We start from the raw sequence: 57,061 nt of genomic DNA, 5'->3' as shown, positions 1-57,061 counted from the left end.
GGCAGCGGTGGTCAAAGCGTTGGCCTGGTCATGTACCTGTTGCCACTGGCCTCGGCGTTGGGGCTGACGCTGGCGACCTTGTATGAGCGCCGCACCGTACAACGCCAGGGCGCAGGCTTGGTGTTGCCACTGTTCATCCAGTCGCTGCTGACCCTGGTCGGCTTTACCGCTGCGGTGCTCTACACCGACACGCTGAGTATTCCCCGTGACCCTGACGTGTTGATCTCGATTGTCTGGCTGACGCTGTTCTCCACATTCGTCGCCTACTTGAGCTTGTGGATGTTGTTGCGGGTCATGACGGCGACCCATGTTGCGGCGCTGGTCTATCTGGAGCCGCCAGTGACTTTGGTGTGGGCGGCGCTGATGTTTGGCGATGTGATCGCCGGGTCGACCTACGCCGGCATGGCTGTGGTGGTTGCTGGGTTGCTATTGGTGCGCTTGAAACGACCGGCCGTCGCGTGTGCCTCGTGAGGCCTGCGGGTTCAGCAAGCTGACAGACACCACCTGTTACAAAGAACCCAGGCCTAAGCAGGAGCGCGGCTGAAACAAGGGGGCATTTTTTATCGGTGCAGGTGTTGGGCGTTAACGCCCGAGGATTTTTGTATGTTGCTACGTTATGCGGCATTGGCGGCGTTTGTCGTCGCGGCGTCCGGGTGTGTACAAGAGCGCGTGGTGCATGAGCGCGGGCCGGTGCAACGTGAGTATGTCGAGGTGGTGGCGCCACAGCCGCCGCCGGTGCAGGTGATCGAAGTCGAGCCGCCGGCACGCTATGGCTATGTGTGGTCACGCGGTTACTGGCGCTGGGAAGGCGGGCGCTATGTAGCGGTGCACGGCCATTGGGAGCAGGTACGCGAAGGTTATCGTTACGTGCATCCGCACTGGGTGCAGCGCAATGACGGTTACCACTGGCAGGGCGGTGGCTGGGTGCGCTGAACCTGGCACCTGACAAAACGGCTAGCTCGGCTTTTGGGTGCCTAATAGCTTGACCTCACGCAGCAACGCGGCACCGAGTTGATCGCTGCCCAGTTCCTGATAGCCGACTATCTGGGTCGCGCCTTGTTCTTCGGCCTGGATGATGATCACCGGTGTTTCCTTGCCGGTGGCTTCATCCACATGCAGGGCGTACTGCGGCACATCCACGTTGATCGGTGAACCCGCCGGCTGGCCTTGCACATTCAGCGTAAACGCCGCGCAGCCGCTGTCGATGTCCACGCTGGTCGCGGAGCGGCCGCTGACGAAGCAGGTTGTCGGCAGGTCGGGCCAGGTGATGGTGTCGGCCAAAGCGAGGGTGGGCGCCATGGCCATGGCAACAAGCAGCAACGTGCGCACGTGGTGAGTACTCTTGATCAAGGGCAGTGGCGTTTTTTACCAAAGCCCGGCATTCGTCGCAATGCTGCGGTTCAAGCCAAGCGCTTCATTCCCGTGGCTTTTGCCGCATCAAGGTCAAAGGTGGCGGTGTATTCACAGCCGGCTGCATGGGCGCAGCGTTCGATCAGGTAGTCGGCGAAATCGGCTTTGCCGGCCGTGAACCGGCGCAGTGCCTGCCAGATAATCTCGGCGTGCTCGACGGTCAGTTCACGGGTGCGCAGCAGCGTTTCCAGCACGGTCACCACGTCGCTTTTGGCCGATTGATAGCAGCTTTGCAGCACCCAGACCAATTCCACCACCGACACCAGGCTGACAAAGCCCGGCGACACGCTGGTGAGCGACTCGATCAGCGCCGAGGCCTTGGGGGATTGCACGGGGTCATCCTGGGTGACGTAGCGCACCAGCACATTGGTATCGAGCCCGATCATCCGGCGTTTGCTCCTTGCGCGGCGATGGCGCGGTTCATGTCTTCGATCGATACGGCCTGTGCGGGCTTGCGGATCAGCCCCTTGAGGTCGTGCACGGTTTTGCTCGCGGCGATAATGGAAAACTTGCCGTCTTCCGTTTCGACAAATTCAACCCGGTCGCCTGTTTCCAGGCCAAGCGCGGTGCGCACTTGCACGGGGATAGTGATTTGCCCTTTTGAGGTGAGTGTGGCGGTGGCCATAGCGAAGATCTCCATCGTGATATTCCTTACACTAAGGTAAGGATTGATGAAGGACAAGATCCGTTGGTCCATAGGGGGCTCGACTGGTGTGAGTGAGTGGGAACAGGTAAAACCCTAGCTCGAACGTTGCGCGCTCACACGCCCGCCTGCGACCCAAAGAGATACAAGCTATGACCGAACGTCAGCTCATTATTCCCGCCGCCATGCAACCCATTGTCGAACGTGCCGGCTACGTGCCGGCGGTAAAAGTTGGCAACACTCTTTACTGCGCAGGCCAGGTCGGTCGCACGCCGCAATTGGCTGTGATCGAAGATCCCGAGGCGCAATTCATCGCGGCCTGGGGAAACCTGCGGCACGTCTTGGAGGAGGGCGGTTGCAGCTTCGATGACGTGGTGGACATGACCACCTATCACGTAAACATGAGCCAGCACATGGCGGTTTTCCGTGAGGTGAAAAACCGCCTGTTCCCACGCGGGCATTGCGCCTGGACCACGATCGGGGTGTCCGAACTGGCACACCCCGGCCTATTGGTGGAAATCAAATGTGTGGCGGTGCAGCGCTAGTTACTGCACCACGCGATAGCACGGCACATAGGCGGCGCCGCCCGGCAACTTCATGCGGTGCTGGGCGACAAACGCCTGCAACAGCTCGTCCAACGGCTTCATGATCGCCGGGTCGCCGTGGATCTCATACGGGCCGTGCTGCTCGATCAGGCGAATGCCCTTGTCCTTGACGTTACCGGCCACGATCCCCGAGAACGCACGGCGCAGGTTGGCCGCCAGTTCATGGGGCGGCAGCGCGTGGCTCAGTTGCAGGCTGGCCATGTTTTCGTGGGTGGGGTCGAACGGGCGCTGGAAGCCTTCGTCGATCTTCAGCAGCCAGTTGAAGTGGAACGCGTCGTTGCGCTCACGACGGAACTGCTTCACGGCCTTGAGCCCGGCGGTCATCTGGCGCGCCACTTCGGCCGGGTCGTCGATGATGATCTGGTAGTGCGCCTGGGCCGCTTCGCCAAGGGTGGCGCCCACAAACGCGTGCAGCTGTTGCAGGTACGGCGCGGCCTGTTTCGGCCCGGTGAGGATGACCGGGAACGGCACGTCGCGGTTGTCCGGATGCATCAGGATGCCCAGCAGGTACAGGAACTCTTCGGCCGTGCCGGCGCCGCCCGGGAAGATGATGATGCCGTGGCCCACGCGCACAAAGGCTTCCAGGCGTTTTTCGATGTCCGGCAGAATCACCAGCTCGTTAACGATAGGGTTTGGCGCTTCGGCGGCGATGATGCCCGGCTCGGTCAGGCCCAGGTAACGGCCGTTGGTAATGCGTTGCTTGGCGTGGGAAATGGTTGCGCCTTTCATCGGGCCTTTCATCACGCCGGGGCCGCAGCCGGTGCACACGTCGAGGCTGCGCAGGCCCAGTTCGTGGCCGACCTTCTTGGTGTATTTGTATTCTTCGGTATTGATCGAGTGCCCGCCCCAGCACACTACGATTTTCGGCTCGACACCTGGGCGCAAGGTACGGGCGTTGCGCAGCAGGTGGAACACGTAGTCGGTGATGCCCTGGGAGTTGCTCAGGTCGATGCGCTGGCTGTCCAGCTCGTTCTCGGTGTAGACGATATCGCGCAGGGCGCTGAAGAGCATTTCGCGGGTGCTGGCGATCATTTCGCCATCGACGAAGGCATCGGCCGGCGCATTCAACAGTTCCAGGCGCACGCCACGGTCTTGCTGGTGGATACGCACTTCAAAGTCTTTGTAGGCGTCGAGGATGGTCTTGGCGTTGTCGATATGCGCGCCGGTGTTGAGGATGGCCAGGGCGCACTGGCGGAACAACGTGTAGATGCTGCCGGTACCGGCTTCACTCAGTTGCTGGACTTCACGTTGGGACAGGGTTTCGAGGCTACCCTTGGGGCTGACGGAGGCATTGATGACTTGACGTTGGGGCATTCTGATTCCTTGAAAGCACAGCCATCGCAGCCGCCAGGGGCGGCGATGGCTGGAGAATGGTGAGCGCCGAACTCGGTCGCACTAGACAGTTAGTTTGGCCGCCACAAGGGCAGGGCGCAAACACCGTCAACACCATCATGCCGCAGAACTTACTGAATCAGCTTCCAGTTTTTGTAGAAAACCCGACGCAGGGTAAACACCAGCCCGGCAAAACCCGAAATCACGGCATTCAGCACCGAGGGCAGCAAGGTCGGCCGCACGATGTCAATGAACAGGCAGTAACGCTTTGCGTCGTTTTTGTTGAAGGAGGCATGCATCAGCGTGTCATCGAAGATGAACAGCGGGTCATCGTGCCAGTAGTGCTTGTGCTTGCCGACCTGGATGTAGACACCGTCGTGATGCGGCGCCGGCGCCATGTTGTAGAGCACGCGGAACATCATGCGCAGCGGGCCGAAGTGGAAGGACGTGGAGCGGTTTTCGTTGAACACCGACACGCCGATGGTCTTCACAAACGGCAGTTTCTTGCGCAGTTGCGGGATGTCCAGGGTGGTTTCGATCGGGCGGCCGTACCATTGGAAGAACAACATGCCGCGCTTTTTCTCGGCCATGCGCTCGTCCAGGTAGCTGATGATTTCGTCCTTGTTGGCCATGGCGTCGTCGATGACTTGTTGCAGGTCTTCGCGCCAGGCCGGCGGCAGGTCACGCATGGTGTAGACGTGGCGGTTGCGCAGGCTCAACAGGTCGAACAGGGTATTGAACGGCGCCAATATCCAGGTGTTGCGGCCGTTGCCGACGAAGTATTTCTTGATGGTGTCGCGGTCGTACAGGCCGTTGCGCAGGAAGTCATAAATGCCGCAGAACAGCACCAGCAGCAGAAACACCAGGCTGGTACGTGGGAAGCAATAGATGAACAGCAGTACGCCGAGCACCCAGGCGACTGAGACCAATTTTTTTTGCACAGCACTTTTACTCATGAAGCGAGGCTCCGGACCTGAAACAAAGCGAAACAATCCCGCCATGATAGTGGGTTATCAAGGTGCCGGGCGTTTTAAATATTGCGAATTTGTGAAAGCAGGACACAGTTTTTAACCAGGCGGTGCGGTGCGCCCACGGTTTTGCCGATTGGATTTTGTAAACAGAAGATTTACGTCTATCGTGACGCTTCGGTTTTTCGCGCGTCATAGACCGGTACGATTGAAGTTGAATGGCCACCACTGGCCGTCGACCCCTTGGAAGAGGCAGAAATTTTATGATCATCAAACCGCGGGTTCGTGGCTTTATCTGTGTGACCGCTCACCCTGTTGGCTGTGAAGCGAACGTCCGAGAGCAGATCGACTACGTAACCAGCAGCGTATCCAAAAGCGGCGCCATCAAAGGCGGCCCAAAGAAGGTGCTGGTCCTCGGCGCTTCCACCGGTTATGGCCTGGCCGCGCGCATCAGTGCTGCGTTTGGCTGCGGCGCCGACACCCTGGGCGTGTTTTTTGAGAAAGAAGGCGAAGAAGGCAAGCTGAGCTCCGCCGGCTGGTACAACAGCGCGGCGTTCGAGAAGTTTGCCGTGGAAAAAGGCCTGTATGCCAAGAGCATCAACGGCGACGCGTTCTCTGACGAGATCAAGCGCCTGACCATCGAAACCATCAAGAAAGACCTGGGCAAGATCGACCTGGTGGTTTACAGCCTGGCCGCGCCGCGCCGTACCGACCCGCAAGGCGTGGTGCACACCTCCACCCTCAAGCCGATCGGCAAGGCCGTGACCCTGCGCGGTATCAACACCGACAAAGGCGTGGTAGTCGACACCACCCTTGAGCCTGCAACCCAGGAAGAAATCGACGGCACCGTGAAAGTCATGGGCGGCGAAGACTGGCAGCTGTGGATCGACGCCCTGCGTGACGCCGATGTGTTGGCCGAAGGCGCCAAAACCACCGCGTTCACCTACCTCGGCGAGAAGCTGACCCAGGACATCTACTGGAACGGCTCCATCGGCGAAGCCAAGAAAGACCTCGACAAAAAAGTCCTGACCTTGCGCGACAACCTCGCTGCGCTGAAGGGCGACGCCCGTGTGTCGGTGCTCAAGGCCGTGGTTACCCAGGCAAGCTCGGCCATCCCGATCATGCCGCTGTACCTGTCGCTGCTGTTTAAAGTGATGAAAGAGCAGGGCACCCACGAAGGTTGCATCGAGCAGGTTTACGGCCTGTTCAAAGACAGCCTGTACGGCAGCGAGCCGAAGCTGGACGCCGACGGCCGCCTGCGCGCCGACCTGGCTGAGCTGGAGCCGAAGGTTCAGGACGCCGTGGCTGCATTGTGGAACCAGGTGACCGACGACAACGTCAACGAGATCAGCGATTTCGCCGGCTACAAGGCGGAATTCCTGCGCTTGTTCGGGTTTGAAATCGATGGCGTGGACTATGAAGCGGATGTGAACCCGACTGTGAAGATCAAGGGCCTGATCCACGCCTAAACACGGTCAAAAAAATGTGGGAGCCTGGCTTGTGTGGGAGCTGGCTTGCCTGCGATACAGTCAGCTCGGTATATCAGTTACACCGAGGCGATGCTATCGCAGGCAAGCCAGCTCCCACATTTGCCTTGGGTTAATTCAGAACCCTCCTACATTCCCTCGCGCTCCCACCCGCCTTCACAATCTGCCAGACTCCCTCGGCTATCAAGCCACGCTAACGGAGGATCTGATGACGATTCGTGCAGTAGTTTTTGATTTTGGCGGTGTCCTCTTCGATTGGAACCCGCAGCACCTTTACCGCCAGCTGATTGCCGACGACGCCGAGCGGCAACACTTTCTCGACACCATCTGCACCCAAGCCTGGAACACCGAACAGGACGCCGGCCGCAGCCTCGCCGAAGGCACCCGCCACCTTATCGAGCAACACCCGCAGCACGAACCCTTGATCCAGGCCTATTACGACCGCTGGCACGAAATGCTGCGTGGCACGCTGCCTGAAGGCGTGGCGATTCTTGAGGCGCTGCACAAGGCCGATATGCCGCTGTTCGGGCTCACCAACTGGTCGGCGGAAACCTTCCCTTACGCACGGGCAAACTATCCGTTCCTGCAGCACTTGCGCGATATCGTCGTGTCCGGCGAGGTGAAGTTGATCAAGCCCGATCCCGCGATTTATCACGCGAGCCTTGCCCAGGTGCGCGCTCACTTACCGGATATCCAGGCCAGTGAAGTGGTGTTTATCGACGACGTTGCCGGCAATATCGAGGCCGCTGAAGCCCTCGGCTGGCAGGGCATTCACCATGTGTCGGCCGAACGCACTGCGGCGCGTTTGCGCGAGTTGGGCGTGAGCTTTTAGCGCGCCCACTTTTCCATGGCGAAATCCACAAAGGCGCGCAGTTTGGGCAGGCGGTAGCGGTCCTGTCGGTAGAGCAAGTGCATGGGGCGGCTGGGCAGTTGATAGGTGGTCAGCAACGCCACCAGCTTGCCGCTCTCCAGGTCCGGTTGCACCAGGGCATCGGCCAGCATGATGATGCCCATGCCGTTCACGGCCGCCTGGCGCAAGCCTTGGGAGCTGTTGATGGTCAATGCTCCGTCCACCGGCACCTCCACTTCGCCTGCATCGCCGGTCATGCGCCACAGTTTGCTGGTGTCGCGCCAGTTGTCGTTCGCCGGGTAGGCAAACGCCAGGCAGTCGTGCTGGCGCAAGTCGTCGGGCGTTTGTGGAATGCCACGTCGCGCCAGGTACGCCGGTGACGCGCAGAGTGTCAGGGTGTAGGCCTGCATGGGCCGGGCGATCAGGCTTGAGGTTTCCAGTTCGCCCAGGCGGATCGCAACGTCGAAGCCGCTGTCGACCAGGTCCATGCGCTCATTGCTGAGTTCGACATACAGATTGATTTGCGGGTAGCGCTGGGCAAATTCGCTCAAGGCCGGTGTGAGGCGTTCGGTGCCGAACACCGGTGGCGCGGTGATGCGCAGGCTGCCTTTGGGCGTTTCGCTGTGGATTTGCTCCGCCAATAGTTCAGAGTCGGCCACCAGCCCCAGCACCTCCAGGCATCGCTGGTAATACTGCCCGCCAAATTCGGTGAGGCTCTGTTTGCGCGTGGTGCGCTTCAGCAAGCTGACCCCCAGCCGTTGCTCCAGCGCGCGCAAGTGGTTACCGACCATGGTGGTCGACAGCCCGCATTCCTGCGCGGCGGCGGTCATGCTGCCGGCTTCGACCACTTTCACGTACACCGACATCGACTGGAACAGATCCATTATCAAGCCCTGGTTTAAAGTCATTGCAGGAAAGCGCAGTTTATCCAGCTCAGGTGGCTAACGATACTGGCAGCATCACAACGATGCACTGGAGCCTGCCACCATGAACGCCGCCTGCCTGATGACCACCTATCAACCCATGGCCCTGAGCTTTACCCGTGGCCTGGGCACGCGCCTGTGGGACCAGCAGGGCCGTGAATACCTCGACGCCGTGGCCGGCGTGGCGGTAACCAATGTCGGGCACTCCCACCCCAAATTGGTGACGGCGATCAGCGAGCAGGCGGGCCTGTTGCTGCACACGTCGAACCTCTACAGCATCGACTGGCAGCGGCGCCTGGCCGAGCGGTTGGCGCAGTTATCCGGCCTGGACCGTGCGTTTTTCAATAACTCCGGCGCTGAAGCCAACGAGACCGCGCTGAAACTGGCGCGGCTGCATGGTTGGAAAAAAGGCATCGAAGCGCCGCTGGTGGTGGTGATGGAAAACGCATTTCACGGGCGCACCCTCGGCACCATGGCCGCCAGTGACGGGCCGTCGGTGCGCCTGGGTTTCCAGCGCCTGCCGGGGGATTTTCTCAAGGTGCGCTTTGGCGACTTGGCCGCATTGGCGGCCATTACCGAACAATTCGGCACGCGCATCGCGGCGGTCTTGCTCGAGCCGATCCAGGGTGAAAGCGGCGTGCTGCCCGCGCCGCCCGGTTACCTCAAGGCGCTGCGCGACCACTGCACGCGCCACGGCTGGTTGATGATGCTCGATGAAATTCAGACCGGTATCGGCCGCACCGGCGCCTGGTTTGCGTTCCAGCATGAAGGCATCGTGCCCGACGTGATAACCCTGGCCAAAGGCCTCGGCAACGGCGTGCCCATCGGTGCGTGCCTGGCCCGGGACGCCGTGGCCCAGTTGTTCACGCCAGGCAGCCATGGCAGCACGTTCGGCGGTAACCCGCTGGCTTGTCGCGTGGGTTGCACGGTGTTGGACATCATTGAAGAACAAGGCTTGCTGCACAACGCCGCGCTGCAGGGCGAGCGCCTGCTGGCGCGGTTGCGGGTGGAGTTGAGCGAGCACCCGCAGGTGCTGGCGATTCGCGGGCAAGGCTTGATGGTCGGCATCGAGCTGGCCAGGCCTTACCGTGACCTGGCCCAGCGTGCCGCCCAGGAGCAGGGGCTGCTGATCAATGTGACGCGGGGCAAGATCATCCGCCTGTTGCCGCCGCTGACGCTGGATGGCAAAGAGGTTGAGATGATCGTGCGGGCGATCACCCGTCTTCTGGACTGAAACCGGATCAAACTGTGGGAGCTGGCTTGCCTGCGATAGCGGTGTGTCAGCCACTGTAGTTGGTACAGACAGTCCGCTATCGCAGGCAAGCCAGCTCCCACATTGGATCGGCGTGATATTCAGAGATCCGGGCCATTCAGCCATTCCTGGTTCAGGGTCTCGGTATCGCCCAGGTACTCCAACAACCAACTCATCGCCGGCGACAATTTATCCTGCGCCCACGCCACACACGACGGGCTGGCTGGAAACGGTCGGCTCAGTTGCAGCGCCACCAGCTCGCCACGCTCGACCCACGGCAATACCTGATGAGCCGGCGCCATGCCCACGCACAGCCCATCACGCAGGCAATCGAGTGCCGAGGCCCAGTTGGGCACGACCAAACGGCGCTGGTTATCCAGGGTCCAGGTGTCACGCTTGGGCAGGTTGCGCGAGGTGTCGGTCATGCACAAGGAGGCGAACGGGCGCAGTTGGTCGTCACTGAGCAAGCCGCTGACACTCGCCAGCGGGTGCTGGGCGCTGACCACACACAGCCAGTTGAGCAGGCCCATGTCCCGAAACGTGAAGCGGCTGGCCACTGGCACCGCGCTGGTGGCGCCGATCACAATGTCGGTGCGCTCATCGGCCAGGGCGTCCCACACGCCGTTGTACACCTCGTACTCAAGCAGCAATTCCACCTCGGGGAACTGCCGATAAAAATCCAGTACCAGTTGCCGGCAGCGCTGGGGTTTGACGATGGAGTCCACCGCGACCTTCAACTGGCCACTCCAGCCATTCGCCACCTGCTGGCACAAACGCCGGGTGCCAAGCATTTTTTTCATCACCCCGCGCGCTTCGTCTATAAACAGACGGCCGGCAGGGGTCAGCTCCACATCGCGGTGGCGGCGCACAAACAGCGGCACCGCCAGCCATTCCTCCAGCTGGCGCACCGTATAGCTGATGGCTGACGGCACGCGGTGCAATTCCTGGGCGGCGGCGCTGAAGCTGCCATGGCGTGCCACGGCATCGACCACATCCAGTGAGTATTCGGACCACATAGCGGCCGCCTTCAAAATATTTGATTCAAGTGTCCAATTATTATCGCTTCACACACAGCCTGTCAGCTTCATAATGGGCGTCAGTCAGCAAATAGTTTGATGGCAGCACTTACAAGGCTTCAATGAAAAATTCTTTTGGTTTCACCTGGTATCTGGCGGGGCTGAGCATGCTCGGTTATCTGGCCATGGACATGTACTTGCCGGCGTTTGGCGCCATGGGCGAGCAGTTGCAGATCAGTGCGGGCGCAGTCGGCGCCAGTTTGAGTATTTTCCTCGCGGGCTTTGCGCTCGGGCAGTTGCTGTGGGGGCCGTTGTCCGATCGCCTGGGGCGCAAGCCGGTGCTGCTCGCCGGCCTGAGCCTGTTTGTGCTCGGCTGCGCCGGGATGTTTTGGGTCGAGACGGCGCCGCAGTTGTTGGCGTTGCGCTTTATCCAGGCGATTGGCGTGTGTTCCGCCGCCGTGAGTTGGCAGGCGCTGGTGATTGACCGTTACCCGGCCGACAAGGCCCACCGCGTGTTCGCCAGCATCATGCCGCTGATGTCGCTGTCACCGGCGTTGGCGCCGCTGTTGGGCGCGATGGTGCTGAACCACTTTGGCTGGCAGGCGATTTTCGCGGTGTTGCTGGTTGTGTCAGTGCTGTTGCTGTTGCCGACGTTGTTCCTGCGCAAAATGCCGAAACGTCTGGCCGAGAAGGGCGAACCTTCGCGCCTTGGCTATGGGCAGTTGCTGACCTCCCGCGTGTTTACCGGCAATGTGATGATCTTCGCCGCCTGTTCGGCCAGCTTCTTCGCCTGGCTCACCGCGTCGCCGTTCATCCTTGGCGACATGGGTTACAGCCCGAATGACATCGGCTTGAGTTACGTGTTGCCGACCTTGTCCTTTCTGGTCGGCGGTTACAGCTGTCGCAGCGCCTTGCAGCATTACCAGGGCAAAACCCTGCTGCCGTGGTTGCTGGTGGCTTATTGCGTCAGCATGGTCGCGTTGTACCTGGTTGCGACCTTGACGGTGCCGACCCTGACCACCTTGTTGATTCCGTTCTGCCTGATGGCGTTGGTCAACGGCGCGAGTTACCCGATCGTGGTGGCGAATGCGCTGATGCCCTTTGCGGAAAATTCCGGCAAGGCGGCGGCGCTGCAGAACACCCTGCAATTGGGTCTTTGTTTTCTGAGCAGCCTGCTGGTGTCGTCGATGATCGACCAGCCGCTGTTGATCACCGTGATCGTGATGCTGGCGACTGCGCCGCTGGCAGTGCTGGGTTACTGGCTGGCGCGGCCGAAAGCCGAAAAGTCGGAACTCGCAAACGCTTAAAGCTGAAATACGATAAAAAATGTGGGAGCGGGCTTGTGTGGGAGCTGGCTTGCCTGCGATGGCATCAACTGGGTACACCTGATGTACCGAGTTGTCTGCATCGCAGGCAAGCCAGCTCCCACACATGCCCGCTCCCACAGTTGATTGGGTTTCTTCAGTTAGAACGTCACTTCCATATTCAGCGTAGGCGTGGAGGTCCGGGTGCCCATGCCTCCATCCACCCCGAACTTGTTATGCCAGTACTCGTAACCCACCCCCAGATACAGGTTCGGCTTCACGCTTTTTCCCGGCCGCACCGCCACCATCAGCGCCGTGCGCATCAGGGTTTCCGGCGCGGTGTCGCGGCCGTGATAATCCTTGCCCTTTTCCCCGACGTAATTGATAAACCCCTGAAACTTCGCCGCGTGGTTGGCGATGTCGAACGGGCGCATCCAGGTCAGGTTGAGCATGTAGGTGTCGTCGAAAGTGTGGTTCGACTCTTTCGCGCCGGGGATGCCGGTGTGGTTCTTTTCCTTGTAGTACATCAAGCTCAAATCCAGCACGCCGACGGTGTTGAACTTCAACGTCGGGCCGATCACCAGCGCGCGCTTTTTGGCTGAGGCGAAGTTGTTGTTGCGGTTGGCGTCGAAGCCCAGGGTCAAGGCGTAATCCTTGATCAGCCCAGTACCCAACGGCACATCCAGTACCCGTGAGGCGTACAGCTGGTGCCGGTACACGGCGTAGACCTCACTGCCGCCATGGTCGGTGCCCTTGCGTGGGTCGCTGCTGTCGGACAAAAACACATCAAGGTTCAGATAGTTGCTGCCGTACTGGTAGCCGCTGGCGTGGGTGAAGCTGTAGATGCGTTTGCTGAAGTCGTCGGGGTTATTGGGGTTGGTGAAGTGCTGACCGTAGCGAAACCCTGCGCTGTTGTTCATCCATTCCAGCGCGACGGCCTCCCCACCGCCGAGAAGGGTCAATGCAACGGTGGCGCCCTGTAATGCCTTTTTCATTGTTCTAGGTCCTTTGGCGTTCTGGCTCATGACGGCCGGATTGTTTTTGTAACGCCGATGGAGGGTATCTTGTTCGATTGATTGTATACAACTCTATGGACATCCAGTCCAAATATTGCATACAGTGATCGCACAACAAAAACAGAGAACCCCTCACCATGACTATCCCGAAGGCGTCACCGCAGCGGCCAGAAGATGAGAATCTTGGCGTCGCGGCCAACATGGCTTACGGCCTGCAGCATGTGCTCACCATGTATGGCGGCATCGTTTCCGTACCGTTGATCGTCGGCCAGGCGGCCGGGTTGTCGCCGGCGGATATCGGCCTGCTGATCGCCGCTTCGCTGTTTGCCGGTGGCCTGGCCACGCTGCTGCAAACCCTCGGTCTGCCGTTTTTTGGCTGCCAGTTGCCGCTGGTGCAGGGCGTGTCGTTTGCCGGTGTGGCAACCATGGTGGCGATTGTCGGCAGTGATGGTGCGGGCGGGGTGCCGGCGATTCTCGGGGCGGTGATGGCCGCGTCGTTTATCGGCTTATTGATCACGCCGGTGTTCTCACGGATCACCCAGTTTTTCCCGCCGCTGGTCACCGGCATCGTGATCACCACCATCGGCCTGACGCTGATGCCGGTGGCGGCGCGCTGGGCCATGGGCGGCAATAGCCGTGCGGCGGATTTTGGCAGCATGGCGAACATCGGCCTGGCGGCACTGACCCTGGTGCTGGTGTTGCTACTGAGCAAGATCGGCAGCGCAACCATCTCGCGCCTGTCGATTCTGCTGGCCATGGTGATTGGCACCGTGATCGCGGTGTTCCTCGGCATGGCGGATTTCTCCGGCGTCGCCCAGGGGCCGATGTTCGGCTTTCCCACACCTTTCCATTTCGGCATGCCGACCTTCCATGTGGCGGCGATTATTTCCATGTGCATCGTGGTGATGGTGACGTTGGTGGAAACCTCGGCGGACATCCTCGCGGTCGGTGAGATCATCGACACCAAAGTCGACTCCAAGCGCCTGGGTAATGGCCTGCGTGCCGACATGCTGTCGAGCATGTTTGCGCCGATCTTCGGTTCCTTCACCCAAAGCGCCTTTGCCCAGAACGTTGGCCTGGTGGCGGTCACTGGCGTGAAAAGCCGGTTTGTGGTGGCCACCGGCGGCGTGTTCCTGGTGGTGTTGGGCTTGTTGCCGTTTATGGGGCGGGTGATTGCGGCCGTGCCGACTTCGGTGCTGGGCGGCGCCGGTATCGTGTTATTCGGCACCGTGGCGGCCAGTGGGATTCGCACGCTCTCCAAGGTGGATTACCGCAACAACATGAACCTGATTATCGTGGCAACGAGCATCGGTTTCGGCATGATCCCGATTGCCGCGCCTAACTTCTACGATCACTTCCCCACCTGGTTCGCGACCATTTTCCATTCGGGCATCAGCTCGTCGGCAATCATGGCGATTTTGCTCAACCTGGCGTTCAACCACTTCACCGCCGGTAACTCGGACCAGCAGTCGGTGTTTGTGGCCGGGACCGAGCGCAGTTTGTGCTTCCACGATGTGGCGGCGTTGCGCGATGGGGATTACTTCAGTGGCGGTAAGTTGTTTGATGCTGAAGGGAAGGAGATTCCGGTGGTGGCTGAGGTGCCGAGGAAGGCCGCAAAGCCTGAGACCACCGAAGTCTAAAACTGTGGGAGCTGGCTTGCCTGCGATGGCGGCGAGCCAGTCACTGCACCTGTAACTGATGTACCGCTATCGCAGGCAAGCCAGCTCCCACAGTTGAACTCAGCCAGCCTTGAGTGCTTGGTGCGGCAGCGAACACGCCTCGTCCAGAAACTTCACCACCGTGCCCATGCATGCCTGGCGTTCTTCCACGTGGGGCATGTGGCTGGAGTCTTCAAACAGCGCCCAGCGCACGTCGGTGATTTCATCCAGGAACGGCTTGACCACCAAGGGCGTGGCCTCGTCGTGGCGCCCGGATATCACCAGCGTCGGCACATTGATCGCCGACAGGCGCCCCATCACGCTCCAGTCCTTCAAGCTGCCGATGATGTGAAATTCGGTCGGGCCGCTCATGGCGTGGTACACCGTCGGGTCGGCGTCCACCGCTGCAAAGGTGCGGGCCACTTCTTCCGGCCACGGGTTCACTCGGCACACGTGCTGGTCATAAAACATCCGCGCCGCCGCCAGGTATTCCGGGTCTTGGTAAGTGCCGGCCTGTTCGTGTTTGAGCAGGGTTTGGTGCACGCCTTCGGGCAACAGTTGGCGCAGGCGGTTGGCTTCGCTGACCCAGGTGCGCATGCAGGTGGGCGAGTTGGCCGGGATAAACGCACGCAGGCCCTTGGGTTGCAAAATCGCGTGTTCGCTGCCGAGCATGCCGCCCCAGGATTGACCGAGGATCGCGTAGTTGTCACTGATTTGCAGGTGGTCCAGCAGGTTGTTCAGTTCGTCAAGGAACAGGCCGATGGTCCAGAAAGACGGGTCTTTGTCCGGCAAGTGCGTGGAGCGGCCATTGCCGATCTGGTCGTAGTGAATCACCGCATGGCCGCTGGCGGCGACGTCCTTGAACGCGTCTACATAGTCATGGGTGCAACCGGGGCCGCCATGGAGGATCACCAAGGGCGTGCGGCCGGTGCCCAGGTCGCCGGTGACGCGGTACCAGGTCTGGTAGGCGCCGAAGGCCGCGTAGCCTTCGCGGACTTTTTCGATGAATTCCATTTCGTACCCTGCTCTGAAAAAAAGGATCAGGGCTACGATAGTCGGCACGCGGCGTTTAAGTAACTAGCAAAACAGCTAGGTTTTACCGACGGATCAATCTTCCAACAGGCGGTAATGGGTCGCGCGCACCACCGCCTGTACGCGGTTCTTGGCGCCCAGTTTATGCATCGCCGAGGCCAGGTGCAGGGTGACCACCGCCAGTGAGCGGCTCAATTGCGTGGCGATCTCGGCGGCGGTCAGGCCCTCGGCGGCCCATTTCAGGCACTCGCGCTCGCGCTTGGTCAGATGGATATGCGGGTAGGTGCGTAGCTCTTTGCTGAGCAACGGGTAGGCCGCTTCCTGCAACGCGTGGGTGATCAAGCTGAAGTCCGACAAGGTCTGCTGGGCATCTTCCAGCACCGTGCCGGCCTTGCCGGTGCGCAGGCCGGTCAGCGACGCGAAGCCGCCACGCGGCAGGTGGATCGGCACGGTGACGCCGCAGGTCAGTTGGCGCTCATGCAGGTAAGAGGACACGGGCGCATGGCACGGGTCGATGATCTTTTGCAGCGCGGTGTCGGCTTTGGCCTCATAGGACCACACAAACGGCGACACCGTGCTCAAGGCCAGATGCTGCACCGGGTCGATCTGGTAAAACCCTTCGCTGCACCACAACGCGTGCCAGTCCGACGGGGTGTTGCGCGACTCCAGCACCGAAGGCGTGATCAGCGAACCGTCCTGGTCGATGGGCACCGGCGTGTAGTCATACACCAACGCGTCAAAGCCCAACTGCTGGGCGAGGATAAACGTGTTGTCGATCTGTTCATCCAGGCTCCTGCCGGGCATGAGGCGGTTGTTGAAGGCGGTAAGTTTGGACAGCATCCGTTCTGCTCCCGAATTCATTTGAATCTCGACTTGCTGCAAGTAGAATGCCACGCCCCGGCGAAGGACTGCCAGGCCAAACCTATAAGAACTACTAGGTTATGGACACGCGGCATCCTCGGTAGTGTTGGCCAGATAAACGGCCGCTACCTGCCAGGCCGATACAACACAAGGAATGTATGCATGTGGCGTGAAATTGCCCCCGACCAGCAGTACAACGTGCAAGTCGATGGCCATAACCTCGTGGCCTACAGCTTTGGCGACGGCGATGAGGTGCTTTTGTGTCTCAACGGCGGTCCGGGCCTGCCGTGTGACTACTTGCGCGACGCCCATGGCTGGCTCAAAGACCATAACCTGCGAGTGGTTGCATTCGATCAGCTTGGCACCGGCGCATCAGCCAGACCATCAGATGTTTCCCTGTGGGAAATTGGCCGTTATGTCGAAGAAGTCGAAACCGTGCGCCAGGCCCTGGGCCTGGGCCGCGTGCATCTGCTTGGGCATTCGTGGGGCGGCTGGTTGGGCATCGAGTACGCCATTCACTATCCCGACGCCCTGAAAAGCCTGATCCTGGAAAACACCGTCGGCGATATTCCGCACCTCTCCCAGGAGCTTGAACGCCTGCGCGGCGCCCTCGGCAGTGAAACCGTGGCCATGATGCAGCGCCATGAGGCCATGGGCACCCTCGATCATCCGCAGTACCAGGCCGCCATTACCTTGCTCAACTACCGCCACGTCTGCCGCCTGGATGAATGGCCGGAGCCGGTCAAGCGCTCATTGGGCGACTGGAACATGGGCCCTTACGAAACCATGCAAGGCCCCAACGAGTTCCTCTATATCGGCAACCTCAAGGACTGGAACCGCATCCCGGAGATGGCCGAGTTCAAGATGCCGATCCTGATCACCACCGGCCAGCACGATGAACTCACTCCCGCCTGTGCTCACCGCATGAAACTTGCGGCCACACACGCCGAACTGCATGTATTTCCCAACAGCAGCCATATGCCGTTTTATGAAGAGCCCCAGGCGTACTTTCCGGTGCTGTTGGACTTTCTCGCTCGCCACCGAGGCTGACGGATGAACCTTGCGCGTTACCGCTTCGTGCTGTCCCGGCCGCTGCAATTGCTGCCGGTGTTGTTTGGCATCAGCCTGATCACCTTTGTGCTGGTGCGCTCGATCCCCGGCGACCCGGCGCGCGCCTTGCTGGGTTCGCGCAGCACGCCGGACGCGCTGCTGAAAATCCGCGCCCAATACGGCCTGGACCAGCCCTTGTGGCTGCAATATTTCTACTTCCTCAAGAACCTGCTCAAGGGCGATCTGGGCCAGTCGCTGCTCTATAAGGTCGACGCGTTGAAACTGATCGTCACCCGTATCGAGCCGACGCTGGTGCTGGTGCTCGGCAGTGTGCTGCTGGCGCTGTTGATCGCGGTGCCGCTGGCCACCGTGGCGGCGCGCAACAAAGGCGGCTGGGCGGATAACCTGATTCGCGTGTTCACCACGGTCGGCCTGGGCATGCCGGCCTTCTGGCTGGGCTTGATGTTGATTCTGTTGCTGAGTGTGAAGTGGGGCTTGTTCCCGGTATCGGGCTACGGTCGCACGTTTACGGATAAAGCCCACCACATGGTCCTGCCGTGTTTGACCATTGCGCTGGCGCTGGCGGCGGTGCTGGTGCGCAACCTGCGGGCGAGCATGCTGATGGAGTTGCAGGCCGACCATATCACCGCTGCCCGCGCCCGTGGGTTATCGGAGGCGGCGGTGTTTCGTCGGCATGTATTACCCAATTCCCTGGTGCCGGCGGTCAACCTGCTGGCGGTGAATATCGGCTGGCTGATCAGCGGCACGGTGGTGATCGAAAGCCTGTTCGCGATTCCCGGCATCGGCCAATTATTGGTGCGCGGTATTTTTACCCGTGACTACATGGTGGTGCAGGGTGTGGCCATGGTGTTGGCGTGTGCGACGGTGGTGGTCAACTTCGTCGCGGACGTGGCGACCGTGGCCCTCGACCCACGGGTGAAGATGCAATGAGCAGCCGCCCACTGATTGCGCCGTGGCGTTTGCGCCTGCGGTTTGGTTTTCGCAACGGCCGGCTGACCGCCGCATGGGGCTTGCTGATCCTGTTTATGTGGTTGGCCCTGGCGTTGTTCGCGCCGTGGATCGCGCCGTATGACCCGATTGCGCAGAACACCGATCTGAGTTTGCTGGCGCCCAGCCTTGCCCATCCATTTGGCACGGATAACTACGGTAGAGACATCTTTTCGAGGGTAATTTGGGGCGCGCGAATTGACCTGCAACTGGCCGTCATCGGCGTGATCTTCCCGTTCCTGATCGGCACTTTTATCGGCGCCGTTTCCGGCTATATCGGCGGGCGTTTCGACAGCCTGTGCATGCGCGTGATCGACGTGGTGCTGGCGTTCCCGTTCCTGGTGCTGATGCTGGCGATCATGGCCATTCTCGGACCGGGCTTGCAGAGCTTTTATATCGCCATGGCGCTGGTGGGCTGGGTGTCGTATGCGCGGCTGATCCGCTCGCAGATCCTGGTGCTCAAGGAAAGTGACTTCGCCCTGGCCGCCAAGAGCCTGGGCTTTGGTCATGGGCGCATTCTGTTTCGGCATTTGCTGCCCAATGCGATGTTTGGCTCGATTGTGTTTTCCATGTCCGACGCCGTGCTGGTGCTGCTCAACGGCGCTGCCGTGAGCTACCTGGGCCTGGGCGTGCAACCGCCGACGGCGGAGTGGGGCACGATGGTCGCCGAAGGGCAGGCGTTTATCACCACCGCCTGGTGGCTTTGCACGTTCCCGGGCCTGGCCATTGTGACCCTGGCCATGGGTTTCAGCCTGCTCGCCGATGGTGTGGCGCAAGTGTTGGGGGATCGTTCATGAGCCTGCTTCAGGTGCAGGACCTCAGCGTGATCGCCAACAATGGCGGGCGTGAGGTCACGCTGGTTGATCGTGTGTCCTTTGATTTGGCCGAAGGTGAAATCCTCGGCCTGGTGGGTGAAAGCGGTTCGGGCAAGACCCTGGCCTGTCGCGGCCTGATGCGCCTGTTGCCGTCGCCCAACCTGCGGGTGCAAGGCGGCGCTGTGCGCCTGGCCGGTCGCGACCTGTTGCAACTCGATGAGGCTGGCATGCGCGCCGTACGCGGTGGGCAACTGGGCATGATTTTCCAGAACCCCAGCAGTCACCTGGACCCGTTGATGCGTATCGGCGAGCAGATCGCCGAAGGTATCCGTTTGCATCAGGGCGCGTCGAAAAAAGACGCGCGCCTGCAAGCCATCGAGGTGTTGCGCCAGGTCGGTATTCCCGACCCCAAGGCGCGGGTCGACAACTACCCCCATGAGTTCTCCGGCGGCATGCGCCAGCGCGCGATGATCGCCGTGGCCCTGGGCTGCAATCCGCAAGTGCTGATTGCCGACGAGCCGACCACGGCGCTGGATGTGACGGTGCAGGCGCAGATCCTGCGCCTGTTGCTGGAGCTGCGTGACCAGCGTGGCCTGGCGATCATCATGATCACCCATGACCTCGGCGTGGTGGCACAGACCTGTGATTCCATCGCCGTGATGTACGCCGGGCGCCTGTGCGAACACGCGAGCAAATATGACGTGCTGGCCCATCCGCAGCACCCGTACACCGCCGGCCTTATCGATTGCCAACCCGCCCACAGCAGCGGCCACGCCTTGCTGCGCACCCTCCCCGGGCAGCCGCCGTTACTGGATGCCTTGCCCAACGGTTGCCGCTTCAACCCGCGCTGCCCGCAAGTGGCGGCGTTGTGCACTGAGGTGCTGCCTGAAGGTGCGCGCGTGGCCTGCCACTATCCGCTCGGAGAGCGCCCATGAGCCTGTTGCAGATCAAGGACCTGGAGGTGCGGTTTGCCGCGTCCGGCACGGGAATGTTGGGCCTAAATAAACAGTGGGTGAGGGCGGTCAATGGTGTGTCGCTGAACCTGGCCGCAGGCGAAACCCTGGGGTTGGTGGGCGAGTCCGGCAGTGGCAAAAGCACGCTGGGGCGAGCCATTTTGCACCTCAACCCGATCAGCGCCGGGCAGGTGTTATTTGACGGCGTCGACATGGCCCGAGGCAGCGCGATCGACATCGCCCGCCTGCGGCATGAAACCGCGATGATTTTCCAGGACCCTTACGCCGCCTTGAACCCGCGCCACAGCATTGGCGAAGCCCTCGCCGAAGTGCTGCGGGTGCAGCGCAAGGTCGCCCCGGAGCAGATACCGGCTCGCGTGGTCGAGCTGCTTGAGCTGGTGGGCCTGCGCCCTGAACTCGCCAGCCGCAAACCTGGCTCCCTCAGTGGTGGCCAGTGCCAGCGCGTCGGCATCGCCCGCGCCCTGGCGGTGGAGCCGCGCCTGATCATTGCCGATGAGTGCGTGGCGGCCCTGGATGTGTCGATCCAGGGCCAGATCATCAACCTGTTGCTGGAACTGCAACGGCGCATGAACCTGGCGATTCTGTTTATCGCCCATGACCTGGCCATTGTGCGGCGCCTGTGCGACCGCGTGGCGGTGATGTACCTGGGCAAGATCGTCGAAGAAGGGCCGGTGGAGGCGGTGTTTACTGCGCCACGCCATCCGTATACGGCGGCGTTGATCGAGGCGATTCCCGAGATCGATCCGCACCGGCCGTTGCCGGCAGAGCCGTTGCCCGGTGAGCCGCCAAGCCCGCTGAAGTTGCCCACCGGCTGCGCCTTTCACCCGCGCTGCCGGCACGCCCGGCCGATGTGTTCCGTGGTGTTGCCGCCGACCCATTACCTGCACGAGCATCGGTACAGTTGCGTGCTTGAAGAACCGCTGAGCCTTTCCTGCCATTCATAGACAAGGAGTTATGACATGCAAACCCGTCACTTGAAGTTGCTCGCCGCCGCGACATTGACCGCCTGGTCCCTCACCGCCGGGCTGGCTCATGCCGCCGGTGTGCTGACCATCGGCTGCCGTGAAGACAGCACCACGTTCGACCCGATCAAAAGCGCACAGAACCGCGATACGTGGGTGTTCGCCAACGTCTACGACACTCTGGTGCGCGTGGATAACCTGGGCACCAAGATGGAGCCGGGCCTGGCCGAAAGCTGGGAGATTTCCAAGGACGGCCTGACCTACACCTTCAAGCTGCGTGACGCCAAGTTCTCCGATGGCTCGGCGATCACCGCCGCTGACGCCGCGTTCAGCCTGTTGCGCATCCGCGACAACAAGGCGTCGCTGTGGGCAGATCCGTTCAACCTGATCAACACGGCCAAGGCCAGTGACCCGCAGACCCTGGTGGTCACCCTGAAAACCCCGGCCGTGGCCTTCCTCTCGCAACTGGCCTCGCCGACGGTGTCGATCCTGTCGGAAAAAGCCATGACCACCATGGGCGAAGACGCCTACTCGGAAAACCCGGTGACCTCCGGCGCGTTTACCGTGGAGGAATGGCGCAAGGGCGACCGCGTGATCCTCAAGAAGAACCCGAACTTCTGGCAGGCCAACAACGTGAGCCTGGATGGCGTGGAGTGGGTCTCGGTGACCGACGACAACACGCGCATGCGCATGGTGCAGAACAACGAGCTGGACACGGCGATCTTCGTACCGTTCTCCCGCGTGGAAGAGCTGAAGAAAGACAAAAACGTGGTGATCCACGCCGACCCGTCGACCCGCGAAGATCACCTGCTGATCAACCACGCCCACGGCCTGCTGGCCAAGCCGCAGGTGCGCGAGGCGCTGGACATGGCCATCGACAAACAATCGCTGGTCAAGACCGCCACATACGGCCAGGGCACCGTGGCCTATTCCTACATCCCCAAAGGCTCGCTGTATCACTACGCCAACAACCTGCAACGCCCGTATGACCCGACTGCCGCCAAGAAACTGCTGGAGGAAGCCGGCGCCAAGGACTTGAAACTCAACTACGTGGTCAACGCCGGCAACGAAGCCGACGAGCAGATTGCGGTGATCATCAAGGACCAGTTGGCCAAGGTCGGCGTGACCGCCAACCTGCAAAAGGTCGACCCGACCCAAAGCTGGCAGATGCTGGTGGACGGTGAGTACGATATTTCGGTGATGTACTGGACCAACGACATCCTCGACCCGGACCAGAAGACCACCTTCGTGCTCGGCCACGACACCAACCAGAACTACATGACCCGTTACAAGAACGACAAGGTCAAGGAACTGGTGGCGCAGGCACGAATCGAGGCCGACCCGGTCAAGCGTGAGCAGATGTACGTGGAATTGCAGAAACTGGCCAAGCAGGATGTGAACTGGATTGACCTGTACTACAGCCCGTACATCAACATCTCACGCAAGAACGTGAGCAACTTCCTGCAAAACCCGCTGGGGCGTTTTACCCTTGAGGAAGTGGTGAAGAACTAACGGGCACCGCTAAAAAGTGGGAGTGGACTTGTGTGGGAGCTGGCTTGCCTGCGATGGTATCAACTCGGTTTAACAGATAGACCGAGTTGCCCGCATCGCAGGCAAGCCAGCTCCCACACAAGCCAGCTCCCACATGAACCCGATTCCACATTGGGTTCTCGGTTATTTCAGGTGAACGGTGTCAGGGCTTACTGCGCATCAAAAGCCTGCCCATTGATCCCCGCACTGTCCGGCCCCATCAGGTACAGGTACACCGGCATGATTTCTTCCGGTGCAGGCCTTTCCATTGGGTTTTCCCCCGGGTACGCCTGGGCGCGCATGCTGGTGCGTGTACCGCCCGGGTTGATGCTGTTGGCGCGTACCGATGCCACGTCTTCCAGCTCATCGGCCAGGGTTTGCATCAAACCTTCGGTGGCAAACTTCGACACGCCATAAGCGCCCCAATACGCCCGACCCTTGCGCCCGACGCTGCTGGAGGTGAACACCACCGACGCATCCTGGGACAGCTTGAGCAGTGGCAAGAGTGTGCTGGTCAGCATGAACGTCGCGTTGACGTTCACGTGCATCACGCGCATGAAGTTCTCACCGGACAGCTGCTCGATCGGCGTGCGCGGGCCGATGATCGAGGCGTTGTGCAGCAGGCCGTCGAGACGACCGAATTCTTTTTCGATCATGGCTGCCAGCTCATCGTATTGATGGGGCAGGGCGGTTTCCAGGTTGAACGGAATCACCACCGGCTGCGGCTGGCCGGCCGCTTCGATCTCGTCATACACCTGAGCCAGGTTGGCTTCGGTCTTGCCCAGCAACAGCACGGTGGCGCCATGGGCGGCATAGGTTTTTGCCGCTGCCGCGCCAATCCCGCGACCGGCACCGGTCACCAGGATCACCCGGTCTTTGAGCAGTTCTGGACGTGCGGAGTAATCAAACATAAAAAACCTCGACAGAATTCAAGCTGATACAGGCCTTGAAGTGGAATCCATTTCAGGTGGGAGCTGGCTTGCCTGCGATGGCGGAGTATCAGTCACCGCAAGTGCTGGCTGGCAGGCCGCTATCGCAGGCAAGCCAGCTCCCACAGTGATCTCAGTGCTCGAACAATCAGCAACTGCACAGTGCGTTATCGAGCACCTTGCGCAGTTCCAGCGGGTGGTCCACCACCACGTCGGCGCCCCAGTTGCGTGGGTTGTCGTCCGGGTGGATGTAGCCGAAGGTGACCGCTGCGGTGCGGGTGCCGGCGTCGCGGCCAGACTCGATATCGCGCAGGTCATCGCCCACGAACAGCACGCTGGCCGGGTCCAGGTCGAGCATCTTGCACGCCAGGATCAGCGGCTCGGGGTCGGGCTTGCTGTTCTTCACGTGGTCCGGGCAGATCAGCAGCGCCGAACGCTCGGCCAGGCCCAGTTGCTGCATGATCGGCTCGGCAAAACGCAGCGGCTTATTGGTGACCACGCCCCACACCAGGTGGGACTTCTCGATGTCCTGCAGCAGTTCTTCCATGCCGTCGAACAGCTTGCTGTGGATTCGCGCAGCCTTTGAGGTAACGCTCCAGAAATTCCAGGCGCAGCGCTTCAAAGCCAGGCGATTCCGGGTCCATTGAGAAGGTCACGGCGACCATCGCCCGCGCACCGCCGGAAATTTCATCGCGGATATGCTGTGGGTTGATCGGCTCCAGGCCGCGGTCGGCGCGCATGGCCTGGCAGATCGCGATAAAGTCCGGCGCGGTGTCCAGCAAGGTGCCGTCCATGTCGAAGAGAACTGCTCGCAACTTCACAGGCTTACTCCTCGCGCAGGGTCTGGATCATGTAGTTGACGTCAACGTCGCTCGCCAGCTTGTAGTGCTTGGTCAGCGGGTTGTAGGTCAGGCCGATGATGTCCTTGACGGTCAGCCCGGCCTGACGGCTCCAGGCGCCCAGCTCGCTTGGGCGGATGAATTTCTTGAAGTCGTGGGTGCCGCGCGGTAGCAACTTCATGATGTATTCGGCGCCGATGATCGCGAACAGATAAGCCTTGGGGTTGCGGTTGATGGTGGAGAAGAACACCTGGCCGCCGGGCTTGACCATACGAAAGCACGCGCGAATCACCGAAGACGGGTCTGGCACGTGCTCGAGCATCTCAAGGCAAGTGACCACGTCGAACTGCTCGGGCATCTCTTCGGCCAGGGCTTCGGCGGTGATCTGGCGGTATTCGACGCTCACGCCGGATTCCAGCTGGTGCAGTTGGGCCACGGCCAGCGGCGCTTCGCCCATGTCGATGCCCATCACGGTAGCGCCGCGCTGGGCCATGGCTTCGCTGAGGATGCCGCCGCCGCAACCGACGTCCAGCACCTTCTTGCCTGCCAGGCTGACGCGCTCGTCAATCCAGTTGACGCGCAACGGGTTGATGTCGTGCAGCGGTTTGAACTCGCTTTCGCGGTCCCACCAGCGGTGGGCCAGGGCTTCAAACTTGGCGATTTCGGCGTGGTCGACGTTGCTCATGGTGAATCCTCTAAATCTGATAAATCGGTTATTCAGTCCTGAACGGCGGGGTTCAAGACCTTCGTTATTCGCTGTGCCCGCTGATCCGTTGGCCCCAGGCGATGGCCGTGGCGGTCAACTGTTGTTCATCCATGCGGGTCAATCGCCGGTCGTCGAGCAACTGCTTGCCGGCGACCCAAAGGTGTTTCACACACTCGCGCCCGGTGGCATATATAAGCGTTGAGACCGGGTCGTAGATCGGTTGTTGCGCCAGCCCCGAAAGATCAAAGGCGACGATATCCGCCGCCTTGCCGACTTCCAGCGAGCCCATCTCGCTGTCCAGGCCCATGGCACGTGCCCCGTTGAGCGTAGCCATGCGCAGGGCGCGATGGGCGTCCAGGGCGGTGGCCGAGCCGGCGACGGCCTTGGCCAGCATCGCCGCCGTGCGGGTTTCGCCCAGCAGGTCGAGGTCATTGTTGCTGGCCGCGCCGTCGGTGCCGATGGCCACGTTCACGCCAGCCTGCCACAGACGCTCCACCGGGCAAAAGCCGCTGGCCAGTTTCAGGTTCGATTCCGGGCAATGGATGACGCTGGTGTTGCTTTCTACCAGCAAAGCCAGGTCGTCCTCGCTGATTTGGGTCATATGAACGGCCTGGAAGCGTGGGCCGAGCAGCCCCAGGCGGCCCAGGCGCGCCAACGGGCGTTCGCCGGTCTTGTCCACGGCTTGTTGCACTTCGAAGGCGGTTTCGTGCACATGCATATGGATGGCGGCGTCCAGCTCTTCGGCGATCACCCGGATCTTTTCCAGGTTGGCGTCGCTCACGGTGTAGGGCGCGTGGGGGCCGAAGGTGATCTTGATGCGCGGGTGGTGCTTGAGGTCGCCGAACAGCTCCACGCCCTGACGGATCGCCTCATCGGCGCTGCTGGCGCCGGGAATCGGGAAGTCGAGGATCGGCAGCGCGATCTGCGCGCGCATGCCGCTGTTGTGTACGCAGTCGCTGGCGACCTTGGGGTAGAAGTACATGTCCGAGAAGCAGGTGATGCCGCCCTTGAGCTGCTCGGCGATGGCCAGGTCGGTGCCGTCGCGCACGAAGGCTTCATCGACCCATTTGGCTTCGGCGGGCCAGATGTGTTTTTCCAGCCAGGTCATCAGCGGCAGATCGTCGGCCAGGCCGCGAAACAGGCTCATCGCCGCGTGGCCGTGGGCGTTTATCAAGCCGGGGCTGAGCAGCATGCCCGGCAGCTCGCGAACCTCGCTGGCCGCAAGCTTCAAGGCCGCCGCCCGTGGCCCGATAAACGCAATGCGCCCGTCACGGATGCCCAGGCCGTGCTCCTTGAGCACCACGCCAGCGGGTTCGACAGGTACCAGCCAGGTTGGCAGCAGCAATAAGTCGAGCGGGGCGGCAGTGGAGGTCATCGCAGGCTTCTTCCCAGGCAGCTATAAAATAAGGGCGAAGTATACCCGAGCGTCTTGGCTGGCGGATCGCTATAATCGGCGGCTTTTGTTCATGAGTGCGGGGTAAGGGATGCGCGACCGACTGTTAGCTGCAGAGAAAGTGAAGGCCATCGATTGGCGTGATGGCGCACTGCACCTGCTCGATCAGCGTGCCTTGCCCTCGCTGGAAACCTGGGTTGCCTGCACTTCGGTGGCTGAAGTCGCCCAGGCCATTCGCAACATGACTGTACGCGGCGCGCCGGCCATCGGCATCAGTGCCGCCTACGGCCTGGTGCTGGCCGCCCGTGAGCGGATCGCCGAGGGCGGTGACTGGCAGGCAGCGTGGGAAGAAGACTACGCCTTGCTGGCCGATAGCCGTCCGACCGCCGCGAACCTGTTCTGGGCCTTGAAGCGCATGCGCGACCGCCTCGATCGGGTCAAAAAGCACGCAGACCCCTTGGCGGTGCTCGAAGCCGAAGCCATTGCGATCCACGAAAGCGACCGCGAAGCCAACCTGGTCATGGCCCAATTGGGCCTGGAGCGCATTCGCAAGCACCAGGGCAACGCCCAGGCGATCCTTACCCATGGCAATGCGGGCGCCCTCGCCACCGGCGGTGTGGGCACCGCCCTTGGGGTGATCCGCGCCGCATTCCTGGAGGGTTTGGTCGAGCATGTCTACGTCAATGAAACCCGCCCGTGGCTGCAAGGTTCGCGGCTGACGGCCTGGGAGTTGGCGGGCGAGGGTATCCCGGCCACGGTGAATGCCGACTCGGCCGGCGCGCATATCCTCAAGACCAAAGGCGTGACCTGGGTGGTGGTCGGCGCCGACTGCATTGCGGCCAATGGTGATGTGATCGGCCCGATCGGCACTTATCAATTGGCGGTGTGTGCCATGCATCACGGCGTGCGTTTTATGGTGGTGGCGCCCAGTTCGACCCTCGATTTGATGATGGCCACCGGTGATGATGTCAGCCTGGAAGAGCGTGATGCGGCGGAGTTGCTGGCGGTGGGCGGGCAGCGGTTGGAGGTTGCGGCGTTTAACCCGGTCTTCGATGTGACGCCGGCTGACCTGATTGATGTGATCGTGACTGAAAAGGGCATTGTTGAACGTCCCGACACCGCCAAGCTGGCCAAGTTGATGTGCCGCAAGCGCCTGCATTGAGGGCTTTGGTGGCTGTTGGATCGCTATCGCAGGCAAGCCAGCTCCCACCTTTGTTTTGTGAATACAGTCAACATGTGGGAGCGGGCTTGCCCGCGATTGGCCCTGTAAGTCAATAAAACCCTTGGATCCAGCCTCAAAAAACATCACCCACCCCGCTCTGAGCCTCTCTCGTCCCCCTCAAGCCTGTCATCCGTCAAATTACTAGCCTCCATGCGCATCAGGGGGATAGGTGCGTGGCGGCGATTGTGATAACATCCGGCGGTTTCCAGGGCCGCCCCGAGGGGTTGCCCATAACGTGCAGATCCGTGTCATAACTCGTTGATTTGTCGTAAGTCGTTGTCAGGCACTCTGCCAGCAACGGCGAGCTTCGTTCGTCCCATATGGATGTGACGAGGTTTCACCCGAAAAAGGAATCAGGCTTCTCATGGGCGAACTGGCCAAAGAAATCCTCCCGGTCAATATCGAAGACGAGCTGAAACAGTCCTACCTCGACTACGCGATGAGCGTAATTGTCGGGCGGGCACTGCCTGATGCGCGCGATGGCTTGAAGCCCGTGCACCGGCGTGTGCTGTTCGCGATGAGCGAGCTGGGTAACGACTGGAACAAGCCGTACAAGAAATCTGCCCGTGTTGTCGGTGACGTGATCGGTAAGTATCACCCTCACGGCGACACTGCGGTGTACGACACCATCGTTCGGATGGCCCAGCCGTTTTCCCTGCGCTACCTGCTGGTAGACGGCCAGGGCAACTTCGGTTCGGTCGACGGCGACAACGCTGCGGCCATGCGATACACCGAAGTGCGCATGACCAAGCTGGCGCACGAGCTGCTGGCCGACCTGCACAAAGAAACCGTGGACTGGGTGCCGAACTACGACGGCACCGAAATGATCCCGGCCGTCATGCCGACCCGTATTCCCAACCTGCTGGTCAACGGCTCCAGCGGTATCGCCGTGGGCATGGCCACCAACATCCCGCCGCACAACCTCGGTGAAGTCATCGACGGTTGCCTGGCCCTCATCGACAACCCTGAGCTGACCGTCGATGAGCTGATGCAATACATCCCCGGTCCGGACTTCCCGACCGCCGCGATCATCAACGGTCGTGCCGGCATCATCGAAGCCTACCGCACCGGCCGTGGCCGCATTTATATGCGTGCCCGCTCGATGATCGAAGACATCGACAAGGTCGGTGGCCGCCAGCAGATCGTTATCACCGAACTGCCTTACCAGTTGAACAAGGCGCGTCTGATCGAGAAGATCGCCGAGCTGGTTAAAGAGAAGAAGCTGGAAGGCATCACCGAACTGCGCGACGAGTCCGACAAAGACGGTATGCGCGTGGTGATCGAGCTGCGTCGTGGCGAAGTGCCTGAGGTGATCCTCAACAACCTCTACGCCCAGACCCAGCTGCAAAGCGTGTTTGGTATCAACGTGGTGGCCCTGATCGACGGCCGCCCGCGCATCCTGAACCTCAAGGACCTGCTCGAAGCCTTCGTGCGTCACCGCCGCGAAGTGGTCACCCGCCGCACCGTGTTCGAACTGCGCAAAGCCCGCGAGCGCGGCCACATCCTGGAAGGCCAGGCGGTAGCGCTGTCGAACATCGACCCGGTGATCGCGCTGATCAAGGCTTCGCCGACGCCGTCGGAAGCCAAGGAAGCGCTGATCAAGATGCCGTGGGAATCCAGCGCCGTCGTGGCGATGGTTGAACGTGCCGGTGCCGATTCGTGCCGTCCGGAAACCCTGGACCCGCAATACGGCCTGCGCGACGGCAAGTATTTCCTGTCGCCGGAACAGGCACAGGCCATTCTGGAGCTGCGTTTGCACCGCCTGACCGGCCTGGAGCACGAGAAACTTTTGGCCGAGTACCAGGAGATTCTCAACCAGATCGGCGAGCTGATCCGCATCCTCAACAGCGCCGTGCGCCTGATGGAAGTGATCCGCGAAGAGCTGGAAGTGATCCGCGCCGAATACGGCGACGTGCGCCGCACCGAAATCCTCGATGCGCGCCTCGACCTGACCCTGGGTGACATGATCCCGGAAGAAGAGCGTGTGGTGACCATCTCCCACGGTGGCTACGCCAAGACCCAGCCGTTGGCTGCGTACCAGGCTCAGCGTCGTGGCGGTAAAGGTAAATCGGCTACCGGCGTGAAGGATGAGGACTACATCGCTCACCTGCTGGTTGCCAACAGCCACACCACGCTGCTGCTGTTCTCCAGCAAAGGCAAGGTGTACTGGCTCAAAACCTACGAAATCCCGGAAGCGTCCCGCGCTGCCCGTGGTCGTCCGTTGGTCAACCTGCTGCCGCTGGACAGTGATGAATACATCACCACCATGTTGCCGGTCGAGGAATACACCGAAGGTCACTTCATCTTCATGGCCACCGCCAAAGGCACCGTGAAGAAGACCCCGCTGGAATCCTTCAGCCGCCAGCGCAGTGTGGGCCTGATCGCCCTGGAGCTGGACGAAGGCGACGTACTGATCTCTGCGGCCATCACCGACGGCGAGCGTGAAGTCATGCTGTTCTCCGACGGCGGCAAAGTGACACGCTTCAAGGAATCCGACGTTCGCGCCATGGGCCGTACCGCCCGCGGTGTGCGCGGCATGCGTCTGCCGGAAGGGCAGAAGCTGATTTCGATGCTGATCCCGGAAGAAGGCAGCCAGATCCTCACCGCTTCGGCGCGTGGTTACGGCAAGCGCACCGCCATCAGCGAGTTCCCGGAGTACAAGCGTGGCGGCCAGGGCGTGATCGCCATGGTCAGCAACGACCGCAACGGCCGTCTGGTCGGCGCGGTGCAGGTGCTTGATGGTGAGGAGATCATGCTGATTTCCGACCAGGGCACCCTGGTGCGTACCCGTGTGGCCGAAGTCTCGAGCCTGGGCCGTAACACCCAGGGCGTGACGCTGATCAAGCTGGCCAGCGACGAAACGCTGGTAGGCCTGGAGCGCGTCCAGGAACCATCGGAAGTCGAAGGCGAAGAGCTGGAAGGCGAAGACGGTGCGGTATTCGATGGCGAGGTGATCGCAACCGGCGATGACAACGTCGACGAGCCAACCCTCGATGCTGCCGCAGACGAAGAAGAACCGCAGGAATAAGCGGACACACAGGGGGCGGATGAAGATTCGCCCCCTTGTTGTTTGTGTCCCCTTTGAAATACAGGTCCTTGGTCTGGCTTCGATCCCTGTGGGAGCTGGCTTGCCTGCGATAGCATCACCGCGGTATCACTGCAACTACCGCGGTGCCTGTATCGCAGGCAAGCCAGCTCCCACAAGGGCTCGCTCCAGCGCAAGGCCGTTGCCGAACATGATTGCAGCCCCAACCAGATCAGAGTGAGATTGGATGTGAGCAAGAGAGCCTATAACTTCTGTGCCGGTCCCGCGGCGCTTCCTGAAGCAGTCCTGCAGCGTGCGCAGGGTGAACTCCTCGACTGGCATGGAAAAGGCCTCTCCGTGATGGAAATGAGCCATCGCAGCGATGAGTTCGTGTCCATCGCCACCAAGGCCGAGCAGGATCTGCGCGACTTGCTGGGCATCCCATCCAACTACAAAGTGCTGTTCCTGCAAGGTGGCGCGAGCCAGCAATTTGCGCAGATTCCGCTGAACTTGTTGCCCGAAGACGGCACTGCCGACTATATCGACACCGGTATCTGGGGCCAGAAGGCGATTGAAGAAGCGTCGCGCTACGGTCACGTCAACGTGGCAGGCACCGCCAAGCCTTACGACTACTTCGCCATTCCCGGTCAGAACGAGTGGAAGCTGTCCAAAGACGCGGCCTACGTGCACTACGTTGCCAACGAAACCATCGGCGGCCTGGAGTTTGACTGGGTGCCGGAAGTGGGCGACGTGCCGTTGGTGTGCGACATGTCTTCGGACATCCTGTCGCGCCCGATCGATGTGTCCAAATACGGCATGATCTACGCCGGTGCGCAGAAGAACATCGGCCCGAGCGGCATCCTGGTCAACATCATCCGCGAAGACCTGCTGGGCCGTGCGCGTTCGCTGTGCCCGACCATGCTCAACTACAAGGTCGCGGCCGATAATGGCTCGATGTACAACACCCCGCCGGCGTTTGCCTGGTACCTTTCCGGCCTGGTGTTCGAGTGGCTGAAAGAGCAGGGCGGTGTCGCCGCCATGGGCAAGCTCAACGAAGAGAAGAAGCGCACCCTGTACGACTTCATCGACGCCAGCGGCCTGTACAGCAACCCGATCAACCTCACCGACCGCTCGTGGATGAACGTACCGTTCCGCCTGGCCGATGACCGCCTGGACAAGCCATTCCTGGCCGGTGCCGACGCACGTGGCCTGCTGAACCTCAAGGGCCACCGTTCGGTCGGTGGCATGCGCGCCTCCATCTACAACGCTGTCGACATCCACGCGATCAACGCGCTGGTTGCCTACATGGCAGAGTTCGAAAAGGAACACGGCTAATGTCTGAGCAAGAACTCAAGGCCCTGCGTGTACGCATCGACAGCCTGGACGAGAAAGTCCTGGAACTGATCAGTGAGCGTGCGCGCTGCGCCCAGGAAGTCGCCCGCGTGAAGATGGCGTCCCTGGCTGAAGGCGAAGTGCCGGTGTTCTACCGGCCTGAGCGCGAAGCCCAGGTGCTCAAGCGCGTGATGGAACGTAACAAGGGCCCGTTGGGCAACGAAGAGATGGCGCGGTTGTTCCGTGAAATCATGTCGTCGTGCCTGGCGCTGGAGCAGCCGCTGAAAGTGGCGTACCTCGGCCCGGAAGGCACCTTCACCCAGGCTGCGGCCATGAAGCATTTCGGCCACGCGGTGATCAGCAAGCCGATGGCGGCCATCGACGAAGTGTTCCGCGAAGTGGCGGCCGGTGCGGTGAACTTTGGCGTGGTGCCGGTGGAAAACTCCACCGAAGGCGCGGTCAACCACACGCTGGACAGCTTCCTTGAGCACGACATGGTGATCTGCGGCGAAGTCGAACTGCGTATTCACCACCACCTGCTGGTGGGCGAGAGCACCAAGACCGACAGCATCAGCCGTATCTACTCCCACGCCCAATCCCTGGCCCAGTGCCGCAAGTGGCTGGACGCGCATTACCCGAATGTCGAGCGCGTGGCGGTGTCCAGCAACGCCGAAGCAGCCAAGCGGGTCAAGGGTGAGTGGAACTCGGCGGCCATTGCCGGTGACATGGCCGCGGGGCTGTACGGCCTGACGCGCCTGGCGGAAAAAATCGAAGACCGCCCGGATAACTCCACGCGCTTTTTGATGATCGGCAGCCAGGAAGTGCCGCCCACCGGCGACGACAAGACCTCGATCATCGTCTCCATGAGCAACAAGCCCGGCGCGCTGCATGAGTTGCTGGTGCCGTTCCACGATAACGGGATTGACCTGACGCGAATCGAAACTCGCCCTTCGCGCAGCGGTAAATGGACGTATGTGTTCTTTATCGACTTCATCGGCCACCACCGCGACCCGCTGGTCAAAGGTGTGCTGGAGAAAATCAGTCAGGAAGCCGTGGCACTCAAGGTGCTGGGCTCTTACCCGAAAGCGGTTTTGTGAGGCTTTAACATGAGTGGCAACTTCCTCGCCCTGGCTCAGCCGGGCGTGCAACAACTGTCGCCTTACGTTCCAGGCAAGCCTGTGGACGAGCTGGCGCGTGAGTTGAACCTGGACCCGTCGAAGATCGTAAAGCTGGCCAGTAACGAAAACCCGCTGGGCCCAAGCCCAAAAGTGTTGGCGGCGATTCATGCAGAATTGACTGAGCTGACCCGCTATCCGGACGGCAATGGCTTCGCCCTCAAGTCGCTGCTGGCCGAGAACTGCCGCGTTGAACTGAACCAGGTCACCCTGGGCAATGGTTCCAACGACATTCTTGAGCTGGTCGGCCGTGCGTACCTGGCCCCAGGCCTGAATGCGGTGTTCAGTGAGCACGCGTTCGCCGTCTACCCGATCGTGACCCAGGCCGTGGGCGCTGATGCCCGCGTCATTCCTGCCAAGGATTGGGGCCACGACCTGCCGGCCATGCTGGCGGCCATCGACGCGCAGACCCGCGTGGTGTTTATCGCCAACCCGAACAACCCGACCGGCACCTGGTTCGACGCCCAGGCGCTGAACGACTTCCTGCAGGACGTGCCCGAGCACGTGCTGGTGGTGCTGGACGAGGCCTACATCGAGTACGCCGAAGGCAGCGACCTGCCGGATGGCCTGGATTTCCTGGCGGCTTACCCGAACCTGCTGGTGTCACGCACCTTCTCCAAGGCTTACGGCCTGGCGTCGCTGCGCGTGGGTTACGGCTTGTCCACTGCCGTGGTGGCCGATGTGCTCAACCGTGTGCGTCAGCCGTTTAATGTCAACAGCCTGGCGTTGGCGGCGGCCTGTGCGGCGGTCAAGGATGCCGAGTACCTGGAAGAAGGTCGTCGCATCAACGAAAGCGGCATGCAGCAGCTGCAGGAGGGTTTCCGTGAGCTGGGCCTGGGCTGGATTCCTTCCAAGGGCAACTTCATTTGTGTTGACCTGGGCCAAGTCGCCGCGCCGGTGTTCCAGGGCCTGCTGCGTGAGGGCGTGATCGTGCGCCCGGTGGCCAACTATGGCATGCCGAACCACCTGCGTATCACCATTGGCTTGCCGGCTGAAAACAGCCGCTTCCTGGAGGCGTTGGCCAAGGTTCTGGCTCGTGGTTGATGTCACTGCATTGCAACCTGCTGTGCCTATGATCGGTCGTCTGGTGGTGGTCGGCCTGGGGTTGATCGGTGGTTCCTTCGCCAAGGGCCTGCGTGAAAGCGGGCTGTGCGGCGAGGTGGTCGGTGTGGACCTGGACCCGCAATCGCGCAAGCTGGCGGTGGAGCTGGGTGTGGTGGATCGCTGTGAGGCCGACCTGGCGCTGGCGTGCCAGGGCGCGGATGTGATCCAGCTCGCTGTGCCGATCCTGGCGATGGAGAAGTTGCTGGCCTTGCTGGCCGACATGGATCTCGGGCAGGCGATCCTCACGGACGTCGGCAGCGCCAAAGGCAATGTGGTGCGCGCCGCCCAACTCGCGTTTGGTGGCATGCCGGCGCGTTTTGTACCGGGCCATCCGATTGCCGGTTCCGAGCAGAGCGGTGTCGAGGCATCCAATGCGCAGTTGTTCCGTCGCCACAAGGTGATTCTGACGCCGCTTGAGCAAACCGATCCGGCGGCCTTGGCGGTGGTGGATCGCCTGTGGCGCGAGTTGGGCGCGGATGTCGAGCATATGCAGGTTGAGCGCCACGACGAAGTGTTGGCGGCGACCAGCCATTTGCCGCACTTGCTGGCCTTTGGCTTGGTGGATTCTTTGGCCAAGCGCAACGAAAACCTTGAGATTTTCCGTTACGCCGCCGGCGGCTTTCGCGATTTCACGCGGATTGCCGGCAGTGACCCGGTGATGTGGCACGACATCTTCCTCGCCAATCGCGAAGCCGTGTTGCGCACCCTGGACACCTTCCGCAGTGACCTCGACGCCTTGCGCGATGCGGTTGATGCGGGGGATGGCCATCAATTATTGGGCGTGTTTACCCGTGCGCGGGTAGCGCGTGAGCATTTCAGCAAGATCCTGGCGCGCCGGGCCTACATGGAAACTGCTGTGAACGCCGATGAGCAGACCTTTCTCGCCAACCCGGGCGGCCGCTTGAGCGGGCAGATCCGGGTGCCGGGCGACAAGTCGATCTCCCATCGCTCGATCATGCTGGGTTCATTGGCCGACGGCGTGACCGAAGTCGAAGGTTTCCTCGAAGGCGAAGATGCCTTGGCAACCTTGCAGGCGTTTCGTGACATGGGCGTGGTCATTGAAGGGCCGCACCACGGGCGCGTGACGATTCATGGTGTGGGTTTGCACGGTTTGCAGCCGGCACCGGGGCCGATCTATCTGGGTAATTCCGGCACGTCGATGCGTTTGCTGTCCGGGTTGCTCGCGGCGCAGCGCTTTGACAGTGTGTTGACCGGTGATGCATCGCTGTCCAGGCGCCCGATGAACCGCGTGGCCAAGCCGCTGCGGGAAATGGGTGCGGTGATCGAGACCGGGCCGGACGGGCATCCGCCGCTGACGATTCGTGGTGGCCAGGCGCTCAAAGGCCTGGATTATTCGATGCCGATGGCCAGTGCGCAGGTGAAGTCCTGCCTGTTGCTGGCCGGGTTGTATGCCGAGGGCAAAACCTCGGTGACCGAGCCTGCGCCGACCCGTGACCATACCGAGCGGATGTTGCGTGGGTTTGGTTACCCGGTGGCGGTGGAGGGCGCTACAGCCTCGGTCGAACCGGGCCATGCATTGACCGCTACGCAGATAGAAGTGCCGGGGGATATTTCCTCTTCGGCGTTCTTCCTGGTGGCGGCTTCGATTGCCGAAGGCTCCGAGTTGTTGCTGGAGCACGTTGGCGTCAACCCGACCCGCACCGGCGTGATCGATATCCTGCGGCTGATGGGCGCGGATATCACCCTGGAAAACCCGCGTGAAGTGGGTGGCGAACCGGTTGCCGACCTGCGCGTGCGCGCCGCTGCGCTAAAAGGCATCGAGATTCCCGAAGCCCTGGTGCCGCTGGCGATCGACGAATTCCCGGTGTTGTTCGTGGCGGCGGCCTGCGCCGAAGGGCGCACCGTGCTGCGTGGCGCCGAAGAACTGCGGGTCAAGGAGTCCGACCGCATCCAGGTCATGGCCGATGGTCTGTTGGCCCTTGGCGTGAAGTGTGAACCGACACCTGATGGGATTATCATTGACGGTGGTCCAATGGGCGGTGGCGAAGTGCAATCCCATGGTGATCACCGCATTGCCATGGCGTTCAGCGTGGCTTCCCTGCGGGCGGCGGCGCCGATTCGTATCCGTGACTGCGCCAATGTAGCTACGTCTTTTCCGAACTTTCTTACACTGTGTGCCCATGTCGGCATCCGTGTTGCCCAAGAGGCTCAATTGTGAATATCAAAGCACCGGTGATTACCATCGACGGGCCGAGCGGCTCGGGCAAAGGCACGATCGCCGGCATTCTGGCCAAGCGCCTGGGCTGGTGCCTGCGTGGATTCCGGCGCGCTGTACCGCCTGCTGGCCTTTGCCGCACGCAACCATGGCGTCGATCTGACCAACGAAGAATCCCTGAAGCTGCTGGCGGCGCACCTTGATGTGCAGTTCGTCGGCGCGACGGAAGGTCATCCGCAACGCATCATCCTCGAAGGTGATGACGTGACCGATGATCTGCGCAACGAACAAGTTGGCTCCTGGGCCTCCCAGGTTGCCGCGCTGCCGGCCGTGCGCGACGCATTGCTGCAGCGCCAGCGGGCGTTTCAGGAGCCGCCGGGCCTGGTGGCTGATGGCCGTGACATGGGCACCGTGGTGTTTCCCGAGGCGCCACTGAAGATTTTCCTGACCGCCAGCGCCGAGGAGCGTGCTCGCCGCCGTTACTTGCAGTTGAAGGGCAAAGTCGATGGTGTTAGTCTGTCGAGTCTGCTAGATGAGATCCGTGCACGCGATGAGCGTGATACCCAGCGTGCGGTAGCCCCGCTAAAGCCGGCGGCTGACGCCATACAGCTGGATTCCACGGAGTTGTCCATCGAGCAGGTGCTGGAACGCATCTTGAGTGAAATCGCCATTCGCGATATCGCCGGGTGATCAAGAAGGCCGCAGGGGACCAGTCATAGTCCTGCGGTGGCTTCTTTTAACTGAAACTGACCCACACCGTCTGGGGTGTGGAGATGGGCGTATTCTTCGCCCTTATCAACAGGAATTAAAATGAGCGAAAGCTTTGCGGAACTCTTTGAAGAAAGCCTAAAAACCCTGAACCTTCAGGCAGGCTCCATCATCACCGGTGTTATCGTTGATATCGATTACCAAGCTCGCTGGGTAACCGTTCACGCTGGTCTGAAGTCTGAAGCTCTGATCCCGCTGGAACAGTTCTACAACGATGCTGGCGATCTGACTATCAATGTCGGTGACGAAGTTCACGTTGCTCTGGACTCGGTTGAAGACGGTTTCGGTGAAACCAAGCTGTCCCGTGAAAAAGCCAAGCGCGCTGAATGCTGGATTGTTCTCGAAGCAGCCTTCGCAGCTGAAGAAGTGGTCAAGGGCGTTATCAACGGTAAGGTTAAAGGCGGCTTCACTGTCGACGTTAACGGCATCCGTGCGTTCCTGCCAGGTTCTTTGGTCGACGTTCGTCCTGTGCGCGACACCACGCACCTGGAAGGCAAAGAACTCGAATTCAAGGTCATCAAACTCGACCAGAAGCGCAACAACGTTGTCGTTTCCCGTCGCAGCGTCCTGGAAGCAGAGAACTCCGCCGAGCGTGAAGCTCTGCTGGAATCCCTGCAGGAAGGCCAACAAGTCAAAGGTATCGTCAAGAACCTCACCGATTACGGCGCATTCGTCGATCTGGGTGGCGTCGATGGCCTGCTGCACATTACCGACATGGCTTGGAAGCGTATCAAGCATCCTTCCGAAATCGTCAACGTTGGCGACGAGATCGATGTCAAGGTTCTGAAGTACGATCGTGAGCGTAACCGCGTTTCCCTGGGCTTGAAGCAGCTGGGCGAAGATCCATGGGTTGCTATCAAGGCTCGTTACCCAGAAAGCACTCGCGTAACCGCGCGTGTTACCAACCTGACCGACTACGGCTGCTTTGCAGAGCTGGAAGAAGGCGTGGAAGGCCTGGTACACGTTTCCGAAATGGACTGGACCAACAAGAACATCCACCCTTCGAAAGTCGTACAAGTCGGCGACGAAGTGGAAGTTATGGTTCTGGACATCGACGAAGAGCGTCGTCGTATCTCCCTGGGCATCAAGCAGTGCAAATCTAACCCATGGGAAGATTTCTCTGGCCAGTTCAACAAGGGCGATAAAATCTCCGGCACCATCAAGTCGATCACCGATTTCGGTATCTTCATTGGTCTGGACGGCGGCATCGACGGCCTGGTTCACCTGTCCGACATCTCCTGGAACGAAGTGGGCGAAGAAGCTGTTCGTCGTTTCAAGAAGGGCGACGAGCTGGACACCGTTATCCTGTCGGTTGACCCAGAGCGCGAGCGCATCTCCCTGGGTATCAAGCAACTGGAAAGCGATCCGTTCTCCGAGTACGTTCAAGAGAACGACAAAGGCGCAATCGTTAAAGGCACTGTGAAAGAAGTTGACGCCAAAGGCGCCATCATCGTTCTGGCCGACGATATCGAAGCGACTCTGAAAGCCTCCGAAATCAGCCGTGACCGCGTTGAAGACGCGCGCAACGTTCTGAAAGAAGGCCAGGAAGTAGAAGCCAAGATCATCAGCGTTGACCGCAAGAGCCGCGTGATCCAACTCTCCATCAAGTCCAAGGACGAGATCGAAGAGAAAGAAGCAATTCAGAGCCTGCGCGACAAGCCAGCTACCTCTGACATCGCTTCGGGTCCGACCACTCTGGGCGACCTGCTGCGTGCACAAATGGAAAAACAGAACTAAGTTCTGTCAGACCATAGAAAAAGGGCGACTTCGGTCGCCCTTTTTTGTGCCTGAAATTCGTTGAATCAACAAGTTAGAACCAAGGCGTGCAGCCCAGTGTCAGAGCTGACTATAGTTATTAACAATTGCTCCGCCGTGTTGTTGTTTCAATAAGGATTTGAATGAACAGGCTTATCGTTTTATTTGCAGTGGTGCTGCTGGCCGGCTGTACTGCCACCAGTGCCAAAACCCACGCCAAACGCGGCGTCAGCGGCATCGAGATCGATTGCTCGGGCCTTGGCAGCAATTGGGACAAGTGTGAGAAGCGCGCTGCCCGAGAGTGCAAGATGCAGGGTTACAAGGTCATCACCCGATCCAGTGACGCCAAGGACGAGGAGGGTGACTATCTGTTCGGCTGGAACCCTGCCGGCGCCGTCACTCGTACCATGTTGGTGATCTGTAATTGAGGGGGGTCAAGCATGAGTTCCGGGTATCCGTTGATGCTGCAGATAAGTTGGCAGGTGGGCTGTTCAAATTCACCAAGTCATGCTAAAACCTTCGAAGCGCTTTTCCTAGCTGCTTGAAAAAGAAGGGAAAAATATGACGAAGTCGGAGTTGATCGAACGAATTGTCACCCATCAAGGGCTGCTTTCATCCAAGGATGTAGAGCTGGCTATCAAGACGATGCTTGAACAGATGTCCCAGTGCCTGGCTACCGGGGACCGCATTGAGATCCGTGGTTTTGGCAGTTTCTCCCTGCACTACCGCGCACCGCGAGTAGGTCGCAACCCGAAAACCGGGCAATCCGTCAGCCTTGACGGCAAGTTTGTGCCTCACTTCAAGCCGGGCAAGGAATTGCGCGATCGAGTTAATGAGGATGAAGACGAGGTTTGATACTCGTGAGGGAGGCGGCATGAGTAGATTGAAGCGTGTTATTGCACTGCTGGTAGTGTTGGTGCTGCTGCTGTGCATCGTGGCATTTGTGCTGGAAAATCAACAGTCGGTTTCTCTGCAGTTCTTGAGTTGGGCAGCCCCGCAGTTGCCAATTTCTGTTTTCGTGGTGCTCGCTTTATTGGTTGGAATGGTTATTGGCCCACTGATGGCGTGGGTCGCCAGGGCGCGGCGCAAGACTCGGGTTTGATCCAGGCCACTGTTCATAAGTGGAAGGAAGGGGAGGCGATCGCCGCCCCTGTGGACGTATTCACTTCGGTTCTTTCTCTCCGGCCCTGAACTTTACGGCCAGCGCTATCAGCGGCAGATAGGCCGCCAGCAGTCCCAAAAAGCCATCCACCGTGCCGCTGCCCACGAGCAGCGCCACAGGTAACAGCCATCCAATGTTGATTGCCGCTACCGCCAGGGTGACCGGCGCATGTTTACCGAACCGACGGGAAGCGAACTGGTAGGCGTGGCTGCGGTGGGCTTCATAGACTTTGTCGCCTCTGAGCAGGCGGCGCAGCAAGGTCCATGTCGCGTCAGTGATAAACACACCCAGCAGGATCAGCCAGCTCCACAGTAGCTGCGGCGTGACCCAGGCCGCCTGTAGCGACAGTACCCCCAGCGTGATGCCCAGGAACCCGCTGCCCGCATCGCCCATGAAGATACGGGCTTTTGGGAAGTTCCAATACAGGAAGCCAACGACTGCAAACGCCAGTAACAACGGCGTAAACGCGATCAACTCGTGCCCTGTAAGCCAATAGAGCAGCGCACTGCCAAGGCATACGCAAATAGCCTCGACGCTGGCTATTCCATCAATTCCATCCATGAAGTTATACAAGTTCAGCAGCCATACCAGGTAGACCGCTGCCAGCATATGGCCGATCCAGCTCAAGTCGACGGCGAACCCCGCCACCACCAACGGCGGCAGGCCACCGATCCAGAACAGTGCCCATGCCGCGGCTATAAAGTGCCCTAGCAGGCGCCAACGTGCGCTGATATGACCATGGTCGTCTAAAAAGCCCAAGACCGCGATGCCGGTCCCGGCGCCGAACAATGCGTAGGTGAGTGGCCATGCAATCAGGCCAAGGCTGGCGGTCAGCAATAACGCTAACAGAAAGCTGACGACGATCGAGACACCGCCGCCCCTGGGCGTAGGCACAACGTGCGAGCTGCGCGCATTCGGGATGTCGATCAGGCTTCGCGCCAGGGCGTAATGACGCAAGGCCCCGGTTAAAAGGAGTGCGACAATCGTCACAGCCGGTAATAACCACCACATATTCATTTAGTTTGCAGTTCCAAAAAATGTTTGCCTGTTTGACTCAGTGCCTGATCAACGCTGCTCGGCGGTGTCCAGCCCAGTAGTTCGCGAGTCTTGCCAATATCGACCTGCAGGGAGCCGCATAGCCTTTGAGCGAGTGCCCGGCGACCCAGCGCCGTGGCGCCGGTTTGCAGCAACCAGCTCGGCACAGGTAGCAAGCGTGCGGGCTTGTTCAGTGCCGTTCCCATTCGCCGCAAAAGCGCGGTGGTGGAGAGGTCCTCCCCGTCACTGACCAGGAAGGTTTGATTGGCGGCAGCGGGGTGCTCGGTGCACGTCACAATCAAATCAACCAGGTTGTCCAAGGCAACCAGGCTGCGTTGATTGTTCACGGCGCCGAAGGGCAAGGGCAGGCCTTTATGCAACCAGCGCATCATGCTCAGGAAGTTCGCTTGAACGCCGGGTCCGTAGACCAATACGGGACGAATGATCACCACCTCCATGCCAGTTTCGCAAGCCAGTGTTCGCAGGCCTTGTTCTGCTTCCTGTTTGGAGATGCCGTAGGGGTCGGTAGGGGCTGTGGGACCGTCAGCCGTATACGGCGCGCCGGTCGCCGTGCCCTCGCCATTGACCTTGATCGAGCTGATAAATATAAAGCGTTTAACCCCGGCAGCCGCCGCTTGGCGGGCCAGGTTCAGGGTGCCTTCGACGTTGACCCGCCGGTATTCGGCAAGTGGATCGGTGGATGCGTCACTCATGACATGGACCCGGGCGGCCAGGTGGATCACCGTATCCTGGTGCTTGAGCAACACCTGCCAATCCTGATCGTCGGATAGCCCGCCGATAAGGCGCTGGTTGACGCGCGGATCGAGGTCGGCCTTGAGCCCGCGTACAGCCGCGGTAATCGAGTGCTGGCGTTGTAGCAGTGGCGCGATTAACCCGCTACCGACAAAGCCGCTCGCTCCCGTCAGGAGGATTTGCATAATCAACGAGTTCCTGTGAGTGAAAGAACATCATTCGCCATTTCGCGCATGATGCGGCCGCGTGCGAAACGCTCGACGAAGGCATGGCGCGGGCGCGTCTTAATGTTGAGCGTCTCGAAGGACTGGATCCCTGCGGCAGCGTCACACGGCGCAAACACGGCAGCGTTTTCAATATGTTCAGAGACAAAGCCGGCTGCGTAACCCGAGATGCCCGCCCAGATCGGTTTGCCCAGTGCCGCGTATTCAAACACTTTCGACGGCAAGACCTTGCGGAAGGCGTCGTGATCGTTCAAATGCAGGAAGAGCACATCCGCCGCCTGATAAGCCTCGATCAACTGTTCGCGCTTGACCGGTTTCAAGAGTTCAACGTTAGTACAGGCGTGAGTGACAATGGCTTGTTTTAACAGCCCGATCCGGCCTCCGTCGCCAATCACTCGGAATCGCACCTTCCCTTCAAGCTGTTTGGCCAGTTGGGGGATAATGTTGTGCAGCCCCTGGCCTTCACCGATATTTCCCGCATAGACAATGTCCAGAATCGGGTTGGGCACCTTTTCTTCAGCCACCGGTTGCGCATCCAGGAATTCGCCATCGATGCCATTCGTATAGGTCGAGTAGCGTTGATCGGGATAGCGTGATTGGAAGTAAGGCAGAAAACCTTCAGAGACCAGGTTGACCTTTTGCGCCGAGTGAACGGTAAAACGTTCAACCAGCGATAATAAGGGTTTAAGCAACCAGACTTTTTCTTTGGACAGCACATCCTTGATCGTGTCGACAAAGATATCGCGTATATCCAGGTAGAGCGGCGTTCGTTTTGTGCGTGCGATCACCGCTCCCAGCGTAGCGGTCATCAGGCGTGAAGAAGTCGCGTAGATAAGATCGTAGTCTTGGTTTCGCACAATCTTGCGTGCAGCGTTGGCATACACCAGAAACGCTCTTGCTTGATCGACCATCCCGCTCTTGTGGCCAGGCAGGGCCACTCGGCGGATGGTGAGCCTGGGGTGCGTCTCCAGTTCCGGGGCTTGACTGCTGAAAGAGCTGTAGCGATTTGGCAGGGTTGTGATCAACTCGATATGGGCGTCTGTGGGCAGTTGTTCCAGAAGTGCATCCACCAGTGCCGTCGTGCGGAATGAACCGGCTGACAGATCAGGCTGGTAGTAAAAGCTCAAAATCAAAAGTTTCACGTAAGCCTCACCATGTTATGCGGGTGGTCAGTTTGTCTGTCGACATTTCAGCGACGATGCACTGATTGGGAACAGACTTGCCGAATTCCGGATGCCATGTGGAAGACACCACATGGATCCGGGTTGCGCCCTCTAGTGTCGCAACAGCGACCTGACCGCCGGGCAGGGTGATCGTTACCTTGTTGCCTTGTTGAGTGGTGCGGATATCAGGGTGTAAAAATAGCCTTGAGACAGCTTGATCGAATGTGCCGGAGACGGAATCTGTCACCTGTAATTCACCGGCCATCGCAACCCACTCGCGAACGTGCAGGTTTTTCCCCGGTAGGCGCAGGTAGCCGTCATGGCTGCCACTGACACGTACGGTATCGACTGTTTTTTCCAGCTCACCCACAGTGGTGCGTGCGCGTCGTGCGACCCTGAATCCGGCCCAGACTTCAGATGAGTTTTCACCGTTCACTTCTACCGTGTTGTGCGCTGCGGTGCTGCGTTGCCGTTGACGTTCTGCGCCTTCGCCATATTGAGACGTTCCAGAGTTGACGAACACGCGCTGTCCAAACAGGCTGAGTTCGAAGCTCAGGGTGTCCGCATGGGTGTGACCTGGCTGGTAATCAGGCGCAACCTGCGCAAGGTTCAACAACGCTTTGCACTGATCGCCAAAATTGATCGCCACGTAGCCACTTTCAGCCTGGTGTACAGCTGCAATCGTAGTGGTGGACGTGTCATTGCGCGCACGGCACCCCAATTCAAACGCGTATGCCTCTATATCCAGCAGTGTGGGGGCAATGCCGAATGCCGAGTCATTGAAGAACGGAATGCCACCATCCGGGTGCTGGAGGCTGCGCAACCAGACCAGGCCTTGCTCAATCTGCTGCTTCCATTGTTTTTTGCGAGTGTTAAGTTCCGGCAGCTCGGAGTGCGTGGCCAAGTTCAGCAGGTCGCAGATGTCCCAAAGCAGAGACGCGTGGTACATGGGGGACAGTTCGAAGTGCGCACCGTCCGCAAGAAACTGCTCCTTGATTTCCTCATCAAGGATCTTCAACCCCCTGGACAGCCAGCTGTCTGCCCGATCGCCGTTCAGAAAGCTCCCGGCAAACACCAGTGCCTTGCCATTCACGAACAAATGGTTGGCGAGAATGTGATACTCGATCTGTTCGGACAGCGCGTGGGCCTGTGTAGCCAGACTGTCGAGCCAGTGCGGTTCCAGGGTCGGTTGTTGTTGCAGCCACTTGATCAGATTTACGATGCGTAAAGAGAGCGTATAGGGTTCCCAGCCGCATCCATGAAAGGGGGCGTTGTTTGTGATCCAACTGTTGACCAGGCGCGTGTCGAAGTCTCTTCGGTCCTCGCTTGAAGCGGCCAGGTGATCCAGATAATGCAGGTTGTACTGCCAAATTTTCGGTCGTGTCTGATCGTGCCAATCAATCGGCGCCGTCAGCCCCATGAATTCAAATTGTTCGTCGGCACCGAAGCGCGAGGCACACCAATGGGGAGCCTTCGCCAGGTTAATTCCAGGGCGCCGGGTAAAGCCTTGCGCCGAAAAAGGCCGGACTTTAGCGAAGCGATAGTAAAGACGGTAAACGATCTGCTTCAGTCGCAGCATTTTAACGGTGTGGTAGAGCTTGATTATTCGTTGCATCAACGTCCTGCTTAGGTCAATCACTTGAAAGTTAAAGTAGTGAGTACTGCCTGACGCCCGTTAAGGGAAATTGATTTTCAGCCAACGCTCGAAGTACACCATCTGCCAGAGTTTGTAGGTGTTGTTTGCGCTGCCTGAAAAATGATTGTTCACTAACTTTTCCACTTCCTCTCGGGCTACGTAGGTGTAGATGCGCTCGAACTCGGTGAGCAGGCGTTGTTGGCCTATGCGTTGGATAATGCCATCCAGAGGTGGGTTGAAGCCTGTTTTGGGGCGATCAACCAATGAGGCGGGAAGCAGGCTTTTCAGCAGCTTCTTGAGGGGGGCCTTTGGCGCTCCGCCTTTAAGCAAATCTGCACTTGAGGTTGCAAGACCGCTGGCCACCACGCGCTCGTCCAGCAAGGGGACGCGCAGTTCGATACTGGCGAGCATACTGGCCTTGTCCGAGACACTCAGGTTATGGCTCAAGAAGCCTGTTTGATCAAAATGCTGTGCGCATTTAACTTTGTCTTCAACGGCGCCGGTGTACTGATCCATTACGCCGGACAGGCGTTGCTTGTAGTGTCGCTCAAGCTCGATGTAGTCGCGAAAAAAGCCCTGCAACTCCTGGCGGGAGAAGTACCCCAGCATGCGCGAATACGCCAGGGGCCAATAGTTTTCCTGGGCGTAGGACACCAACCGCTCAAACTTTTTGTCGAGCCGCTTTGGAAATAACTTGAGCTTTAGCAGTGCACTTAATACGGGATACAGCCACCTGATGAGCGTGTGATGCTTGAGGACTGTGTAGCGTGGGTAACCTGCAAACGCCTCATCTCCGCCCATGCCACTGAGCATGACGGTATATCCACTTTTCCTGGCTTCGGTGGACAAACGGTAGGTTGCCCAGAACGTATAGTCGGAGACCAGTTCTTCGGTGTTGGCAGCGACGAAGTCGATGGACTCGAACGGGTCTGTATTTGAGTCGAGAATCTCGGTGACCACCAGCTTTTTGCCAAGGTGTTCGGCGATCCTGGCGGAAAACTTCGTATCGACAGTGGAGTCGTCCGTTGCGTCGTACTGTGCGAAAAATAAATCAGCATCACCGGTGAAACTTGCCAGGATGCTGGAGTCTGCGCCACCACTGAAAAATACCCCGACCGGTACGTCCGCTTCCAATTGGCGCGTCACGGCAGAGCGCACATCCTGCACCAGGCTTTGCTCGGTCTTGAAGTTCATCGCGCTCTGGTAACGCTGGGTTGTGATCTTGCCGGTTGCCAGGTCGAACGCCAGGTAACTGCCGGGCATCAGTTTCTTGATGGATGTGTAGCCGGTGTTGGGTTCGTAGAGAAAGCCGTTGTTGAAAAACTCAAAGACATCATCCGGGTCTATGTCGGTGTTTACCTGCGAGAAACATTTGAGGCCGCGGATTTCTGAGCAGGCGTAGAAGCCGTCGGTGCCGGTATAGCAATACACCGGCTTGATGCCAACGACGTCCCTGACCAGAAAGGTTTTTTTGCGCGGCTCATCCAATACGACAAATGTGAACATGCCTTCAAGCAGTGCAAAGGCCTGCTCTTGATGCTCTACGTACAACTGCAGGATAACTTCGGTATCGGAGGTGCCTTTGAAGGTATAGCCTTTTTCGACCAGTTGCCGGCGCAACTCGTGGTGGTTAAACACCTCGCCATTGAACACGATGCTCACACCATGATTGTCGGCAAACATCGGCTGGCTGCCAGTCGGTGACAAATCCAGAATGCTCAACCTGTTGTGCCCCAGGCCTACCTGATAGCCCGCGACACTGGCGAAATAGGTACCGGATGCATCCGGGCCACGGTGCCGTGTAACCGCCAGGCTTTTTTCCATTTGAGCCTGAGTCTCGGGTACGCCGTCTTTGACTGCAAAAAAGCTGAGGCCACACATTATACCGACGTCTCCCTGGTGTCTTTGACGACCGTTACCGGCCGGGTGTTGGAGAGTGACGCTGGATGCCCGACAGGCAAGGCGGTACCCATCATTTGATTTGAATGCTTGTGCGCCAGCATTACGCCCCAGGCTGCTGCGAGCAGTAAGTTGAAGGAAATCAGGCGAAACACCGCGAAGAACAACCCGTAGATCGCCAGCGTTATGACTGCCGTGCGAATCACGGTGAGGTGAACGGGGTCGGACTTCAGAGAGGTCAACCGATAGACGACGGGAGCGCCGAGGACAGTGATGTACATCAACAGCCCCAAAATGCCGCCGACCATCAGCATGTACAGTGGCCAGTTATGGATATAGCCAACTGACTCCGTGAATGAATCACCGCCGGGTCTCTCCCAGCGCATCTCGTGTTTGATCCCGATACCATTGCCCAGCACGGGGTGATCCTGAAACATGCTCCAGGCGATTTTATATTCCTGTACCCGGGAAGAGACGTTGAAGTCCTGCTTCTCGTTGGCAGCAGGCTTGGACTCGGAGACTACCGGCGCCGCAGCGTCAGGTTGCGTGCGTTTCTCTCCCATGGACGCAATGGAAGAGGTTGCGATAGGCAGTGCAGTATTCGCCAGGGAGTTCATGCGCCCCAGCCATACGTCTTGCATGCCGGTGGCAAAAATAAACACAAGGCTAAACAGCGCTTGAATGACAATGCCGGATACTACTTTCAGCCGTAAATGCTTATGCGCGAAAAAGGTATAGAGCGCGAACAAGCCAATGACCACAAGCGCACTGATCAGCATGCTTCGTGTGAATGTGATCAGCACTGCGGCCGCGCAAAGCAGCGATATCAGGCCACTGATCCATGCAACCCTTCGGTCAGGCGTCAACGTGCCGACGACATACCCGAGCACCATGCCCAGCGGCAGGATCGCGTCGGTTGCTTGCGCCAGCACCATGGTGATGCGATCACGCATGGGGCCCTGTGCGTTAACGTTGCGCAGCGCTTCTTCATAAGGGATTTTTACCATCTCCCCGTTGACCTGGAGGGTCCAGTACGGTTGCCACAAGCCGTGATAGAAGTAATAGACAACGATGTAGCCTGCGGTCAGTAAAATCAGGGTTCCCACCGAAGCGCCCAGCCAACGAATGTTGTTCTCTTCGCGGCCTACCAGTGCGCAGATCGGGATCAGTGCATAGATAAACAGAAAGGGCACTACCCCTCTGATCCAATCAGCCATCGGAACATGGTGGTACATCGCTACACCCAGGTTCAGCACTAGAAACCCCAGGCCTATTAGCAATGGGGTGGCGAACAGGCGCAGGACCGATCTGAAACCCAGAGTACGGAGCAGTTTGATCAACGCGCTGAGGAATACCGCCATCAGCAGGGCAGCAAACGCTATTTCCTGGGCGCCCAACGAAGTGGGCGCGGGGTGAAGAGCAAAGGCCATTGGGAACAGCGCCAATAAACCCAGCCAAGGCGACAGGATGGCCGTCAATACCAGTAGAGCGCTGCCGATAATGGCCGTGTAGAAAAGCACGCCAGGATCCAGCATAAATAAAATGGCAATGAGCGCTGCTGCCGTGATCGCCATAGAATTTTTTACGCAGACAGGTTGACTCATTGCGGTACTCCATTGTTCAAGGGCGTATGGCTTTATAGTCGCTGGCTGTTTGTCCAATCACCTTTGCAGGTATTCCGACAACGATTGAATTATCAGGCACGTCTTTCAATACGACCGCTGAAGCGCCAATTTGACAGTTGTTTCCGATGACGATGTCGCCAATGATCTTTGCCCCGGCCCCTATGTAGCAGTTGTCACCGATGACGGGGCAGCGATTGATCTCGCTGGTGACATAACCCTCAGCGGCGCCGATGGTGATGCCTTGGCCCAGTACACAGCCGTCGCCAACCTTGGCATTCGCGTGCAGTACGACGCCGATCGCGCCATAGGCGAATATCGTGCCCTTTCCGATCGTCGCGGTGATTGGAATGTAAGAGTTGAACAGTAGGAAAATCACATTTCGAACAAGGCCTGGTAATAACGGCACTCGATGCCGGTGCAGCCAGTTTCCAACTCGATAAAGTTTTACTGCGTTCACGGTTAAAACCTCAGCGTGCGAAGATCGGCGGGTCGAAGCTGGAGTGCTCCCACTGCGATGATCATGAGCGAGCACATATACAGCACGGCCCAGACCAAGCTCATGTGTGTCAATAAGATAGTCAGGGGTGAAAGTAACGCGACCCAAAAAACCACCGGCAAGCGAATGCCAGGACGGCAGCTTATATGCAGGAACAGCAAATAGGCCGAGAACCCGATAGCGTAGAACAACTGCGCCTGGTTCAAGTCTTTGACAAACACAATCATGCTCGTTATGGCCAGTGGGGCAATGACAAGGTTTGCCACGATGACTTTGCGGTGCAGGCCGGAGGCGACCAGATAGCGCTCTGTCACCACTGCCCAGTACAGCACTGGCAGGCAGGGCAGCATTACCAGATAGTTCGAGTACTGAGGGAACAGCCAAACCGCCGCGTACCCCGACAAGCCCACCAACGCGAAGTAGAAAATAGCGACCGATGTGATGATTCTATAGTGCGCTTGACGTTGCCCGCCCGAGACGAAGGCGACAAAGACTGCCCTGACGTTGATGGGGAACAGGCTGGTAGCGGATTGAATGATCGAGACGATTACCCTGAACAAACCAAGGTCGCGCACGGGCAGGCTCTTGGAAAGAATGAAGGGCAAGATGTTGGTGAACAGGTTGAACACCAGGGTGATGGATATCATTCTGGGTAATAACAACAGCACACCTTGGCAGGTCTGCAACAGCTGTTTGCCGACGGGCAGTTTCGCACCTTTGAAAAACAGCACCGCTACGGCAAATACGCACGGAATCAAGTTGGTCAGAATCAGTATGTCGACGATAGTCAGCGGCACTATCTGTTGGTAGCTGATAAACAGGAGCGTGAAAAACACGCCAAGAAATAGCACCAGGTAGGCCACGATCCAGCGTTGCAGGCGCAGCCCGAACAGCGATAACAGGCATGCCGAGCTCAAGAGCATCACCCCCAGCAGGAGGGGGTTGCCGATGTGGTCAATCAGGTTCACAGCGCTGAACAGTACAAAAATCAGTACGGCCATAAATAATGAAGTCACCAGAATGTACTCGGCCTCCACGGTGGCAATCAGCTGCTCATTGACGATATCCAAGAGTTTTTGAAATAAAAATACCAGCACGTTGGCCTTGATGAATGCGCCGTACGCTTCCAGGCCATAAAGTCCGGGAATCACAAAGTTAACAACCAGGCCACTTATCAGTGTCAGCACCTGGATCAATAGGTTGACCATGCCAGAACCTCTTGAACCTCATCATGACAAATGCAATGGCATGATCATTTAACAAACATGCCCAACGCGGTGCTCGGAAACCGACGCAATACTAACGGCTTGCGTCGATTTCCAGGCGGGATTTATCAGGCTTTATCAAGCCCACACACCGCGTGTGTCGATGACTTTGAGCGAGGACAGGCGTGAGCCCGGGATCTTCTTGAATGCGCTGTGATCGACCAGCAGGACAATCACCTGCGCAGATGACAGCGCCTGATCGATTCCGCTCAGCGTTGCAATACCTTCAAGGCGAGCCGGCAGGTTCGCGATGTTCGGTTCAATCGCCAGCACAGTACCGGGATGGGACTGGGCAATGTGCGCGGTGATCTCCACCGATGGACTCTCACGCAAGTCGTCGATGTCCGGCTTGAAGGCCAGCCCGAGGCAGGCAACCGTGACGTCCTTGGCCGTTTTCGACGGGTGTTCCTGCAGGAATTGACCGATGGCCTGTTGAACCTGCTCCAATACCCACTTTGGCTTGCTGTCATTGACTTCCCTTGCGGTGCGGATCAGGCGCGCCCGGGCGGGTGTTTTGCTGACAATGAACCAGGGGTCGACAGCGATGCAGTGGCCGCCCACACCGGGGCCAGGTTGCAGGATGTTAACGCGAGGGTGGTGATTCGCAAGGCGGATCAGCTCCCATACATTGATGTTGAGTTCGTCGCAGATCATCGACAGTTCATTGGCAAACGCGATATTCACGTCGCGAAAGCTGTTTTCTGTGAGTTTGCACATTTCGGCAGTGCGCGCGTCGGTGATGATGCATTCACCCTCAACGAATGTTTTATACAGCGACCGCGCAGCCTCTGAACATTTGCTGGTAAGCCCGCCGATGATGCGATCGTTTTCAATCAGCTCGCGCAGTACATGACCCGGCAGCACGCGCTCCGGGCAATGCGCTATGCGGATGTCCGACTCTTCGCCATGGGTTTGCGGGAAGGTCAGGTCCGGACGGGCTTGGGCCAGCCATGCAGATATTTGCTCGGTAGCGCCGACTGGAGAGGTAGATTCCAGCACGACCAAATCGCCTTTTTTCAGGACGGGGGCAATGGCTCGGCTGGCTGACTCGATGTAGGAAAGATCGGGTTCGTGATCGCCCTTGAAGGGGGTCGGGACGGCAATCAGGAAGGCGTCGGCCGGTTCTGCGGTTACAGTTGCTCGCAAATAGCCTTCGGTGACTGCGGCCCGCACGACGGTGTCCAGATCCGGTTCGATAATATGGATTTCGCCGCGGTTGATGGTTGCCACTGTGTTCGGGTTAACGTCGACGCCGATGACTTTTTTCTTGCGTGCAGCGAAAACGGCTGCCGTTGGAAGCCCTATATAGCCGAGGCCGACTACAGAAACAGTTTCAAAGCTCATGAATTGGCCTTTTTAATTCGTGAAAGTGCATCGAGAATTCGTGCGGATGCTTTTCCGTCACCATAGGGGTTATGAGCGAAGCTCATCTGGCCATAGGCTTCAACATCAGTCAGCAGGACTCTCAAGTTAGAGGTAATGGCCTCAATTTCGGTGCCGACAAGTTTTACGGTGCCCGCGTCGACCGCCTCGGGACGCTCAGTGGTGTCACGCATCACCAGCACAGGTTTGCCTAAAGAGGGGGCTTCTTCCTGAATGCCACCTGAATCACTCAAAATCAGATAAGACCGATCCATCAAATACACAAAGGGCAGATAATCCAGGGGTTCGATCAGATGAATATTCTGGATGTCGCTGAGCAATCGATTGACTGGCTCGCGTACATTCGGATTCAGGTGAACGGGGTACACAATCTCGACATCGGGGAACTCCCTGGCGATAGTGATCAAGGCCTGGCAGATATTCTCAAAGCCCCCGCCGAAACTCTCGCGGCGATGACCCGTGACCAGGATTACTCGCTGGCAATCAACCAGGAATGAGAACTGCTGGTGAAATTGCTGCTGCAGGGCCGGACGGGTTTTGATTCGCCCCACCACATCCAGCAATGCGTCAATGACAGTGTTGCCGGTCACATGGACGCTTTGACTTGCGACCCCCTCTCTCAGCAAGTTCTGCCTGGACGTTTCAGTCGGCGCGAAGTGCAATGCCGCAAGAGCGCCAGTCAATTTGCGGTTTGCCTCTTCAGGCCACGGAGAATAGAGATTTCCGGTGCGCAGGCCGGCTTCGACGTGAGCCACGGGAATTTGGTGATAGTACGCGGCCAATGTAGTGGCGAACGTTGTCGCTGTGTCGCCATGGACCAGGACAATATCCGGTTTGAATGTTGCGAAGACAGTTTTCATTCCCTGCAAGATGGCACTCGTGACGTCGGTCAGATCCTGCCCGGACTTCATGATGTTCAAATCGAAATCAGGCTTGATTTCAAAGAGATTGAGCACTTGGTCGAGCATTTCTCGGTGCTGTCCAGTCACACAGACCTTGGCATTGAAGCGCTCATCGGCTGCAAGGCTCAACGCCAATGGAGCCATTTTGATTGCTTCAGGTCGTGTGCCGAATACACACAGGGTTCTTAAAGTCATTGCAACACCGCTACTTAAAGTAAAAATCAATGCACGCTTACGTCATAATCCGCGGATTAGGGTGCCGTCAGTTGTGATACGTTTTTGCACACGCTATGCCAGGGCACAGGGCCGCGGGACAGCACAATCAGATAGTGGAAACATGACATCTGATAGTCGTGCATGCGTTGTTTTCTGGAATTCCACTCGCAGGCAGTTGCATGCCCGTGTGTTGAGGTTCGTGCGAATTCCAAGCCATTTGCCTGGGGCTAGTGACGATTCTTGGGCGGCCTCCTTTCGTCCGGTTTGGCAGTGCGTATGTACACCTGCGATGATCACTCAGCAAGTAGTGCGCATACTCTAAAGTGTTCCTGTCATTCGGCTCCAAGGCACAATTTGCTCGCGTTGGGGCTGTTTGGTTTCGTTAAAACATGATGGCTGATTAGCATTTTTATCATTAAGGTCAACCATCAAGTGCTGTTGATTCGGTTATTTTTGTCGCGGCGGACTCTTACGGACTTTTCCTACAATGCTTTCCGCTGTAATGGCACAGCTGAACGCATTGCGGAGTATAGCCTCTTTAGGCGTTTTTTTTCCAAGACTGGAATGGAACAGCTGTTCGACTTGGCTCTCCAAGGGCCTTAGCCAGACGTTCTAGAGGACGGGACTTAGAATCCAGCTATGCCTTTAGTGAACATAGACAGTGATATCAGCCTATCTTGCATTGTTTTAAAGGTGACCATTTTTGTTACATTTTGCTATACGGGACTGTTGCTGTGCTAGCTAATGATATGACTGCAACTCAACGTCTCGGGCCAAGCCTAGCAGCTTGTCAGATGTTCGCCATTTTTTGTTCGTGAGCACTCGAACCCCGCGGTTTCGCGGGGGGCAACGCACACCCGGCTTGGTTTTTTTTGGACTGACAAAGGATTTCAAAGGATTTCCCACACAACAAGGGTATCATCCGATCTATGGTGTTTACTGTAGGTGTCGGGTAACACCGTGGTATTTTCAGTACAGAATAGGGGTTATTAACCCAGGGAAAGGTCGTAAAAGGAGTGCGATTTTTCTGAAGGGAGATTTTGATGCGGTTGCCGTGCTTGTACGATTTTTGTTCAGTGCTGGTTATTCATTATGGATCGCTATTTTCGTCTATTCGCGGGCACGGTGTTGAGTCTAGGAGCGTGAAAAAGTGTTGGAGAAGGGCATGGATAAGATGAGAGTTTTTTTATTAAATCTCCCGCGCCGCCACAAGCGCATTCTTCAGGTGCTTGTCGATATTGTACTGGTGTGGATTTCATTATGGATGGCCTTCGTCGTACGGCTGGGGATTGCCGAGATGGAGCAGCCGATCCAGCGATACTTATGGCTGTTCTTGAGCGCTCCGGTGATCGCCATTCCCCTGTTTGTTCGCTTTGGCATGTACCGCGCCGTCATGCGTTACTTTGGTAACGATGCACTTATTACTATTATCAAAGCGGTAAGCCTTTCTTCACTTATTCTTGGCCTGGCTGTCTATCTTTACAGCAACCATCAATACGTTGTTCCACGCTCGGTTATTTTCAATTATTGGTGGTTGTGCCTGGTGACCGTGGGCGGATTGAGACTGGCGATGCGCCAGTACTTCATGGGCGATTGGTTCTCTGCAGCGCAGCATGTTCCCTTTACCAATCGTGATGATGGATTAACGAAAGTTGCCATTTACGGAGCCGGCTCGGCGGGTAATCAATTGGTCGCTGCGTTGCGCATGGGGCGTGTCATGCGCCCGGTTGCCTTTATCGATGACGATGGGAGTATCGCAGGTCGTGTCATCTCCGGGCTGCAGGTGTTCAAGCCCAAGCATATTCAGCAGATGATCGACACAACGGGCGCTCAGCAGATATTGCTTGCAGTGCCTTCTGCGGGCCGCGGGCGCAGGCGTGAGATTCTCTCTAACCTTGAGCGTTTTCCGCTGCATGTGCGCAGCGTGCCTGATTTTATGGACCTGGCCAGTGGTCGCGTCAAGGTCGACGATATTCAAGAAGTCGATATTGCCGACTTGCTGGGGCGTGATGCAGTGCCAGCCCAGGACGACCTGCTTGCACGTTGTATCGTTGGCCAGTCAGTCCTGGTCACTGGAGCAGGGGGATCGATTGGGTCTGAGCTATGCCGGCAGATTTTGACGCAGAAACCCAAGACCTTACTTTTGTTCGAACACAGCGAATTCAACCTCTACAGTATCCTGTCCGAACTTGAGCACCGCGTTGCGCATGAGTCGATGCCCATTAAGTTATTGCCTATCCTGGGGTCGGTACGCGACGAGAATAAACTACTGGATGTCATGAAAAGCTGGCACGTCGACACGGTTTATCATGCGGCTGCGTACAAGCATGTGCCGATTGTCGAGCACAACATCGCCGAAGGTGTCTTGAATAACATCATCGGTACTTTGAATACCGCCCAGGCAGCCTTGAAGGCCGGTGTGGTGAACTTTGTGCTGATTTCCACCGACAAGGCTGTGCGGCCTACCAATGTGATGGGGAGTACCAAGCGCCTTGCAGAGTTAGCCCTGCAAGCCCTGAGCGTTGAAAAAGCTCCGGTGATGTTTGGCGACAAGTCTGGCGTGGCGCGCGTCAACAAAACGCGCTTCACGATGGTCAGGTTCGGCAATGTTCTGGGTTCTTCCGGCTCAGTGATTCCGCTGTTTCACCGGCAGATCAAGGCAGGCGGCCCATTGACCGTCACACACCCAAAAATTACGCGTTATTTCATGACCATCCCCGAAGCGGCCCAACTGGTGATCCAGGCCGGTTCCATGGGGCAGGGCGGGGACGTGTTCGTTCTGGACATGGGTGAACCCGTAAAAATTGTAGAGCTTGCGGAAAAGATGATTCATTTATTTGGGCTGAGCGTGCGCACGGATAAAAACCCTCACGGGGATATCGCGATCGAGTTCACCGGATTGCGCCCAGGCGAAAAGCTTTACGAGGAGTTACTGATCGGCAACAACGTCGTCGCTACCCAGCACCCGATGATTATGAGCGCCAACGAGGACCACCTGGCGTGGGACGTACTCAAAAGCAGACTGAGCGAATTGCTTGGCGCGGTGAGTGAGGACGACTACACCCGTGTGCGTCAGATCCTGCGCGAAACAGTCAGTGGCTACTCGCCCGACGGCGAAATCGTCGATTGGATCTACCAGCAGCGCCGTTTGGAGCCGTGAGTTAACACCCTGTTACTCACTGGTTTTTGACTCTCTCGCCACATCGCCTAAGTTAGAAAAGCAGCTTTTGGAAAGCTGCTTTTCTTCTTCCGATGTCATGGAGTGTCACCAATGCAAAACGCCTATATCTCTTCCCTGATCTTTGCCGTCCTCACCAGCCTCTCCGTAGCAACCACCGCAGCCCCTTCCATCAAAGCCGAAGCCCCAGCGCCTATCACGGCCCAGATGGCCAACGTCGAGCAATCCACCAAGGTCAATCTCAACACCGCCGACGCTGAAGTCCTGCGCCGTGACCTGTTCGGGATTGGCGCCGCCAAGGCCAAGGCGATCATCGCCTATCGCGACAGCAACGGGCCTTTCACGGCGGTCGACGAGTTGCTGGAAGTCAAAGGCATCGGCAAGGCGTTGCTGGAGAAAAACCGCGACAGGCTGGCAATCAACTAAGGGTGTGAACCCTGGGCAAAAGGCCGGTCACTGACCGGCCTTCTGTTTGTCCGAGACCTGTTCTTTCAAACACCCGCTTACCACTTCCATGATGCGGGCTGCCAGTTCCTGGCTTTCGACGCTTCTGGCCAACACCAGGGCGCCCACCAGCGTCGACATCAGTACCAGGCTCTCGTGGTCACCCTTCGGGTGTTCCAATGCCGAGTCGATCTGGGTCAGCCTGGCTTCAAGTACCGCATCCGTTACCGGGCTATGCTGCCCTCGTAGGCCCAACTCCGACGACATCGTGGGCAGCGGGCAGCCTTCACCCGGCGAGGTCTGGTGCCATGGCGACAGGTAGCTGTCGATAAACGCATCCAGTGGCCGTTCCTGGCTGAACAACGTTGCGCAATGGGCATCGAGTTCCGCAGCGGCGGCCAACAGGGCCTTGTCCACCAGTTCATCCTTGGATTTGAAATGCGCATAGAACCCGCCGTGGGTCAGGTTCAACGCTTTCATCAAGGGCTGCAGGCCGGTGGCGCCAATACCGTCGCGGCGAAACCGTACGGAGGCTTCCTTGATGATGCGCTGGTGAGTCT

At 58.9% G+C, this 57,061-nt stretch carries 50 protein-coding genes and 2 pseudogenes (2 of these 52 running past the window's edge); 27 read left to right on the top strand and 25 right to left on the bottom strand.

The window, feature by feature from the left end:
• A protein-coding gene (locus tag QF043_RS20530; protein ID WP_307419985.1) for a DMT family transporter crosses the window boundary here: on the top strand, positions 1 to 471 show its 3' portion. Its footprint begins 429 nt before the window's first position; only the last 471 of its 900 coding nucleotides appear in the window; the start codon falls outside the window, past its left edge; its stop codon occupies positions 469 to 471.
• Between the two features lie 132 nt (positions 472 to 603).
• Positions 604 to 933 (top strand): YXWGXW repeat-containing protein, encoded by a 330-nt coding sequence (locus QF043_RS20525; protein WP_219268022.1) that lies wholly within the window; start codon positions 604 to 606, stop codon positions 931 to 933.
• A gap of 21 nt (positions 934 to 954) precedes the next feature.
• Here QF043_RS20525 and QF043_RS20520 read toward each other — a convergent pair whose 3' ends face one another.
• The 3 genes from QF043_RS20520 to QF043_RS20510 form a co-directional block, all read right to left on the bottom strand.
• On the bottom strand, positions 955 to 1,299 hold the full coding sequence (locus QF043_RS20520; protein WP_307421457.1) for a hypothetical protein: 345 nt from the start codon (positions 1,297 to 1,299) through the stop codon (positions 955 to 957).
• A 101-nt stretch (positions 1,300 to 1,400) separates the two neighbouring features.
• Complete coding sequence (locus QF043_RS20515) at positions 1,401 to 1,796, bottom strand: PIN domain-containing protein (protein WP_056857253.1); 396 nt, start codon at positions 1,794 to 1,796, stop codon at positions 1,401 to 1,403.
• The gene (locus QF043_RS20510) at positions 1,793 to 2,050 is read right to left on the bottom strand and encodes an AbrB/MazE/SpoVT family DNA-binding domain-containing protein (RefSeq protein WP_307419982.1); all 258 of its coding nucleotides are present in this window, start codon (positions 2,048 to 2,050) and stop codon (positions 1,793 to 1,795) included. Before QF043_RS20510 ends, QF043_RS20515 begins: the two co-directional genes overlap by 4 nt.
• 155 nt (positions 2,051 to 2,205) lie before the next feature.
• Here QF043_RS20510 and QF043_RS20505 point away from each other — a divergent pair, with 155 nt between their 5' ends.
• Positions 2,206 to 2,598, top strand: coding sequence for a RidA family protein (locus QF043_RS20505; RefSeq protein ID WP_307419981.1), 393 nt, complete (start codon positions 2,206 to 2,208; stop codon positions 2,596 to 2,598).
• Here QF043_RS20505 and ppnN read toward each other — a convergent pair whose 3' ends face one another.
• Together ppnN and QF043_RS20495 are read right to left on the bottom strand one after the other, a co-directional pair.
• Entirely contained in the window at positions 2,599 to 3,972 is a 1,374-nt protein-coding gene (gene ppnN, locus QF043_RS20500) for a nucleotide 5'-monophosphate nucleosidase PpnN (RefSeq protein ID WP_056857250.1), read from the bottom strand.
• Between the two features lie 149 nt (positions 3,973 to 4,121).
• Positions 4,122 to 4,946 (bottom strand): aspartyl/asparaginyl beta-hydroxylase domain-containing protein, encoded by an 825-nt coding sequence (locus QF043_RS20495; protein ID WP_017137465.1) that lies wholly within the window; start codon positions 4,944 to 4,946, stop codon positions 4,122 to 4,124.
• Positions 4,947 to 5,221: 275 nt separating this feature from the next.
• On the opposite strand from QF043_RS20495, the gene fabV reads away from it, so the two are divergent.
• Both fabV and QF043_RS20485 read left to right on the top strand, forming a co-directional pair.
• Entirely contained in the window at positions 5,222 to 6,427 is a 1,206-nt protein-coding gene (gene fabV, locus QF043_RS20490) for an enoyl-ACP reductase FabV (protein WP_307419980.1), read from the top strand.
• A gap of 226 nt (positions 6,428 to 6,653) precedes the next feature.
• Positions 6,654 to 7,277 carry an HAD family phosphatase gene (locus QF043_RS20485; RefSeq protein ID WP_307419979.1) on the top strand — a complete coding sequence of 208 codons (624 nt, stop codon included), beginning with the start codon at positions 6,654 to 6,656 and terminating at the stop codon, positions 7,275 to 7,277.
• On the opposite strand, the gene QF043_RS20480 is transcribed toward QF043_RS20485, so the two are convergent.
• Positions 7,274 to 8,179, bottom strand: a complete 906-nt coding sequence (locus tag QF043_RS20480; RefSeq protein WP_307419978.1) for a LysR family transcriptional regulator — start codon at positions 8,177 to 8,179, stop codon at positions 7,274 to 7,276. The genes QF043_RS20485 and QF043_RS20480 overlap by 4 nt on opposite strands.
• Positions 8,180 to 8,282: 103 nt before the next feature.
• Here QF043_RS20480 and QF043_RS20475 point away from each other — a divergent pair, with 103 nt between their 5' ends.
• Complete coding sequence (locus QF043_RS20475; RefSeq protein ID WP_307419977.1) at positions 8,283 to 9,452, top strand: aspartate aminotransferase family protein; 1,170 nt, start codon at positions 8,283 to 8,285, stop codon at positions 9,450 to 9,452.
• Between the two features lie 119 nt (positions 9,453 to 9,571).
• Here the strand turns inward: QF043_RS20475 and punR are convergent, their stop codons facing one another.
• Positions 9,572 to 10,486 (bottom strand): DNA-binding transcriptional activator PunR, encoded by a 915-nt coding sequence (gene punR / locus QF043_RS20470; protein ID WP_058422796.1) that lies wholly within the window; start codon positions 10,484 to 10,486, stop codon positions 9,572 to 9,574.
• Positions 10,487 to 10,608: 122 nt separating this feature from the next.
• On the opposite strand from punR, the gene punC reads away from it, so the two are divergent.
• Positions 10,609 to 11,793, top strand: coding sequence for a purine nucleoside transporter PunC (gene punC / locus QF043_RS20465; RefSeq protein ID WP_307419976.1), 1,185 nt, complete (start codon positions 10,609 to 10,611; stop codon positions 11,791 to 11,793).
• Positions 11,794 to 11,951: 158 nt separating this feature from the next.
• Here punC and QF043_RS20460 read toward each other — a convergent pair whose 3' ends face one another.
• Complete coding sequence (locus tag QF043_RS20460) at positions 11,952 to 12,785, bottom strand: nucleoside-binding protein (RefSeq protein WP_307419975.1); 834 nt, start codon at positions 12,783 to 12,785, stop codon at positions 11,952 to 11,954.
• 158 nt (positions 12,786 to 12,943) lie between these two features.
• Between QF043_RS20460 and QF043_RS20455 the strand changes: the two genes are divergently transcribed.
• Entirely contained in the window at positions 12,944 to 14,446 is a 1,503-nt protein-coding gene (locus tag QF043_RS20455) for a nucleobase:cation symporter-2 family protein (protein WP_307419974.1), read from the top strand.
• A 99-nt stretch (positions 14,447 to 14,545) separates the two neighbouring features.
• Here the strand turns inward: QF043_RS20455 and QF043_RS20450 are convergent, their stop codons facing one another.
• Complete coding sequence (locus tag QF043_RS20450; RefSeq protein ID WP_307419973.1) at positions 14,546 to 15,478, bottom strand: proline iminopeptidase-family hydrolase; 933 nt, start codon at positions 15,476 to 15,478, stop codon at positions 14,546 to 14,548.
• A 93-nt stretch (positions 15,479 to 15,571) separates the two neighbouring features.
• Complete coding sequence (locus QF043_RS20445) at positions 15,572 to 16,336, bottom strand: LuxR family transcriptional regulator (RefSeq protein ID WP_307419972.1); 765 nt, start codon at positions 16,334 to 16,336, stop codon at positions 15,572 to 15,574.
• A 183-nt stretch (positions 16,337 to 16,519) separates the two neighbouring features.
• Between QF043_RS20445 and QF043_RS20440 the strand changes: the two genes are divergently transcribed.
• The 6 genes from QF043_RS20440 to QF043_RS20415 are packed head-to-tail and all read left to right on the top strand — an operon-like array spanning position 16,520 to position 22,678.
• A complete protein-coding gene (locus QF043_RS20440; protein WP_056857239.1) occupies positions 16,520 to 17,407 on the top strand; it encodes a proline iminopeptidase-family hydrolase in 888 nt (295 codons plus the stop codon).
• A gap of 3 nt (positions 17,408 to 17,410) precedes the next feature.
• Complete coding sequence (locus tag QF043_RS20435; RefSeq protein WP_307419971.1) at positions 17,411 to 18,358, top strand: ABC transporter permease; 948 nt, start codon at positions 17,411 to 17,413, stop codon at positions 18,356 to 18,358.
• On the top strand, positions 18,355 to 19,212 hold the full coding sequence (locus tag QF043_RS20430; RefSeq protein WP_307419970.1) for an ABC transporter permease: 858 nt from the start codon (positions 18,355 to 18,357) through the stop codon (positions 19,210 to 19,212). The genes QF043_RS20435 and QF043_RS20430 overlap by 4 nt, the downstream gene beginning before the upstream one ends.
• Complete coding sequence (locus tag QF043_RS20425) at positions 19,209 to 20,165, top strand: ABC transporter ATP-binding protein (protein ID WP_307419969.1); 957 nt, start codon at positions 19,209 to 19,211, stop codon at positions 20,163 to 20,165. Before QF043_RS20430 ends, QF043_RS20425 begins: the two co-directional genes overlap by 4 nt.
• Positions 20,162 to 21,148 (top strand): ABC transporter ATP-binding protein, encoded by a 987-nt coding sequence (locus QF043_RS20420; RefSeq protein WP_307419968.1) that lies wholly within the window; start codon positions 20,162 to 20,164, stop codon positions 21,146 to 21,148. The genes QF043_RS20425 and QF043_RS20420 overlap by 4 nt, the downstream gene beginning before the upstream one ends.
• Positions 21,149 to 21,163: 15 nt before the next feature.
• Complete coding sequence (locus QF043_RS20415) at positions 21,164 to 22,678, top strand: ABC transporter substrate-binding protein (protein WP_307419967.1); 1,515 nt, start codon at positions 21,164 to 21,166, stop codon at positions 22,676 to 22,678.
• A gap of 188 nt (positions 22,679 to 22,866) precedes the next feature.
• Here QF043_RS20415 and QF043_RS20410 read toward each other — a convergent pair whose 3' ends face one another.
• The 4 genes and pseudogenes from QF043_RS20410 to QF043_RS20395 form a co-directional block, all read right to left on the bottom strand.
• Positions 22,867 to 23,607 carry a YciK family oxidoreductase gene (locus QF043_RS20410; protein ID WP_307419966.1) on the bottom strand — a complete coding sequence of 247 codons (741 nt, stop codon included), beginning with the start codon at positions 23,605 to 23,607 and terminating at the stop codon, positions 22,867 to 22,869.
• A gap of 166 nt (positions 23,608 to 23,773) precedes the next feature.
• Positions 23,774 to 24,446 (bottom strand): annotated as a pseudogene (mupP, locus tag QF043_RS20405) (N-acetylmuramic acid 6-phosphate phosphatase MupP).
• Between the two features lie 4 nt (positions 24,447 to 24,450).
• Complete coding sequence (gene ubiG / locus QF043_RS20400; RefSeq protein WP_056857231.1) at positions 24,451 to 25,149, bottom strand: bifunctional 2-polyprenyl-6-hydroxyphenol methylase/3-demethylubiquinol 3-O-methyltransferase UbiG; 699 nt, start codon at positions 25,147 to 25,149, stop codon at positions 24,451 to 24,453.
• Between the two features lie 64 nt (positions 25,150 to 25,213).
• The gene (locus QF043_RS20395; protein WP_307419964.1) at positions 25,214 to 26,545 is read right to left on the bottom strand and encodes a TRZ/ATZ family hydrolase; all 1,332 of its coding nucleotides are present in this window, start codon (positions 26,543 to 26,545) and stop codon (positions 25,214 to 25,216) included.
• 109 nt (positions 26,546 to 26,654) lie between these two features.
• Between QF043_RS20395 and mtnA the strand changes: the two genes are divergently transcribed.
• The 11 genes and pseudogenes from mtnA to QF043_RS20340 all read left to right on the top strand — a co-directional run bounded on the left by mtnA (position 26,655) and on the right by QF043_RS20340 (position 40,222).
• Positions 26,655 to 27,725 carry an S-methyl-5-thioribose-1-phosphate isomerase gene (gene mtnA, locus QF043_RS20390; protein ID WP_307419963.1) on the top strand — a complete coding sequence of 357 codons (1,071 nt, stop codon included), beginning with the start codon at positions 26,655 to 26,657 and terminating at the stop codon, positions 27,723 to 27,725.
• A 424-nt stretch (positions 27,726 to 28,149) separates the two neighbouring features.
• Entirely contained in the window at positions 28,150 to 30,813 is a 2,664-nt protein-coding gene (gene gyrA / locus QF043_RS20385) for a DNA gyrase subunit A (protein WP_017136106.1), read from the top strand.
• 246 nt (positions 30,814 to 31,059) lie between these two features.
• The gene (gene serC, locus QF043_RS20380; protein WP_056857640.1) at positions 31,060 to 32,145 is read left to right on the top strand and encodes a 3-phosphoserine/phosphohydroxythreonine transaminase; all 1,086 of its coding nucleotides are present in this window, start codon (positions 31,060 to 31,062) and stop codon (positions 32,143 to 32,145) included.
• Positions 32,145 to 33,239 (top strand): prephenate dehydratase, encoded by a 1,095-nt coding sequence (gene pheA / locus QF043_RS20375; RefSeq protein ID WP_053132458.1) that lies wholly within the window; start codon positions 32,145 to 32,147, stop codon positions 33,237 to 33,239. The genes serC and pheA overlap by 1 nt, the downstream gene beginning before the upstream one ends.
• Positions 33,240 to 33,248: 9 nt before the next feature.
• A complete protein-coding gene (gene hisC, locus QF043_RS20370; RefSeq protein WP_305458654.1) occupies positions 33,249 to 34,361 on the top strand; it encodes a histidinol-phosphate transaminase in 1,113 nt (370 codons plus the stop codon).
• A 28-nt stretch (positions 34,362 to 34,389) separates the two neighbouring features.
• Complete coding sequence (locus tag QF043_RS20365) at positions 34,390 to 36,600, top strand: bifunctional prephenate dehydrogenase/3-phosphoshikimate 1-carboxyvinyltransferase (protein ID WP_307421455.1); 2,211 nt, start codon at positions 34,390 to 34,392, stop codon at positions 36,598 to 36,600.
• Positions 36,597 to 37,287, top strand: a pseudogene (gene cmk, locus QF043_RS20360) ((d)CMP kinase). Before QF043_RS20365 ends, cmk begins: the two are co-directional and overlap by 4 nt.
• A 120-nt stretch (positions 37,288 to 37,407) precedes the next feature.
• Positions 37,408 to 39,102 (top strand): 30S ribosomal protein S1, encoded by a 1,695-nt coding sequence (rpsA, locus tag QF043_RS20355; RefSeq protein ID WP_017136102.1) that lies wholly within the window; start codon positions 37,408 to 37,410, stop codon positions 39,100 to 39,102.
• 161 nt (positions 39,103 to 39,263) lie between these two features.
• Positions 39,264 to 39,548 carry a hypothetical protein gene (locus tag QF043_RS20350; RefSeq protein WP_017136101.1) on the top strand — a complete coding sequence of 95 codons (285 nt, stop codon included), beginning with the start codon at positions 39,264 to 39,266 and terminating at the stop codon, positions 39,546 to 39,548.
• 133 nt (positions 39,549 to 39,681) lie between these two features.
• On the top strand, positions 39,682 to 39,975 hold the full coding sequence (gene ihfB, locus QF043_RS20345; RefSeq protein WP_003172657.1) for an integration host factor subunit beta: 294 nt from the start codon (positions 39,682 to 39,684) through the stop codon (positions 39,973 to 39,975).
• 19 nt (positions 39,976 to 39,994) lie between these two features.
• Positions 39,995 to 40,222, top strand: a complete 228-nt coding sequence (locus QF043_RS20340; RefSeq protein ID WP_056857638.1) for a LapA family protein — start codon at positions 39,995 to 39,997, stop codon at positions 40,220 to 40,222.
• A 60-nt stretch (positions 40,223 to 40,282) separates the two neighbouring features.
• On the opposite strand, the gene QF043_RS20335 is transcribed toward QF043_RS20340, so the two are convergent.
• The 10 genes from QF043_RS20335 to wecB all read right to left on the bottom strand — a co-directional run bounded on the left by QF043_RS20335 (position 40,283) and on the right by wecB (position 52,858).
• The gene (locus QF043_RS20335; RefSeq protein WP_307419961.1) at positions 40,283 to 41,299 is read right to left on the bottom strand and encodes a glycosyltransferase family 4 protein; all 1,017 of its coding nucleotides are present in this window, start codon (positions 41,297 to 41,299) and stop codon (positions 40,283 to 40,285) included.
• Positions 41,296 to 42,255 (bottom strand): SDR family oxidoreductase, encoded by a 960-nt coding sequence (locus QF043_RS20330; RefSeq protein WP_307419960.1) that lies wholly within the window; start codon positions 42,253 to 42,255, stop codon positions 41,296 to 41,298. The genes QF043_RS20335 and QF043_RS20330 overlap by 4 nt, the downstream gene beginning before the upstream one ends.
• Positions 42,256 to 42,257: 2 nt before the next feature.
• Positions 42,258 to 43,436, bottom strand: coding sequence for a glycosyltransferase family 4 protein (locus QF043_RS20325; RefSeq protein ID WP_307419959.1), 1,179 nt, complete (start codon positions 43,434 to 43,436; stop codon positions 42,258 to 42,260).
• A 7-nt stretch (positions 43,437 to 43,443) separates the two neighbouring features.
• On the bottom strand, positions 43,444 to 45,072 hold the full coding sequence (locus QF043_RS20320) for an alginate lyase family protein (protein ID WP_307419958.1): 1,629 nt from the start codon (positions 45,070 to 45,072) through the stop codon (positions 43,444 to 43,446).
• 60 nt (positions 45,073 to 45,132) lie between these two features.
• Positions 45,133 to 46,974: an asparagine synthase (glutamine-hydrolyzing) gene (gene asnB, locus QF043_RS20315; protein ID WP_307419957.1), complete on the bottom strand. Its 1,842-nt coding sequence runs from the start codon at positions 46,972 to 46,974 to the stop codon at positions 45,133 to 45,135.
• Positions 46,974 to 48,596 carry an O-antigen ligase gene (locus tag QF043_RS20310; protein WP_307419956.1) on the bottom strand — a complete coding sequence of 541 codons (1,623 nt, stop codon included), beginning with the start codon at positions 48,594 to 48,596 and terminating at the stop codon, positions 46,974 to 46,976. The genes asnB and QF043_RS20310 overlap by 1 nt, the downstream gene beginning before the upstream one ends.
• 16 nt (positions 48,597 to 48,612) lie before the next feature.
• Positions 48,613 to 49,074, bottom strand: coding sequence for a serine O-acetyltransferase (locus QF043_RS20305; RefSeq protein WP_307419955.1), 462 nt, complete (start codon positions 49,072 to 49,074; stop codon positions 48,613 to 48,615).
• 2 nt (positions 49,075 to 49,076) lie between these two features.
• The gene (locus QF043_RS20300) at positions 49,077 to 50,321 is read right to left on the bottom strand and encodes a hypothetical protein (protein ID WP_307419954.1); all 1,245 of its coding nucleotides are present in this window, start codon (positions 50,319 to 50,321) and stop codon (positions 49,077 to 49,079) included.
• A 135-nt stretch (positions 50,322 to 50,456) separates the two neighbouring features.
• On the bottom strand, positions 50,457 to 51,722 hold the full coding sequence (gene wecC / locus QF043_RS20295; RefSeq protein ID WP_307419953.1) for a UDP-N-acetyl-D-mannosamine dehydrogenase: 1,266 nt from the start codon (positions 51,720 to 51,722) through the stop codon (positions 50,457 to 50,459).
• Positions 51,719 to 52,858, bottom strand: a complete 1,140-nt coding sequence (gene wecB, locus QF043_RS20290; protein ID WP_307419952.1) for a non-hydrolyzing UDP-N-acetylglucosamine 2-epimerase — start codon at positions 52,856 to 52,858, stop codon at positions 51,719 to 51,721. The genes wecC and wecB overlap by 4 nt, the downstream gene beginning before the upstream one ends.
• A 1,186-nt stretch (positions 52,859 to 54,044) precedes the next feature.
• On the opposite strand from wecB, the gene QF043_RS20285 reads away from it, so the two are divergent.
• Positions 54,045 to 56,039 (top strand): nucleoside-diphosphate sugar epimerase/dehydratase, encoded by a 1,995-nt coding sequence (locus QF043_RS20285; RefSeq protein ID WP_307419951.1) that lies wholly within the window; start codon positions 54,045 to 54,047, stop codon positions 56,037 to 56,039.
• A gap of 111 nt (positions 56,040 to 56,150) precedes the next feature.
• Complete coding sequence (locus QF043_RS20280; RefSeq protein ID WP_058422818.1) at positions 56,151 to 56,483, top strand: helix-hairpin-helix domain-containing protein; 333 nt, start codon at positions 56,151 to 56,153, stop codon at positions 56,481 to 56,483.
• A 27-nt stretch (positions 56,484 to 56,510) separates the two neighbouring features.
• Here QF043_RS20280 and QF043_RS20275 read toward each other — a convergent pair whose 3' ends face one another.
• On the bottom strand, positions 56,511 to 57,061 hold the 3' portion of the coding sequence (locus QF043_RS20275; RefSeq protein ID WP_305458668.1) for a TetR/AcrR family transcriptional regulator. The gene runs 28 nt beyond the window's last position; the window shows 551 of its 579 coding nt (coding positions 29-579); the start codon falls outside the window, past its right edge; the stop codon is at positions 56,511 to 56,513.

Source organism: Pseudomonas sp. W3I7, from assembly GCF_030816095.1.
In the GTDB taxonomy this organism is placed as follows: domain Bacteria; phylum Pseudomonadota; class Gammaproteobacteria; order Pseudomonadales; family Pseudomonadaceae; genus Aquipseudomonas; species Aquipseudomonas salomonii.
The sequence above is the reverse complement of the archived record's forward strand: the minus strand, read 5'-3'. Positions and strand labels throughout refer to the sequence as shown.

Excerpts from the sequence above, each read along its gene's own strand:
- QF043_RS20310 (WP_307419956.1), bottom strand. The coding sequence starts at position 48,596 with ATGAGTCAACCTGTCTGCGTAAAAAATTCTATGGCGATCACGGCAGCA.
- wecC (WP_307419953.1), bottom strand. The coding sequence starts at position 51,722 with ATGAGCTTTGAAACTGTTTCTGTAGTCGGCCTCGGCTATATAGGGCTT.
- rpsA (WP_017136102.1), top strand. The coding sequence starts at position 37,408 with ATGAGCGAAAGCTTTGCGGAACTCTTTGAAGAAAGCCTAAAAACCCTG.
- QF043_RS20515 (WP_056857253.1), bottom strand. The coding sequence starts at position 1,796 with ATGATCGGGCTCGATACCAATGTGCTGGTGCGCTACGTCACCCAGGAT.
- QF043_RS20330 (WP_307419960.1), bottom strand. The coding sequence starts at position 42,255 with ATGCAAATCCTCCTGACGGGAGCGAGCGGCTTTGTCGGTAGCGGGTTA.
- QF043_RS20425 (WP_307419969.1), top strand. The coding sequence starts at position 19,209 with ATGAGCCTGCTTCAGGTGCAGGACCTCAGCGTGATCGCCAACAATGGC.
- ubiG (WP_056857231.1), bottom strand. The coding sequence starts at position 25,149 with ATGAGCAACGTCGACCACGCCGAAATCGCCAAGTTTGAAGCCCTGGCC.
- QF043_RS20495 (WP_017137465.1), bottom strand. The coding sequence starts at position 4,946 with ATGAGTAAAAGTGCTGTGCAAAAAAAATTGGTCTCAGTCGCCTGGGTG.
- QF043_RS20480 (WP_307419978.1), bottom strand. The coding sequence starts at position 8,179 with ATGGATCTGTTCCAGTCGATGTCGGTGTACGTGAAAGTGGTCGAAGCC.
- hisC (WP_305458654.1), top strand. The coding sequence starts at position 33,249 with ATGAGTGGCAACTTCCTCGCCCTGGCTCAGCCGGGCGTGCAACAACTG.
- pheA (WP_053132458.1), top strand. The coding sequence starts at position 32,145 with ATGTCTGAGCAAGAACTCAAGGCCCTGCGTGTACGCATCGACAGCCTG.
- QF043_RS20510 (WP_307419982.1), bottom strand. The coding sequence starts at position 2,050 with ATGGAGATCTTCGCTATGGCCACCGCCACACTCACCTCAAAAGGGCAA.
- QF043_RS20455 (WP_307419974.1), top strand. The coding sequence starts at position 12,944 with ATGACTATCCCGAAGGCGTCACCGCAGCGGCCAGAAGATGAGAATCTT.
- QF043_RS20415 (WP_307419967.1), top strand. The coding sequence starts at position 21,164 with ATGCAAACCCGTCACTTGAAGTTGCTCGCCGCCGCGACATTGACCGCC.
- QF043_RS20285 (WP_307419951.1), top strand. The coding sequence starts at position 54,045 with ATGGATAAGATGAGAGTTTTTTTATTAAATCTCCCGCGCCGCCACAAG.
- QF043_RS20475 (WP_307419977.1), top strand. The coding sequence starts at position 8,283 with ATGAACGCCGCCTGCCTGATGACCACCTATCAACCCATGGCCCTGAGC.
- gyrA (WP_017136106.1), top strand. The coding sequence starts at position 28,150 with ATGGGCGAACTGGCCAAAGAAATCCTCCCGGTCAATATCGAAGACGAG.
- QF043_RS20520 (WP_307421457.1), bottom strand. The coding sequence starts at position 1,299 with ATGGCGCCCACCCTCGCTTTGGCCGACACCATCACCTGGCCCGACCTG.
- QF043_RS20340 (WP_056857638.1), top strand. The coding sequence starts at position 39,995 with ATGAGTAGATTGAAGCGTGTTATTGCACTGCTGGTAGTGTTGGTGCTG.
- QF043_RS20280 (WP_058422818.1), top strand. The coding sequence starts at position 56,151 with ATGCAAAACGCCTATATCTCTTCCCTGATCTTTGCCGTCCTCACCAGC.
- fabV (WP_307419980.1), top strand. The coding sequence starts at position 5,222 with ATGATCATCAAACCGCGGGTTCGTGGCTTTATCTGTGTGACCGCTCAC.
- QF043_RS20440 (WP_056857239.1), top strand. The coding sequence starts at position 16,520 with ATGTGGCGTGAAATTGCCCCCGACCAGCAGTACAACGTGCAAGTCGAT.
- QF043_RS20410 (WP_307419966.1), bottom strand. The coding sequence starts at position 23,607 with ATGTTTGATTACTCCGCACGTCCAGAACTGCTCAAAGACCGGGTGATC.
- QF043_RS20365 (WP_307421455.1), top strand. The coding sequence starts at position 34,390 with ATGATCGGTCGTCTGGTGGTGGTCGGCCTGGGGTTGATCGGTGGTTCC.
- QF043_RS20435 (WP_307419971.1), top strand. The coding sequence starts at position 17,411 with ATGAACCTTGCGCGTTACCGCTTCGTGCTGTCCCGGCCGCTGCAATTG.
- QF043_RS20450 (WP_307419973.1), bottom strand. The coding sequence starts at position 15,478 with ATGGAATTCATCGAAAAAGTCCGCGAAGGCTACGCGGCCTTCGGCGCC.
- QF043_RS20350 (WP_017136101.1), top strand. The coding sequence starts at position 39,264 with ATGAACAGGCTTATCGTTTTATTTGCAGTGGTGCTGCTGGCCGGCTGT.
- QF043_RS20505 (WP_307419981.1), top strand. The coding sequence starts at position 2,206 with ATGACCGAACGTCAGCTCATTATTCCCGCCGCCATGCAACCCATTGTC.
- QF043_RS20395 (WP_307419964.1), bottom strand. The coding sequence starts at position 26,545 with ATGACCTCCACTGCCGCCCCGCTCGACTTATTGCTGCTGCCAACCTGG.
- QF043_RS20460 (WP_307419975.1), bottom strand. The coding sequence starts at position 12,785 with ATGAAAAAGGCATTACAGGGCGCCACCGTTGCATTGACCCTTCTCGGC.
- asnB (WP_307419957.1), bottom strand. The coding sequence starts at position 46,974 with ATGTGTGGCCTCAGCTTTTTTGCAGTCAAAGACGGCGTACCCGAGACT.
- ihfB (WP_003172657.1), top strand. The coding sequence starts at position 39,682 with ATGACGAAGTCGGAGTTGATCGAACGAATTGTCACCCATCAAGGGCTG.
- mtnA (WP_307419963.1), top strand. The coding sequence starts at position 26,655 with ATGCGCGACCGACTGTTAGCTGCAGAGAAAGTGAAGGCCATCGATTGG.
- ppnN (WP_056857250.1), bottom strand. The coding sequence starts at position 3,972 with ATGCCCCAACGTCAAGTCATCAATGCCTCCGTCAGCCCCAAGGGTAGC.
- QF043_RS20320 (WP_307419958.1), bottom strand. The coding sequence starts at position 45,072 with ATGCAACGAATAATCAAGCTCTACCACACCGTTAAAATGCTGCGACTG.
- QF043_RS20420 (WP_307419968.1), top strand. The coding sequence starts at position 20,162 with ATGAGCCTGTTGCAGATCAAGGACCTGGAGGTGCGGTTTGCCGCGTCC.
- wecB (WP_307419952.1), bottom strand. The coding sequence starts at position 52,858 with ATGACTTTAAGAACCCTGTGTGTATTCGGCACACGACCTGAAGCAATC.
- QF043_RS20335 (WP_307419961.1), bottom strand. The coding sequence starts at position 41,299 with ATGAATATGTGGTGGTTATTACCGGCTGTGACGATTGTCGCACTCCTT.
- QF043_RS20430 (WP_307419970.1), top strand. The coding sequence starts at position 18,355 with ATGAGCAGCCGCCCACTGATTGCGCCGTGGCGTTTGCGCCTGCGGTTT.
- punR (WP_058422796.1), bottom strand. The coding sequence starts at position 10,486 with ATGTGGTCCGAATACTCACTGGATGTGGTCGATGCCGTGGCACGCCAT.
- QF043_RS20525 (WP_219268022.1), top strand. The coding sequence starts at position 604 with ATGTTGCTACGTTATGCGGCATTGGCGGCGTTTGTCGTCGCGGCGTCC.
- QF043_RS20445 (WP_307419972.1), bottom strand. The coding sequence starts at position 16,336 with ATGCTGTCCAAACTTACCGCCTTCAACAACCGCCTCATGCCCGGCAGG.
- QF043_RS20485 (WP_307419979.1), top strand. The coding sequence starts at position 6,654 with ATGACGATTCGTGCAGTAGTTTTTGATTTTGGCGGTGTCCTCTTCGAT.
- punC (WP_307419976.1), top strand. The coding sequence starts at position 10,609 with ATGAAAAATTCTTTTGGTTTCACCTGGTATCTGGCGGGGCTGAGCATG.
- QF043_RS20300 (WP_307419954.1), bottom strand. The coding sequence starts at position 50,321 with ATGGTCAACCTATTGATCCAGGTGCTGACACTGATAAGTGGCCTGGTT.